The sequence below is a fragment of the Bacillus sp. 22-7 genome (genome assembly GCF_010628845.1).
In the GTDB taxonomy this organism is placed as follows: domain Bacteria; phylum Bacillota; class Bacilli; order Bacillales; family Cytobacillaceae; genus Cytobacillus; species Cytobacillus firmus_B.
Genome location: NZ_NJQY01000034.1, coordinates 57,672 through 115,342, shown reverse-complemented (window position 1 = coordinate 115,342; position 57,671 = coordinate 57,672). Strand labels below are relative to the sequence as shown.

Annotated in this window: 58 protein-coding genes and 3 pseudogenes (1 of these 61 only partly in view); 43 read left to right on the top strand and 18 right to left on the bottom strand. The window is 41.6% G+C overall.

All coding sequences use genetic code 11. The features are described 5' to 3' along the window. On the bottom strand, window positions 1-346 hold the 5' portion of the coding sequence (locus CE058_RS21420; protein WP_163145001.1) for a hypothetical protein. It extends 185 nt beyond the left edge of the window; 346 of the gene's 531 nt are visible here — the first part of the coding sequence; its start codon is at window positions 344-346; its stop codon lies beyond the left edge, outside the window. Window positions 347-677: 331 nt separating this feature from the next. On the opposite strand from CE058_RS21420, the gene CE058_RS21415 reads away from it, so the two are divergent. From CE058_RS21415 to CE058_RS21400, 4 genes are all read left to right on the top strand, one after another. Then, a complete protein-coding gene (locus tag CE058_RS21415; protein ID WP_048009598.1) occupies window positions 678-1,640 on the top strand; it encodes a helix-turn-helix transcriptional regulator in 963 nt (320 codons plus the stop codon). 75 nt (window positions 1,641-1,715) lie between these two features. Then, complete coding sequence (locus CE058_RS21410) at window positions 1,716-2,348, top strand: type 1 glutamine amidotransferase family protein (protein ID WP_163145000.1); 633 nt, start codon at window positions 1,716-1,718, stop codon at window positions 2,346-2,348. Between the two features lie 321 nt (window positions 2,349-2,669). Further along, window positions 2,670-3,068: a VOC family protein gene (locus CE058_RS21405; protein WP_163144999.1), complete on the top strand. Its 399-nt coding sequence runs from the start codon at window positions 2,670-2,672 to the stop codon at window positions 3,066-3,068. Window positions 3,069-3,125: 57 nt separating this feature from the next. Continuing rightward, on the top strand, window positions 3,126-3,554 hold the full coding sequence (locus CE058_RS21400) for an NUDIX hydrolase (protein ID WP_163144998.1): 429 nt from the start codon (window positions 3,126-3,128) through the stop codon (window positions 3,552-3,554). A gap of 104 nt (window positions 3,555-3,658) precedes the next feature. On the opposite strand, the gene mleCBF is transcribed toward CE058_RS21400, so the two are convergent. Beyond that, window positions 3,659-4,498 (bottom strand): CBF family alpha/beta fold macrolide esterase, encoded by an 840-nt coding sequence (gene mleCBF / locus CE058_RS21395; protein ID WP_163144997.1) that lies wholly within the window; start codon window positions 4,496-4,498, stop codon window positions 3,659-3,661. 450 nt (window positions 4,499-4,948) lie between these two features. Between mleCBF and helD the strand changes: the two genes are divergently transcribed. Together helD and CE058_RS21385 are read left to right on the top strand one after the other, a co-directional pair. Continuing rightward, entirely contained in the window at window positions 4,949-7,285 is a 2,337-nt protein-coding gene (gene helD, locus CE058_RS21390) for an RNA polymerase recycling motor HelD (protein WP_163144996.1), read from the top strand. A 60-nt stretch (window positions 7,286-7,345) separates the two neighbouring features. Next, window positions 7,346-8,866, top strand: a complete 1,521-nt coding sequence (locus tag CE058_RS21385; protein ID WP_163144995.1) for a DHA2 family efflux MFS transporter permease subunit — start codon at window positions 7,346-7,348, stop codon at window positions 8,864-8,866. 225 nt (window positions 8,867-9,091) lie between these two features. Here CE058_RS21385 and CE058_RS21380 read toward each other — a convergent pair whose 3' ends face one another. Next, entirely contained in the window at window positions 9,092-10,867 is a 1,776-nt protein-coding gene (locus CE058_RS21380) for a dihydroorotate dehydrogenase (RefSeq protein ID WP_163144994.1), read from the bottom strand. 55 nt (window positions 10,868-10,922) lie between these two features. Here CE058_RS21380 and CE058_RS21375 point away from each other — a divergent pair. After that, window positions 10,923-11,200: pseudogene (locus CE058_RS21375) on the top strand (IS1595-like element ISSpps1 family transposase); the annotation flags it as partial. Window positions 11,201-11,339: 139 nt separating this feature from the next. On the opposite strand, the gene CE058_RS21370 reads toward CE058_RS21375, so the two are convergent. Beyond that, a complete protein-coding gene (locus CE058_RS21370; RefSeq protein WP_163144993.1) occupies window positions 11,340-11,873 on the bottom strand; it encodes a GNAT family N-acetyltransferase in 534 nt (177 codons plus the stop codon). A gap of 361 nt (window positions 11,874-12,234) precedes the next feature. On the opposite strand from CE058_RS21370, the gene CE058_RS21365 reads away from it, so the two are divergent. The 5 genes and pseudogenes from CE058_RS21365 to CE058_RS21345 all read left to right on the top strand — a co-directional run bounded on the left by CE058_RS21365 (window position 12,235) and on the right by CE058_RS21345 (window position 15,185). After that, complete coding sequence (locus tag CE058_RS21365; protein WP_163145010.1) at window positions 12,235-12,660, top strand: MarR family winged helix-turn-helix transcriptional regulator; 426 nt, start codon at window positions 12,235-12,237, stop codon at window positions 12,658-12,660. A gap of 12 nt (window positions 12,661-12,672) precedes the next feature. Continuing rightward, window positions 12,673-13,191 (top strand): spermidine/spermine N(1)-acetyltransferase, encoded by a 519-nt coding sequence (gene paiA / locus CE058_RS21360; protein ID WP_163144992.1) that lies wholly within the window; start codon window positions 12,673-12,675, stop codon window positions 13,189-13,191. A 22-nt stretch (window positions 13,192-13,213) separates the two neighbouring features. Next, window positions 13,214-13,837, top strand: a pseudogene (locus tag CE058_RS21355) (FMN-binding negative transcriptional regulator). A 106-nt stretch (window positions 13,838-13,943) separates the two neighbouring features. After that, window positions 13,944-14,831, top strand: a complete 888-nt coding sequence (locus CE058_RS21350) for an alpha/beta fold hydrolase (RefSeq protein ID WP_163144991.1) — start codon at window positions 13,944-13,946, stop codon at window positions 14,829-14,831. A 66-nt stretch (window positions 14,832-14,897) separates the two neighbouring features. Next, window positions 14,898-15,185, top strand: a complete 288-nt coding sequence (locus CE058_RS21345; protein WP_163144990.1) for a hypothetical protein — start codon at window positions 14,898-14,900, stop codon at window positions 15,183-15,185. Window positions 15,186-15,464: 279 nt separating this feature from the next. Here CE058_RS21345 and CE058_RS21340 read toward each other — a convergent pair whose 3' ends face one another. The 4 genes from CE058_RS21340 to CE058_RS21325 form a co-directional block, all read right to left on the bottom strand. Continuing rightward, window positions 15,465-15,935, bottom strand: coding sequence for a tRNA (cytidine(34)-2'-O)-methyltransferase (locus CE058_RS21340; RefSeq protein WP_163144989.1), 471 nt, complete (start codon window positions 15,933-15,935; stop codon window positions 15,465-15,467). Window positions 15,936-16,016: 81 nt separating this feature from the next. Continuing rightward, window positions 16,017-17,339, bottom strand: a complete 1,323-nt coding sequence (locus tag CE058_RS21335; RefSeq protein ID WP_163144988.1) for a CitMHS family transporter — start codon at window positions 17,337-17,339, stop codon at window positions 16,017-16,019. A gap of 235 nt (window positions 17,340-17,574) precedes the next feature. Further along, window positions 17,575-18,270: a response regulator gene (locus CE058_RS21330; RefSeq protein ID WP_163144987.1), complete on the bottom strand. Its 696-nt coding sequence runs from the start codon at window positions 18,268-18,270 to the stop codon at window positions 17,575-17,577. Further along, a complete protein-coding gene (locus tag CE058_RS21325) occupies window positions 18,263-19,888 on the bottom strand; it encodes an ATP-binding protein (protein ID WP_163144986.1) in 1,626 nt (541 codons plus the stop codon). Before CE058_RS21325 ends, CE058_RS21330 begins: the two co-directional genes overlap by 8 nt. Before the next feature lie 675 nt (window positions 19,889-20,563). Here CE058_RS21325 and CE058_RS21315 point away from each other — a divergent pair. The 5 genes from CE058_RS21315 to CE058_RS21300 all read left to right on the top strand — a co-directional run bounded on the left by CE058_RS21315 (window position 20,564) and on the right by CE058_RS21300 (window position 23,811). Then, window positions 20,564-21,019, top strand: coding sequence for a GNAT family N-acetyltransferase (locus CE058_RS21315; protein WP_353618156.1), 456 nt, complete (start codon window positions 20,564-20,566; stop codon window positions 21,017-21,019). 392 nt (window positions 21,020-21,411) lie between these two features. After that, window positions 21,412-21,633, top strand: coding sequence for a hypothetical protein (locus CE058_RS21310; RefSeq protein ID WP_265583462.1), 222 nt, complete (start codon window positions 21,412-21,414; stop codon window positions 21,631-21,633). 58 nt (window positions 21,634-21,691) lie between these two features. Next, the gene (locus tag CE058_RS21305; protein ID WP_163144984.1) at window positions 21,692-22,117 is read left to right on the top strand and encodes a VOC family protein; all 426 of its coding nucleotides are present in this window, start codon (window positions 21,692-21,694) and stop codon (window positions 22,115-22,117) included. Between the two features lie 165 nt (window positions 22,118-22,282). Beyond that, window positions 22,283-22,429 (top strand): hypothetical protein, encoded by a 147-nt coding sequence (locus CE058_RS24865; protein ID WP_204260563.1) that lies wholly within the window; start codon window positions 22,283-22,285, stop codon window positions 22,427-22,429. Between the two features lie 236 nt (window positions 22,430-22,665). Beyond that, window positions 22,666-23,811, top strand: a complete 1,146-nt coding sequence (locus CE058_RS21300) for an MFS transporter (RefSeq protein WP_163144983.1) — start codon at window positions 22,666-22,668, stop codon at window positions 23,809-23,811. Between the two features lie 65 nt (window positions 23,812-23,876). On the opposite strand, the gene CE058_RS21295 is transcribed toward CE058_RS21300, so the two are convergent. Beyond that, on the bottom strand, window positions 23,877-24,365 hold the full coding sequence (locus tag CE058_RS21295; RefSeq protein WP_048009575.1) for a pyridoxamine 5'-phosphate oxidase family protein: 489 nt from the start codon (window positions 24,363-24,365) through the stop codon (window positions 23,877-23,879). Between the two features lie 377 nt (window positions 24,366-24,742). Between CE058_RS21295 and CE058_RS21290 the strand changes: the two genes are divergently transcribed. The 6 genes from CE058_RS21290 to CE058_RS21265 all read left to right on the top strand — a co-directional run bounded on the left by CE058_RS21290 (window position 24,743) and on the right by CE058_RS21265 (window position 28,576). Continuing rightward, window positions 24,743-24,934 (top strand): hypothetical protein, encoded by a 192-nt coding sequence (locus CE058_RS21290; protein WP_163144982.1) that lies wholly within the window; start codon window positions 24,743-24,745, stop codon window positions 24,932-24,934. Between the two features lie 73 nt (window positions 24,935-25,007). Next, a complete protein-coding gene (locus CE058_RS21285) occupies window positions 25,008-25,661 on the top strand; it encodes an NAD(P)H-binding protein (RefSeq protein ID WP_163144981.1) in 654 nt (217 codons plus the stop codon). A gap of 127 nt (window positions 25,662-25,788) precedes the next feature. Further along, window positions 25,789-26,025 carry a hypothetical protein gene (locus CE058_RS21280; protein ID WP_163144980.1) on the top strand — a complete coding sequence of 79 codons (237 nt, stop codon included), beginning with the start codon at window positions 25,789-25,791 and terminating at the stop codon, window positions 26,023-26,025. 87 nt (window positions 26,026-26,112) lie between these two features. After that, complete coding sequence (locus CE058_RS21275) at window positions 26,113-26,733, top strand: hypothetical protein (RefSeq protein ID WP_163144979.1); 621 nt, start codon at window positions 26,113-26,115, stop codon at window positions 26,731-26,733. Between the two features lie 153 nt (window positions 26,734-26,886). Further along, complete coding sequence (locus CE058_RS21270; RefSeq protein WP_163144978.1) at window positions 26,887-28,101, top strand: TerD family protein; 1,215 nt, start codon at window positions 26,887-26,889, stop codon at window positions 28,099-28,101. A gap of 124 nt (window positions 28,102-28,225) precedes the next feature. Next, a complete protein-coding gene (locus CE058_RS21265) occupies window positions 28,226-28,576 on the top strand; it encodes a YciI family protein (protein WP_048009569.1) in 351 nt (116 codons plus the stop codon). A 94-nt stretch (window positions 28,577-28,670) separates the two neighbouring features. Here the strand turns inward: CE058_RS21265 and CE058_RS21260 are convergent, their stop codons facing one another. Beyond that, window positions 28,671-29,441 carry a GDSL-type esterase/lipase family protein gene (locus CE058_RS21260; protein ID WP_163144977.1) on the bottom strand — a complete coding sequence of 257 codons (771 nt, stop codon included), beginning with the start codon at window positions 29,439-29,441 and terminating at the stop codon, window positions 28,671-28,673. Between the two features lie 107 nt (window positions 29,442-29,548). On the opposite strand from CE058_RS21260, the gene CE058_RS21255 reads away from it, so the two are divergent. The 8 genes and pseudogenes from CE058_RS21255 (at window position 29,549) to CE058_RS21220 (ending at window position 35,687) form a co-directional block, all read left to right on the top strand. Continuing rightward, window positions 29,549-30,475, top strand: coding sequence for an ABC transporter ATP-binding protein (locus CE058_RS21255; RefSeq protein WP_163144976.1), 927 nt, complete (start codon window positions 29,549-29,551; stop codon window positions 30,473-30,475). A gap of 7 nt (window positions 30,476-30,482) precedes the next feature. Beyond that, window positions 30,483-31,466 carry an ABC transporter permease gene (locus tag CE058_RS21250; protein ID WP_048009759.1) on the top strand — a complete coding sequence of 328 codons (984 nt, stop codon included), beginning with the start codon at window positions 30,483-30,485 and terminating at the stop codon, window positions 31,464-31,466. 385 nt (window positions 31,467-31,851) lie between these two features. Then, the gene (locus CE058_RS21245) at window positions 31,852-32,283 is read left to right on the top strand and encodes a cytidine deaminase (protein ID WP_048009566.1); all 432 of its coding nucleotides are present in this window, start codon (window positions 31,852-31,854) and stop codon (window positions 32,281-32,283) included. A gap of 100 nt (window positions 32,284-32,383) precedes the next feature. Beyond that, a pseudogene (locus CE058_RS21240) lies at window positions 32,384-32,830 on the top strand (GNAT family N-acetyltransferase); the annotation flags it as partial. 6 nt (window positions 32,831-32,836) lie between these two features. Next, window positions 32,837-33,556 (top strand): nucleotidyltransferase domain-containing protein, encoded by a 720-nt coding sequence (locus CE058_RS21235; RefSeq protein WP_048009758.1) that lies wholly within the window; start codon window positions 32,837-32,839, stop codon window positions 33,554-33,556. Window positions 33,557-33,686: 130 nt separating this feature from the next. Then, window positions 33,687-34,136: a GNAT family N-acetyltransferase gene (locus CE058_RS21230; RefSeq protein ID WP_053071346.1), complete on the top strand. Its 450-nt coding sequence runs from the start codon at window positions 33,687-33,689 to the stop codon at window positions 34,134-34,136. A gap of 118 nt (window positions 34,137-34,254) precedes the next feature. Further along, the gene (locus tag CE058_RS21225) at window positions 34,255-34,473 is read left to right on the top strand and encodes a hypothetical protein (protein ID WP_163144975.1); all 219 of its coding nucleotides are present in this window, start codon (window positions 34,255-34,257) and stop codon (window positions 34,471-34,473) included. A gap of 17 nt (window positions 34,474-34,490) precedes the next feature. After that, entirely contained in the window at window positions 34,491-35,687 is a 1,197-nt protein-coding gene (locus CE058_RS21220; RefSeq protein WP_163144974.1) for an FAD-dependent monooxygenase, read from the top strand. Between the two features lie 161 nt (window positions 35,688-35,848). On the opposite strand, the gene CE058_RS21215 is transcribed toward CE058_RS21220, so the two are convergent. From CE058_RS21215 to CE058_RS21200, 4 genes are all read right to left on the bottom strand, one after another. Then, complete coding sequence (locus CE058_RS21215; protein WP_286168109.1) at window positions 35,849-36,667, bottom strand: MBL fold metallo-hydrolase; 819 nt, start codon at window positions 36,665-36,667, stop codon at window positions 35,849-35,851. Between the two features lie 22 nt (window positions 36,668-36,689). Next, complete coding sequence (locus tag CE058_RS21210; protein WP_163144973.1) at window positions 36,690-38,258, bottom strand: histidine kinase N-terminal 7TM domain-containing diguanylate cyclase; 1,569 nt, start codon at window positions 38,256-38,258, stop codon at window positions 36,690-36,692. A 171-nt stretch (window positions 38,259-38,429) separates the two neighbouring features. After that, window positions 38,430-39,071 carry a pyridoxamine 5'-phosphate oxidase family protein gene (locus tag CE058_RS21205; RefSeq protein WP_048009562.1) on the bottom strand — a complete coding sequence of 214 codons (642 nt, stop codon included), beginning with the start codon at window positions 39,069-39,071 and terminating at the stop codon, window positions 38,430-38,432. A gap of 28 nt (window positions 39,072-39,099) precedes the next feature. Then, a complete protein-coding gene (locus CE058_RS21200; RefSeq protein ID WP_412059438.1) occupies window positions 39,100-39,294 on the bottom strand; it encodes a hypothetical protein in 195 nt (64 codons plus the stop codon). Between the two features lie 69 nt (window positions 39,295-39,363). On the opposite strand from CE058_RS21200, the gene CE058_RS21195 reads away from it, so the two are divergent. From CE058_RS21195 to CE058_RS21145, 11 genes are all read left to right on the top strand, one after another. Further along, entirely contained in the window at window positions 39,364-39,522 is a 159-nt protein-coding gene (locus tag CE058_RS21195) for a hypothetical protein (RefSeq protein WP_156185145.1), read from the top strand. Window positions 39,523-40,503: 981 nt separating this feature from the next. Further along, a complete protein-coding gene (locus CE058_RS21190) occupies window positions 40,504-44,337 on the top strand; it encodes a S8 family serine peptidase (RefSeq protein WP_163144972.1) in 3,834 nt (1,277 codons plus the stop codon). Between the two features lie 555 nt (window positions 44,338-44,892). Continuing rightward, entirely contained in the window at window positions 44,893-45,912 is a 1,020-nt protein-coding gene (locus CE058_RS21185; protein ID WP_163144971.1) for a DUF3231 family protein, read from the top strand. Between the two features lie 189 nt (window positions 45,913-46,101). Then, window positions 46,102-46,419 (top strand): PadR family transcriptional regulator, encoded by a 318-nt coding sequence (locus CE058_RS21180; RefSeq protein ID WP_163144970.1) that lies wholly within the window; start codon window positions 46,102-46,104, stop codon window positions 46,417-46,419. Continuing rightward, a complete protein-coding gene (locus CE058_RS21175) occupies window positions 46,406-46,975 on the top strand; it encodes a DUF2812 domain-containing protein (protein WP_163144969.1) in 570 nt (189 codons plus the stop codon). Before CE058_RS21180 ends, CE058_RS21175 begins: the two co-directional genes overlap by 14 nt. 107 nt (window positions 46,976-47,082) lie before the next feature. Continuing rightward, window positions 47,083-47,283 (top strand): hypothetical protein, encoded by a 201-nt coding sequence (locus CE058_RS21170; protein ID WP_163144968.1) that lies wholly within the window; start codon window positions 47,083-47,085, stop codon window positions 47,281-47,283. Then, the gene (locus CE058_RS21165; protein ID WP_048009554.1) at window positions 47,280-47,480 is read left to right on the top strand and encodes a hypothetical protein; all 201 of its coding nucleotides are present in this window, start codon (window positions 47,280-47,282) and stop codon (window positions 47,478-47,480) included. The genes CE058_RS21170 and CE058_RS21165 overlap by 4 nt, the downstream gene beginning before the upstream one ends. A 551-nt stretch (window positions 47,481-48,031) precedes the next feature. Beyond that, the gene (locus tag CE058_RS21160) at window positions 48,032-49,123 is read left to right on the top strand and encodes a sensor histidine kinase (protein ID WP_163144967.1); all 1,092 of its coding nucleotides are present in this window, start codon (window positions 48,032-48,034) and stop codon (window positions 49,121-49,123) included. Next, the gene (locus CE058_RS21155; protein ID WP_163144966.1) at window positions 49,124-49,813 is read left to right on the top strand and encodes a response regulator transcription factor; all 690 of its coding nucleotides are present in this window, start codon (window positions 49,124-49,126) and stop codon (window positions 49,811-49,813) included. A 135-nt stretch (window positions 49,814-49,948) separates the two neighbouring features. Further along, on the top strand, window positions 49,949-50,560 hold the full coding sequence (locus CE058_RS21150; RefSeq protein ID WP_241746574.1) for a DUF5957 family protein: 612 nt from the start codon (window positions 49,949-49,951) through the stop codon (window positions 50,558-50,560). After that, the gene (locus CE058_RS21145) at window positions 50,557-51,057 is read left to right on the top strand and encodes a hypothetical protein (RefSeq protein WP_163144965.1); all 501 of its coding nucleotides are present in this window, start codon (window positions 50,557-50,559) and stop codon (window positions 51,055-51,057) included. Before CE058_RS21150 ends, CE058_RS21145 begins: the two co-directional genes overlap by 4 nt. 43 nt (window positions 51,058-51,100) lie before the next feature. Here the strand turns inward: CE058_RS21145 and CE058_RS21140 are convergent, their stop codons facing one another. Continuing rightward, the gene (locus tag CE058_RS21140; protein ID WP_163144964.1) at window positions 51,101-53,068 is read right to left on the bottom strand and encodes a M6 family metalloprotease domain-containing protein; all 1,968 of its coding nucleotides are present in this window, start codon (window positions 53,066-53,068) and stop codon (window positions 51,101-51,103) included. A 202-nt stretch (window positions 53,069-53,270) separates the two neighbouring features. Between CE058_RS21140 and CE058_RS21135 the strand changes: the two genes are divergently transcribed. Next, window positions 53,271-53,711, top strand: coding sequence for a GNAT family N-acetyltransferase (locus CE058_RS21135; RefSeq protein WP_204260562.1), 441 nt, complete (start codon window positions 53,271-53,273; stop codon window positions 53,709-53,711). A 373-nt stretch (window positions 53,712-54,084) separates the two neighbouring features. Here the strand turns inward: CE058_RS21135 and CE058_RS21130 are convergent, their stop codons facing one another. From CE058_RS21130 to CE058_RS21120, 3 genes are read right to left on the bottom strand one after another with little or no spacing between them, the layout of a single operon-like run. Then, window positions 54,085-55,167 carry a Ger(x)C family spore germination protein gene (locus CE058_RS21130; RefSeq protein WP_163144963.1) on the bottom strand — a complete coding sequence of 361 codons (1,083 nt, stop codon included), beginning with the start codon at window positions 55,165-55,167 and terminating at the stop codon, window positions 54,085-54,087. Further along, window positions 55,154-56,233 carry a GerAB/ArcD/ProY family transporter gene (locus tag CE058_RS21125; RefSeq protein ID WP_048009545.1) on the bottom strand — a complete coding sequence of 360 codons (1,080 nt, stop codon included), beginning with the start codon at window positions 56,231-56,233 and terminating at the stop codon, window positions 55,154-55,156. The genes CE058_RS21130 and CE058_RS21125 overlap by 14 nt, the downstream gene beginning before the upstream one ends. Next, entirely contained in the window at window positions 56,223-57,557 is a 1,335-nt protein-coding gene (locus CE058_RS21120; RefSeq protein WP_048009544.1) for a spore germination protein, read from the bottom strand. The genes CE058_RS21125 and CE058_RS21120 overlap by 11 nt, the downstream gene beginning before the upstream one ends. Window positions 57,558-57,671 lie beyond the last annotated feature (114 nt).

Sequence of the window (57,671 nt, the reverse complement as noted above, 5' to 3'; positions counted from 1 at the left end):
CAAAATTTATACCTAGGGTTATTCTATTGTCACTTTGGCTACATCCACTCGGTTCTATAGAAACTGGAGATACTCTAAAACTCTGGTCTCCTTCGGATAAGTCTAAATCGGTAAAGCTTATAAAAAAATTACTGGTATCATTATTACAATTAGGGCAGATGCTGCCGATTACTGTTAAGATTCCTGATTTATTTCCCACTGGGAAAATACTTACTTGAGTTTTTGTTTTGATTTTAAATGAGGCAGAACATGTGCAAGGGACATTTGGATTTATAGGACCAAAAGGTTCACATGGATTACAATGAGGACAGTCAACCTCATTACATGAGCAACTATTATTTCTCAATATTAATCAATCCTTTCTTGTTTTTTAATATTCTATTAAAAAGAACAAATCATTGATTGGACAAACATTACATTTGCAATGAATTGTACGATCAAAATATGTACTAACGGAAAGGTTGGTTATTCAACTTAGGGGTGCTTATTTTCAAGATCAGCTGCCGAATTGGGCAGCTTTTTTTATTCAACAAAAGGGGAAGTTTAGTTAAAAAAGGAGAACCTTTTTATCTGAAAAGAAGTTTTTCTTTTCTGGATAGGTGAAAACTGTGTAGGAGGACCTTATGAAGGAATTGTGTAAGTTGTTAGAAAAAAATTTCATATAGAGGTGGAATTATATGCCTAAAATTGACAATATGTTAGCAATTCTATGGATGCTTCGTTCAGGTGAAAAAATTACTGCAAAACAAATTTCAGAAAAGTTAGAGATGAATATAAGGACTGTGTATCGTTATATTGATACAATTTCAACAAGTGGCGTACCTATAATTTCAGAACCAGGACATAACGGTGGATATACTATATTGAACAACTTTATTGAGGCTCCTCTTTTTTTTGATTTTGAGGAGCAAACTTCACTATTTCACGCTGCTGTTTTTGCAGAAGAAGCCGGATATTATGGAGGTGAAGCACTAAATAGGGCCATTTCAAAACTAAGTAAATACTCAAATCAAGAGCAGGAAACAAAGATAAATCAACATTTAACTAGTCTTGAAGTAATAAGTCGATTAAGTTCACTCTCTATGGAACCTTTTTTGAAGGAGTTGGAGCAGGCCGTTGCTGACGGGTACTCAGTAAAAATTCTTTACCATAAGAGTGGTGAAAAGCAATTAAATTATAGATTGGTCGATCCGTACAGAATTATCTATTGGAATAATAAGTGGTATGTGATTGGATTTTGTCATCTTAGGAATGATATCCGTAGTTTTAGAGTAGATCGAATTGAAAGTCTAATGCTAACCGAAAATAAGTGTAACCGGCCAGAAAATTTTTCAGCACGTGACTTTTTTATAAAAAACCTTCTTCCAACTATAGAAGATAAGGAAGGGATTATTCCTTTGGTTATTAATGGAGATAAAAGTGTATTGGCTGATATTTGCCAACATTGGTTTTTAGGACATTATTTACAAGAACGGACTTCAAATCAAGCAGTTTTTCTTCTTGAAGAAGATATAATACATACATATGTACCTTATTTACTTTTACCGTACAATAAATCTATTAAAGTTATTGAGCCTATAAGTCTTAAGAAAAGACTTATTGAAGTTCTGTCGGAATTAATAAAATTTCATCAAGAATGATAACTTCCCTGACGTTAACTGTCAGGGAAGTTATTTTATAATTGCTATATAAATTGTGATTGGGAGTGTTGTTGGATGCAAACAAAAAAAGTTTTTCTATATGTATTTAATTCAATGTCGGACTGGGAATATGGATATTTAATTGCTGAACTAAACTCAGGAAGATACTTCAAAAAAGATTTAGCACCTTTAAAAGTAATTACAGTAGGAGCTAATAAAGAAATGATTATTACTATGGGAGGATTGAGCATAAAACCAGATATTTCCCTTGATGAATGTACTCTTGAGAGTAAAGATCTTTTAATTTTACCGGGAGGGACTACTTGGAGTGAAGAAATTCACCAACCTATCTTGGAAAGAATTGGCCAAGCTTTAAAGCTTGGCACTATTATTGCTGCAATTTGTGGTGCAACTGAGGCCCTTGCGAATATGGGATACTTAGATACTAGAAAGCATACAAGTAATAATTTAGAATACACTAAAATGGTATGTCCTAACTATAAAGGAGAAGAGTTCTATGAGGTGGGATCTGCGGTATCTGATGCGAATTTAGTTACTGCATCAGGAATAGCTCCTCTGGAATTTGCGATGGAAATACTGAAAAAATTAGATGTATTTGCACCAGATACATTACATTCATGGTATAACCTAAATAAGACTCATAAACCTGAATACTACTTCCAGTTAATGAATTCAATAAATAGCTGAACTAAAAAATCAACTTAGAGTTTTATATTAGTTCAAATAAAAATAATGAAGTAACTGAAAAGCTCACTTTCTCTATTTTGTTTTGCAGAGAAGTTGTGCTTTTTAGTTTGGAATTTTCTTATCGTTGTAAATCCGCATTTTCCTGACGCTCCCCCTTATTGAAAATACGTGCAACATTCCTGAAAGAAGTTTGTGAATAAATGTACTTAAACAATAGGGTGCGTTAGTTAAACAAAGGGGAATTGAAAAAGACGTAGAAATGTTAGGTTAGGTAAGTAGCTACAATTATTTTGGAATGTTTATTCACCAGGAGGTGTGTATTTGTCAAAGGGGTTGCTCCATCATATCGAGCTGTACGTATCAAATTTGGAAAGGTCATCCAAATTTTGGGGGTGGTTTCTCGAGGAGTTAGGATATGTATCTTTTCAAAAGTGGGAATTCGGACAAAGCTGGAGACTAGGTGAAACCTACATTGTCTTTGTGCAGGCAGAGGAACGCTTTCTTGATATTCCATATCATAGATGCCGAGTGGGGCTGAATCATCTGGCATTTTATGCTGAATCACGGCTTCACGTTGATGAAATAACGAATGTATTAGAGGCTAAAGGGGTTAATATCCTTTATAAAAACGAGCATCCTTTTGCGGGAGGAACTGCTCATTACGCAGTCTATTTCGAAGATCCTGATCGAATTAAAGTTGAATTTATTGCTCCTTTATAAAACCTGGTCTGCTTCTATTTATGATAGGCAGTGATATTTATGAGTAGGAGGCGCAAAATGTTTATTGTAAATGTAGAAGGAGCTATAAGGAAAAATGACAAGTGGCTCATTGTTGAAAGAAGTAAAAAAGAGGAACATGCAGGAGGACTGCTTTCCCTTGTTGGAGGAAAGGTGGATTTAGAAGGAAACTCATCAAATATTTTAGAGAGAACTGTAAAGCGTGAAATTTTAGAGGAAGTCGGTGTAAAAGTAAAAGACCGTTTAACGTATGTACACAGTACTTCTTTTGTAACTGATACTAATCATAATGTAGTAGATATTGTTTTTCTATGCGAATATGAATCTGGTGATGCATTACCTTTATGTTCCGATGAGGTCGAAGAGGTGTTATGGCTAACAACTGAAGAGGTCTTACATCACCCGAAAGCGCCGGTTTACTTAAAAGAAAGTATTAAAAATGCTGAAGCATTGATTCCAATCCATTAGTAGCAGGGTTCTTTTAATATCGGATTGTATAGAAAAAAGCAGCCCAATTTCTCATTAATAATTTTGAGAAATTGGGCTTTAAACTTTTCTTAACTATTCTTTTATCAAGAACTGTGCTTTGCAACAGAATCTATAATCTGATCCCAGTCTTCACTATGAATTTCATGTCCAGTTCCAACAAGTGTCAGCAATTCAGAATGAGGGATGGCTTTCTTAAGGGCAAGTCCGTGCTCGTATGGAAGGGCCGGGTCTTCTGTTCCGTGAATAATGAGAACTGGTACGCGGATCTCATTCATTCTATCGTAATAGGCTTCTCCACCCTGCAGCATGGCATGGTTAAATCTGCTCGGCAGCTGATTGGCGCGGTCTGCTTCTCTTGCTGCAAGTTTATACATTCTTTCCTGTTCGAAAGGTTTGGAGCCGGCTAGTGTTTTCCATCCTCCCGCGAGATAAGGAATAGCCGCATCCCGATCCGACCAATCGATGGAAGCGCTCTTCGTGTGGTAATCCAGGATTTTCTGATCCATTGGCGGGAGCTTTTCCATCTCAGTTCCAAATACACTTGATGCAATAAGTGTAAGTGTCAATACACGTGCCGGATATCTTAAGGCAAGAATCTGTCCGGTTAATCCGCCCATGGACATGCCGACGATATGGGCCCGGTCAATGTGATAAGCATCCAGTACGCCTGCTGCATCGTCAGCCAAGTCTGTTATTGTATAATTGGAAGTTCCGGGTTCATAAGTGGTCGATCTGCCCAGATCCCGATGATCGTACCGAATGACAAATCTCCCCTGATCAGCCAGACGGAGACAGAAATCCTCGTCCCACCAGTCCAGTGAAGACATTGCGCCCATGATCAAAAGAATTGCTGGATCCTTAGAGTTTCCAAAGCTCTCTGTACATATATCCACATTATTTATTTTCATTATTTGTTCACTCATATTTTACCTCCGTATAATCGTATATTTCGCAGATCAGATTGTTTCCGGAGCATTTAGGCCTGCCCCAGTTCATTATCTGTGCCGAATCCACTTGATAATCATGAGAGGCCTCCTTAAATTTATTAGCAAGGGACTCATCCCTATATGTATTACCCTAACATATCTCTAAGTACTTTAAATCCAAAATTTTCCGGTGGTTTCTGCTAAAGACTGAATGAGGAGAAGTGGGCAGGATTAAAAAAGAAATAAAAAGAGCCGTATTTACGCTAAAACTGTAAATACGGCTCTTTTTTTCTGATTAATCCATTGAAATAAATGAATACCTGTGGTAAATTTATATAGATGTGCATTATGTAAATAAAGTTAAGTATATTATCCCTATCTTAATTATATAATGCAATCGATTCGTTTGTCAACCTTTTTATAAATTTTTTTAAAGGAGTGTTTGCTATGAATTCAAAACTTCAGCAGGAGCAAAAACGATTGGATGGTGTTATGGAGACGATTACGGAGGAAGTCCGCAGATTGGAAGAAGAAACCTCCAGGCGTAAAAACGAAGTGGTTCATATCCGCAAACACTTTTGGGATGAAGTGAAGGTGAATACGGATACCTTTGATGATTATTTGGAGACCATTATCGGTTTGAGGCAGGAGGCACAGGCTCTGTCTGTCAGCCAGAGTACCCATCGGCATGCTTCCAAGCGCTTGTCTACCTTGCGCCGGATGGAGGAGGTGCCCTATTTCGGCCGGATCGATTTTACGGAAGAAGGATCTTCGGAACAGGAGCCTGTTTATATTGGCATTTCTACGCTAAGGGATCAGAGCGGTGAGAATTTTCTTATTTACGACTGGAGGGCGCCAGTTTCGAGTGTGTACTATGATTACCAGCCGGGACCTGCTAAGTATGAAACACCCGGAGGCGCAATTGAGGGCACGTTGGAGAAAAAGTGGCAATATTTGATCCGCCGCGGTGAACTTCAATCCATGTTCGATACGAGTCTGACCATTGGGGATGAGATACTGCAGCAGGTTCTCGGCAAGGGAACTGATAAGCATATGCACAATATTGTAGCGACCATTCAACAGGATCAAAACCGGATCATCCGCCATGATCAGGGAAGGCTGCTTATTGTTCACGGTGCGGCCGGAAGCGGCAAGACGTCAGCTGCCCTGCAGCGGATTGCTTATCTGCTTTACAAGTACCGGGAAAATCTGAATGCTGATCAAATCATTCTGTTTTCACCTAATAGGATGTTTAACAGCTATGTATCCAACGTTCTGCCGGAGCTGGGGGAAGAGAACATGGAGCAGGTTACCTTCCAGGAATATTTGGATCATCGGCTGGGTAAAGAGTTCGTCGTAGAAAATCCATATGAGCAATTGGAGTATGTTTTAACTGCTGCGAAAACCCCTGAGTACAGATCGAGGGTTGCGGGCATTAAATTCAAAGCATCTGCCCGTTTTTTTGAGGCGATAAATGCCTACTTGAAGTCGCTGGAGTTATCGGGAATGATGTTTAAGGATATAAGTTTCAGAGGAAATTCAATCGTTGCTGCTCGGCAAATGGCAGATCAATTTTACAGCAGCGGCACTTCACTCCATTTTCATAACAGACTTGAGAAGCTGGCAGATTGGCTTATTAAGCAAATTACTGAAGCTGAAAAAGCTGAACGGTCTAAGGAGTGGGTACAGGAGGAAATCGAGCTGCTCAGCAATGAGGAATACCATAAGGCGCATGCCTACCTGGCGAAAAAACGCGGTTTTACAGGGGATTCGATTCATGATTATGAAATCGAGCCTGAAGCGTTAGCCCGCCTGATTGTCCGGAAAAAATTCAAGCCGCTGCGAAAACAAATCCGGGCCATGCGTTTCATTGATTTTAAGGCGATATACAAGCAGCTGTTTGCAGATCCCCTGAAGATCCGAGAGTGGATGGAAGAGGAGATGCCGGCAGAATGGGCTGCTATCTGTCAGTCGACACAGGAAATGCTCGGTGAAGGCAGATTATGTTATGAAGATGCTACTCCATTTTTATATGTAAAAGAGCAGATTCAAGGTTTTCAGACAAATAGTGCGATTAAACATATTGTGGTGGATGAGGCGCAGGATTACTCTCCGTTTCAATTTGAGTTCTTAAAACGTTTGTTCCCTGCTTCCAAGATGACAGTGCTCGGTGATTTTAATCAGGCGATCTTCGCACATGCCAGCGAAACGGCTGATTTTCACACACTCACCAGCCTGTATGGGCCAGATCAGACAGAATTGATTAATTTAGCGAGGAGCTACAGGTCGACTAAACCGATCATCGAATTTACGCGAAGACTGGTTCCTAACGGGAAAGAGATCATCCCGTTTGAACGCGATGGCAAGCTGCCTGAGCTGAAGCAATTATCCGATCAAACCGAACTGCACAGCTTCATTGCCTCCAAGGTTGCTGACTGGAGAAGCCAGGGGATTAACAGTATGGCCATTATCTGTAAGTCTGCAGAAGAAAGTGCACAGGCCTATGAAGCCCTGTCCGGCATCGAGGGAATAAAACTCCTGAAAAGCAACTCGACCGAATATGAAGAAGGAGTCGTTGTCATACCTTCGTATTTATCCAAGGGCATTGAATTTGATGCCGTTATTATTTATGATGCATCGGAAAGTGTATACGGTGATGAAAGCCTGCGAAGAGTGTTTTATACCTCCTGCACGAGAGCGATGCATGATTTGCAGCTCTGCAGTGTGGGTGAACCGAGTCCGTTCTTGCAGGATGTTTTGCGGGAAGGTCTCATTCAGGTTTGATCAGGTCAGGTGTATCCTATAATCAAATCTATATTTAACTTAGAAAGAAGGATTGATCTAATGTCGCAGCAGACTAATACGGATCAAAACAAACCGCCATATGGCATGATCGCCATTTTATTTATCGGGGCTTTTGTCGCGATATTGAATGAAACATTGCTGAACGTTGCTCTCCCATCCATTATGGAAGAATTTGATGTGAATGCAACTGCCGTACAATGGCTGTCTACAGGCTATATGCTTATTAACGGGATTCTAATACCGGCAAGTGCATTCTTCATTCAGCGGTTTTCCGATAAGAAATTATTCATTACAGCCATGTCACTGTTTACTTTAGGAACATTCCTGGCCAGTATTGCGCCTGCATTTGGTGTGTTATTAGGGGCTCGGATGATTCAGGCTTCAGGATCCGCGATTATGATGCCCCTATTAATGAATGTCATGCTTACCGCATTTCCGGTCGAAAAAAGAGGGGCAGCAATGGGGATGTTTGGTCTTGTCATGATTACAGCTCCAGCAATTGGACCGACTCTTTCCGGATGGCTGATTGAACATTACAGCTGGAGAATGTTATTTGACCTTGTTCTGCCAATTGCCCTGCTAACCGTAGTTTTTGCAGTCTTCAAGTTAAAAGATATTACACCGCAGAGAGCGATTAAGCTTGATTTCATCTCGCTGGTTTTATCAAGCATCGGGTTTGGCGGCTTGCTTTATGGCTTTAGTTCAGCAGGGGAAAAAGGTTGGGATAATCCCCTCGTGTACGGCACGATTGTGATTGGGGCACTTGCTTTAATTACTTTTGTACTCCGTCAGCTTCGGATGGATGATCCTATGCTTGAATTTCGCATCTACAAATATCCGATGTTTGCCCTGTCATCAGCCATTTCAATCGTGATAGCAGTCGCCATGTTTTCAGCGATGATTTTGATGCCCATCTATGTACAGACCATCCGCGGAATTTCACCGATGGATTCGGGTCTATTGATGCTTCCGGGAGCGATTGTCATGGGGATCATGTCTCCCATTACAGGGAAACTCTTTGATAAGTATGGGGCAAGAGTTTTAGCGGTGATTGGGCTGACTATTACCGTTGTAACATCTTATTACTTCAGCAGAATTGGCATGAATACGGCCTATTCAACCCTTGTTCTGCTGTATACCTTTCGAATGTTCGGGATGTCAATGGTTATGATGCCTGTCATGACAAATGGATTGAATCAGCTGCCGCCGATCAACAATCCGCACGGAACCGCCATGAATAATACACTGCAGCAGGTATCCGGCGCCATAGGCTCCGCGCTGCTGATTACCGTCATGAATAATCGTACAAAAGAAAAAGCAGAGGAGCTGGCTGCCGACACACTGGCCAATATGAGCGCAAGTGCAGCTCAGCCATCTGCACAGGCCGCAGCTGACATGCAGCAGCAAATCATGAATGAAGCGATGCTGCATGGCATTAATTTCACTTTCTTCCTTTCTGCATTGATTGCGGTCATCGCACTTATACTTGCTTTCTTTATTAAGAGAGTGAAACCTCATCATGAGAATCAAACAGGTGAGGAATTGGCTGTTAAAGAGTAATCAATATACTGAAAACCGGGTGATGTCCAGTTTCTGGAACCGCCCGGTTTTTTTAAAAGATAAGAAAGTATAAAACTTTGAACGTCGATAACTGTCTAGCTCCAGCGCCTACCCCCTCGAGGTCACAAGCCGATCCTCCCAAAAAGGCAAAGGACGCCTTTCCGTGAGGCTCGTCTTGTGCTTGTCGGGGGTGGGCAAGGCGCTTGCGCTTTTCTTTTGCTGCCGCTATTTTTTTAATAAAAAAGGGGCGGTTGCAATAACACCAATCACATACAAAAGCAATGCGAAGTAAGCAGGAAGCAGGTGGATGAAATCCGTATAGTTAATAAAAAAATGAGTTATAATTCCAGCGGCGAATGCCGGAATGGCTCCAATGGTGAAGGTCCACCACACCCACCTTTCCCCCTCGCGGATTCCCCATAAAGCCAGCATCAAGACGAGCAAGCCCACACTTAAAAGAGCACTTCCAAATCCTGCACGGTCATGTGCGATCACAGGAATTAACCGATCGTTAAACTCATTAAGAGCTTCCGGAGTCAGGCAAAGATAAGCAAGGTCAGTTGGTACAAATACATGTGAAGCTCCAATGAAGGAAATGACCATCCCGCCAATAGCTAATGAAAAGCCCAGTATTACAAAGCAAAGCTGGCCGGCTAAACTCAGCTTCCACTGAGCACTGTTGAAAAGGTTTGAACTGACGGGGGATGCATTTGCTGTTCTTGATTTTGAATATCCCAAAATAAACAAGGGCAGTAAAATAACCCAAAACAGCCCATGGAGCCAATCGAAATAACCGTAGCCAATAAACAGGACAATTCCCAGGAAGCCGATGGTTCCTGCTATATTTACTGCCTTTCTTGCCCAATGGAGGCCATTTCTTATTCCATGCCTGGCAAGCTGCATATAGATGATTCCGCCTGAAATCATTGTTCCGGACAGCGTCATTCTGTCATGGGCCATAAAGTATAAAATGGCAGGGTTAAAATAAAGAATATCTTTCCTGAAGATCCCCAGGAATCTCTCATCATATGGAAGGACCACCGAAGTCATGCTGAAAAACAGCGCAATAAACCCTGCAATGGCAATAGCCAAGCCAAACAGCCAATACCATCTCCATCCCTCCGCTTTTACAGGCTCCATCGGAAATGTGCTGGTATAGGCTTCATTAATCCTCTTTGGCAATCCAGGTCCAGTAAAAATGTACTCATCGCCTAACATGATTAAAGAAGCTCCGCTTTCCAGCAGTTTAGTAGCATCTGAAGGCTCTTTTACCCAGCCTGACGTGATGATGGGCAAATCTTCGCTGAATACTTTCCTGAGAGCCGCAAGCCTATGAATGAGTTCTTCCTGTGAATCATAGCCTGTAAGAAGAATGCCGTCCGGGCGATAGTCCAGGCTGAGAGGATCATTTTTTGGAGAAGTAAGGATGATAGGTTTATTTAATTCATATTTAAATTGATTAAATTGGCTCTCTGATTGAAAGGTCTGACTGTCCAAAATAAATCCGTCACTAAAAGGCAGCAATTCTTTACAAATTTGCATGGCTTCCTGATAAGTTCCTTCCACATTAATGAGGAAAGGAATTTTCTTTTTCTTTAGTGAAAGCAGCTGTTTCTTAGCAGCCGTTAACTCCATAGAAGCGTCAGTTAATCTATGTATCTTCTCTTGTTTCGGGTCCATATATAGTTCTTCTGCTGACCCTCGAATGGAAACAGGCCCGATCTCAATAAAACCAAACCCCAAATTCTGAAAAGCCTTCGTCCCCGTTAAGTGAGGGTCAATCCTGCCGCTTAGTCCGACTGGAGTGGAAAAATGAACGCCAAATACATTTTTCGCAAGCTTGCCGGAGGATTCCATATGACCAAGAAACTCGATTACTCCTTCCCCTATACGGGTGGATGAAATCATGCTCATTCCGCGATGGATAAACTCCCGGCTGAAGGAAGGCGGAAGCTTCTGAAGTATGGGCTTGAAAATAGGATAATACGACCAATCCGGCAAATAAACACCTACCATTTTTATCTATTTTAGCATATGCTTTTGGATGGATAGGTTACACATCATCATAAATGGAAGTAAGAAAGAATATGTCAAGAAAGGCATCTATCATCTTAACAATATTAATAATTATCACTCTCGATTAAAGAAATGGATAAGTCGATTTAATGGCGTTTCTACTAAGTATCTACAGATCTATTTAGTGTGGTTTTAGTTCCTTGACATAGGAAAATGGAAAGCGATTTAAGCAAGAAAAAGCAGATGCTTATTTTATCAAGCGTTCTCGGAACTTGGGAAACCGCAGATATATTAAGGCTTAGAAACACTGCCTTCTAAAATTACAGAGTATCTAAAAAGGAAATCACAAATATGCACCGGTGGTTTCAAATTAAAACGAACTTGGAATTGTATCTCCAAGCTCATTTATTTTAATGTCTATTTTTTTCTAAAGTACCCACTACTTTAATAGTTAATATTATTTACTATTTTTAAGAATTGAGTAGACATATGTATCGTGTGCTTTACCATTTTGATACATATAATCCCTCAGAATACCTTCTTTTTGAAACCCTACTTTAGTTAACAAATTATTAGATGCTTCGTTATCTATAAAAACGACAGCCCCTAAGCGAGTAAGACCTAATTCATCAAAGCCATATTGGAGGACTTTCGATACGGCTTCCGAGGTAAATCCCTTTCTCCAATGTTCCGGATGAATTTCATAACCTATTTCCGCCCGTTTATGTTTAGGCGACCAGGCATTAAAGCCAATTGTTCCAATTATTCCTTGAGTTCCTTTTATTTCAATTCCCCACCTTATGCCCCTTTTTTCTGTATAACTTCTTGCAAAAAAATCAACGAATGTTTCCGCTTGTTTTATATCCTCTAATGTCTCTTGTCCATAATAACGTGTTACATTCTCATTAGAAAAACAAGCAAATATGTCTTTTGCATCATCTATTGTTATTTCTCTTAATAGTAATCTTTCTGTTTCTAATATAGGAAACATCTTTTTCTCTCCCTTTTGTTTATCTGTTTTAAATTTCCCTTTGTGCAGTAATTATCCCATTAGACTTTAAACTTCGTTATTATTAGTAGAAATTTTCACAATCCCATACTAATTTTAACATAAATATCCAATCGTATTTTTTTATTGTCTATTTTAAAATCAAATCAACCTTTCCCTTTAACATAGCCTTCTTTTTTATAATTGGACCCATGCACCTCCATTAAAAAGGCTGCAAAATATGTTTTTTTATTGCAAATGCAACAAAAATAAGTTAGATTGAATATATTGCATCATTGTTGTATTTACAACAAAAATTCGTGTTTAGGAGTTGACTACGCTGGAAATTCTCCGTGAAATTGGCATGATTGCGAGGGCCCTGGATTCCATAAGCAATATCGAATTTAAAGAGCTTGACCTTACAAAAGGGCAGTATCTGTACCTTGTGCGAATATGTGAAAATCCAGGCATTATTCAGGAAAAGTTATCTGAGATGATAAAAGTAGATCGGACAACAGCTGCCCGAGCGATTAAAAAGCTTGAAATGAATGGCTTCATAGAAAAGAAAGATGATGAACAGAACAAGAAAATCAGGAAGCTCTTCCCGACAGAGAAAGGGAAAAAAGCTTTTCCTTTCATAAAAAGAGAACATGAATATTCCAATGCGATTGCCTTAGAGGGATTCACCGAAAAAGAAGCAGAAATCATTTTCAATCTGCTCCAAAAAGTTAGGAAAAATGTCGAGAAAGACTGGGAATATGTGAAAAAGGGGAACAAGAGAAATTATTGAAGGAGAGTCATAATGACTATTAATATAAAAAAATGTACGCTTGAAGATTTAAGAAGACTACAGGAAATTAGCTATGAAACCTTTAATGAGACGTTTAAGGATCAAAATTCACCCGATAATATGGAAGCCTATTTGGAAAAGGCATTTAACCTAAAGCAATTAGAAACTGAACTATCCCAGCCTTCATCACAGTTCTATTTTGTTGAATTTGAGGGCGGGACAGCCGGGTATTTAAAGGTCAATACTGATGAGGCTCAGACTGAAGAAATGGGCGACGAAGCACTCGAAATCGAGAGAATTTATATCAGAAGCCCATTTCAGAAACAAGGGCTTGGTAAGTATCTGTTCCATAAAGCCCTTGAAAGTGCGATGGAGCTTAATAAAAAGAAAATTTGGCTGGGTGTATGGGAAAAAAATGAAAAAGCAATTGCCTTTTATAAGAAAATGGGATTTGTCCAAACGGGAGCCCATTCTTTTTATATGGGTGATGAAGAACAAACGGATTTTATCATGGCCAAGACTCTTAACTAATTTTTTCGAAGGGCGGATGGTTATGTATATTCCAAAATACTATAAAGTCACAAATGCGGATGAAATATGGGAGTTTGTTCAAAGTAACTCGTTTGGCACAATCGTCACAGTAAAATAAGGAAGGCCCATTGCCGCTCATTTGCCAATGCAGCTAATAAAAGAAGGAGATACGTGCTATTTAACAGGGCATATGGCTTATGGGAACCCGCAATGGAGAACATTTGCAGACTCTGAAGATGTACTGGTGATGTTCCAGGGGCCACATGCTTATATTTCTTCCTCCTGGTATGAGGATGAAAATGTACCGACTTGGAATTATCAGGCAGTGCATGTATATGGTCAAGCGAGTATTCTGAGTGAAGAGGAATTAAAGGGTGACCTGGCTATGCTGCTTCAAAAATATGAAAAACATCGCAAAAATCCTGTCTTATGGGATAAGCTTTCTCCGGAGCTTTTAGAACAGCAGCTAAAAGGAATTGTTGGATTCAAGATTAAAGTACAGGAAATTCAGGCTGCCGATAAACTAAGCCAAAACCGCAATGAAAAAGACTATCAAAACATCATTCATAAACTCTATGAAGAGAATGATTTTGATTCTAAGCAAATGGCCCGGCTGATGGATCGGAAGGTAAAAAAGGGATTATAGATTCATAGGAAAAAACAGAGGAACTCAAATATCCCTCTGTTTTTTAGTGTCTGGAATATTATGTTAGTATTAATATAGAGAGATAAGTGAGCAGGGAGATGGAAGTGTGGAAAGAAGAGTTGAATTATTTTCCGTAGACGATGTGGCCATCGAGTATTCTGTTTTTGGGAAAGGTGAACCAATTTTTGTATTTCATGGAGGACACTCAAATTGCCGCGAAGAATTTGGCTATAAAGGTTTAGCAGAAAGTGGATATTCTATCATTACACCATCGAGAGCAGGATATGGAAAGACTTCAGAAGCGATAGGAGAAAGTTTAACTGCTGCTTGTGAATATTACTCAAAATTGTTAGACCATCTTCAAATTGAACAGGTACATGTCCTGGCTATATCGGCTGGCGGTCCAACCGGAATCCGATTTGCCTCTTTATTTCCGCAAAGAGTCAAACGCCTTACCTTAGAGAGTGCGGTTTCAAAGGAATGGCTGACACCGAAGGATTTGGAATATAAGGCAGCCCACATTATCTTTCGGCCATCTGTTGAAAAGTTCACATGGAAGATGCTTGGTTTTTTCAGTAATTCCTTTTCAAAGCTAATGTTCAACATGATGTCGTCGCAGTTTAGTTCCCTCTCAAAAGAGGACATTAAACAAAGAATTGGCGACGATGATGTTGCGGAATTCAAAAAGATGAATAACCGTCAGCGTTCGGGCAGTGGTTTCCTTATTGACCTTAAACAAGCCAAGGAATTAACCGGCCAAGATTTAAGATCCATTTCCAGTCCTGTTTTGATCCTTCATAGTAAAAATGACGGTTTTATCTCACTGGAACATCCTTATCACGCTCACAAAAATATTCCGCACTCTGAAATCAGTATAATTGATTCTTGGGGACATTTAATCTGGATAGGTAAATTAGCAAGTGAAAGAGATGAGAAGCTTATTTCTTTTTTGGTGTCACATAAACTTGAGGATCCTTGTTTAAATGAAACGTAACAATCACTAAATCATACATTAGGTATAGGCGGGAAAATAAGATTTACAGGGAGGTGAAACCTCAATATGGAAATCATACTATTTTTGGCCATACTCGGTTTATGCCTATTTGGTTTTAATTGGTTAATGGGATATAGAAAAAATCATATCACCATTGATCTGGATGAGAGGTATGTTGACTTTAAAGAGTATGTTGAAGCAATCCAAAGTGAACTTGTAAATCAAGGAAGAGAGGTCAGTTATATAGGGAATCGGAAATTCATTATTGATGGCCAGACCTATATTTTCATAGAACGCAATGTTTCAATGGGAGGCGTTCCCCTGCAAAGAACCATTCTGAAACCGGAAAAGTGACTGATCTGAAGGTGTTAGAGGGCAATAGCGGGATCCTGGGCTGTCAATGCGGCAGCTTTTTCTTATTGCACTTTTGGGTAGTTTTTTGATTGGTTTTACCATTGATGAGTTTGGTAAGGCAAGAAACATCATAAGGAATTTAATAGGGTCAGGTTTATATTTTTAGCTGTTCTTATTGCCAGGAATAAGAAAGACAGGCAGTCTTTCTAAAACAGATAAATAATTTAATTTCATTTATAAGAGGGCAAAGATAAACCATCTTCCAGCGCAGAAGATGGTTTATCTCATATTCGGGAATCCCTGCTGGCGCAATGCCTCGTATACCAATATCGCAGCTGTGCTCGAAAGGTTGAGTGATCGGACATTGCCATTCATAGGGATTCTTAAGAAGTGATCTTTATTTTCTTCAAGCAAGTCTTTTGGCAAGCCTGTGGTTTCTTTTCCAAACATAAAATAGTGCTCCTTTGAGACATCACTGAAATCAAAGGATGAATGAGCCTGTTCACCAAAGGTTTCAATATAGTAAAACTCGCCCTGGTTTTTAGAGAAAAATTCATCCATGGAATCATAATACGATATGTTCACAGAGTCCCAGAAATCAAAGCCTGCCCGTTTGATCATTTCCGGCTCTGTTGAAAAGCCAAGCGGCCGGATTAAATGCAGAGCTGTATCTGTTCCAGCACAAGTCAGGGCAATATTTCCGGTGTTGGCCGGAATATCCGGCTGATATAGTACGACATGTATGGCCAAGGGTTGTCACCTCTATGTTTATTCTACCCTTCAAATTATAGCATAGGATCAGCTGCGAGGTGAAAAACAGCAGTATTCATATTAAATCGAAATAACGCCAAATGCAATGGCAGCAATAATCATAAATAGTGAAGAGGCAACCGCCCATTTTAATGCAAAGCGCTGATTTTGGCCATAGTCAATGCCGATCATTCCGACTAGCAGGTACCCTGCGGCATAGAGCGGGCTTAGCACGTGAGCAGGCTGGCCGAGCACTGATGCACGGGCAATTTCAGCCATAGGAATATTGTAGCTCGCAGCCGTTTCCCCTATGATCGGGATAATTCCATAATAATAGGGGTCGTTCGCCATGAAATACGTAAATGGCATGCTTGTGATCGCTGTAATTAATGGCAGCTGTGATCCTAGTTGTTCCGGAATGACTTGAACAAGCGCTGTCGCCATTGCATCCACCATTTCAGTTCCGTTCATGATTCCTGTGAAAATACCAGAAGCAAAGACTAAGGCGACAACTGCCAGTACATTTCCAGCATGCGAGGCAACACGTTCTTTTTGCTGTACCAGGTCTGGGTAATTAATCATCGCAGCAATCGCAAAGCCTAGCATAAAGAGTACAGGGAGCGGCAGCAATCCGGCGATTAAGGCAACCAGAAGGGCAATGGTCAGTCCTGCATTTACCCAAATTAGCTTTGGACGCTGCAGCTCCGTAAACGATTCTCTGCTGGCAGCGGCAGCTACCTGTTCCTCTGCAGCCTGCAGCTCCCTGATAGCTGAATCATCCATTTGGCGGATTCCGATTCGTTTCCGTTCCTTAATGCCAAAGTACCAGGCAGCAAGGAAAGCAAAAAGAATTCCGGCTGCCATTACTGGAATAAGCGGAAGGAATACTTCCTCGGTTGTAAGCTGCAATGAGCTGATGACTCTGGCCGTCGGTCCGCCCCAGGGTGTCATGTTCATAACGCCGATGGAGAGAAGGGCGAGCGTTGCCAGCATATATAAATTCATATTCAGCTTTTTATATAGAGGCAGCATGGCTGTAACAGTAATAATGAACGTTGTTGTTCCATCTCCGTCCAGAGCGACCAGCGACGCGAGAGCAACAGTTCCAAGGGCAATCTTTAGCGGGTCCCCCTTAACAATCCGCAAAATCGTATTCACAATTGGTTCAAACAAGCCAGCATCAATCATAATTCCGAAATAGAGGATAGCAAATACAAGCATCACGCCTGTAGGAGCAACCTGCTTAATCCCTTCAAGCATCATATCTCCAATCCCAGTATAGAACCCGCCAATTAAAGCAAATATGATCGGCACAATAATTAATGCCAGTAGGGCAGACATTCGTTTCGTCATAATTAAAGCCATAAAAACAGCAACCATACAATATCCCAGCAATGCGAGCATAAAACCCCTCCTAATTATTTGTAAGCGCTTCCTTTTGACTCACTTTATCAGGGGTGCTCCTCAAAGGCTAGATTAGTTGTTTAAGTTGAATAAAACATAATAATTTCATAATTTTCATATTTTTTATGAAACTAGAGTGAAGACTTACGGGGTTACCGGTGATCCTTAAAGCGGGGATATGGGAGGCAGGAGTTCTGTTTTTAGAAAAAAAGCAAGCCCTTTATAGTTGGGCTTGCTAGAGTTGTTTGTATCGGCGTTCGGGGCGGCCTACACTGCCATAGACTATATCCACTTCCACAAGGTCAATAGAAACCAGGTACTCTAAATAGCGCCTTGCCGTGGAGTGGCTTGCGCCAATTTGCATTCCTACTTCTTCAGCATTCAGGCTTGTGGATGCTGCTTCCATTGCTTGTGTAACTTTTCTCAGTGTATGTTTGTCGATGCCTTTTGGCAAAGCTTCAGCCTCGTGCTTTGTCTCCGCAGCAGGGGGACTTTTTTGAAAGAGCCGCTGTATTTGATCTTGTTTAATATGAGCATTGGCTTGCCAGGTGTGTCTTGTTTGGCTGTATTCTTCAAAAGTTGAAAAAAAGCTTTCAACCATTATAGGCTTAAGCAGATAGCTATATGCTCCCCCGCGCATAGCATCTCTTACGGTTTTAGCATCATTTGAAGCTGTTATCATGATGATATCGATATGGCGATGGTTGTGTTTGATCTGAAACAGCAAATCAATGCCATTGGCGTCCGGCAGGTGAACATCGAGCAAGATCAAGTCAGGTGTAATCACGTTTAGCAATTGAATCGTTTCAGAAGCTGTTTGTGCTTTCCCTATGACAGTGAAATCCTGCCTTTTTTGGATAAGCTGTTCATATACAGACGAAGCGACAGGGTCATCCTCAACGATAAGCACCCCAATTGATGGGTTAGTCATGATTTTCTCTCTCCTCCGCGGTTGTGTGTTCAGGATTGTTTTTTGGAATGGCGATGGTCATACATGTTCCTTCTAACCGGTTTGTACGGTACCATTCCCCGCCAAGCTGGCTTAGCGCATGCTGCATGATTGTCAGGCCCAGGCCATGCTGCGGGTGGTTTTTAGTTGTGGCTCCTTCGGTGAAAAAGTAGGCTTCTTCTTCGGAGGTCATGCCTTTGCCATTGTCTTCAATATCCATAACAAGCTCGTCTCCATAGTCTGTAAAGGACAAGTGGACAGCGGCGTTCTTTCCTTTCCATTCAGAAGATGCTTCAAGAGCATTATCAATCAAATTGCCAATTACAGTAACGACATGTTCACTTTGAATGGTATCAGGGAAGTCCAGCCATTGGCTGTTTTCATCAAAGGTGATCGAGACTTTCATTTCTTTGGCCCGGTTCACTTTCCCAAGAAGAACGGCAACAATTAAAGGATCTTTAATGGTGGACATTAAAAAGGTGACAGTCTGCTGCAGTTCCTGCACCTCCATCTTCATAAATGCCTTAGCCTCTTCGTAACGCTCCAGTAGCAGGAGCCCGTTTAATGTATTCAATTTATTTAAATATTCATGGGTCTGTGCCCGAATATGGTTCGCGTGCTGCCGGATCTCAATAAGTTCATTCGCCAGATCTTCTACTTCAGAGAAGGGGCGGATAGTCAGCACTATACCTGATATTTCCGTTTCTTCAGCTAAGATGGGCGAAATGTCTACAATATATATCGAGTTCTTGATGAGCGCTTGTTCCTGGATTAATCGGTTCGGATTCTGTAATGCCGTTCTGATAAGCGCTTTCAAGTGAGGCTCTGTCAGTGTACCTTCTGCATGATCCCCCAGAATATCACGCGCTTTTTTATTGGCTGATAAAATTTGGAGCGCAGGGCTAATGGCAAGAGTGGCGTCCCCAATCGACTCCAGAATAGCCTGTTTTTCAGAAAAGGCATGGGAAATCTCCTCGGGCTCTAAATTAAATATTAGCCTTTTGACTCGTCTGGCAATATAAAAAGCGCCTGGTATGCCAATCAGAAGGGCAAGTCCGCCGAATGCTGCTACCCGCAGCTGATAAACAAAGATTCTACTTTCTACTTCATTCGTTAAGAAGCCAACGGAAGAAACACCGATAATAGTACCTGCCTCATCATAAATGGGTGTTTTCGCTTTAACTGCTTCTCCTAAGACGCCATTTCCTATGAAAATAACAGAATCTCCAGAGAGCGGAGCTTTGTTGCTTGTTTCTGTCTCTTTCCCTATTTGATCCGGGTAAGGATGAGAATAACGGATGCCATCCTCGTTCGCTATTACAATATAATCTGCACCTGTCCGCTCTCTAAGTTTCTCGGCAATCGGCTGTATAAGCTGTGCCGGATGTTCTGCATCAAACGCATCGATAATGGAATTGTTTTCAGCGACCAATTCGGCAACGGTCAGTGCCTGCTGTCCAGTGGTTCTCTCAATCATTTGATCAATGATGGAGGAAAAAGAAATAATTATTAACAGTATGCAAAGTATTAGTACAGTAAGAACAAGCAGAACCATTTGCCCGAAAAGCCCCGGCCGTTTTAATTTAAAAAGTTTCGACACTTTGGCCACCTCTGGCAATTTTATTTACTACTAGATTAAAGGAGGCAATTCCATTCGGCAAGGTAAAGTTTAATCACAGGATGTGCCATTCAAAATTTGGTGTATTGCCCGCTTGTTCTCTTTTTTCAGAATAGAGTAATTTTTGTAAAAATATGTTAAACTATATGTTAGAAACTAAATGTAAAGGAGGGAAAAATCATACGGGCTAAATATTTTATTATTTTGCTTCTGGCTTTTTTGGCTGAAGTGGGTGTAACGCTTTTCGTTGCTTCCACATTCTCTGTAAGGTTCATTGAGGTCATGTTTTTTACTGGAATGGCTTTTGCTGGTCTTAGCTTTTACTTTTCAAGCAGCGGGGGAGTCATTTCTGATTTCAGTTCTTCACAGGCGAGCGCTCAAACAGGTTTCATACAAAAAAGGGAAGCGTTTGTGTTTAGGAGAGGACCTGTCTTCACATCCTCCATCATTTTTTTCTCCATTGGATTAGTGCTGTTTATTCTGCTTATTTCAGAGGTTATTCCGCCGGCAGGTTAAGGTGTAATGCTAATAATGATTTGCTGTAATCCTATGTCATACTCATTGTTTTTATTGTACAACGGAAAAGGGGTGTTAAATGAAGATTAGGGCAGCTAAATTATCAGATGCAGGCGGAATTGCTAAGGTACACGTTGACAGCTGGAGAACTACATACAAAAATATATCCCAGAAGAATTCTTAGAGAATTTATCATATCAAAGCCGTGAAGAGTTATGGATTCATATTATTCCAAAGGGGATTGTCTTTGTGGCAGAAAATGATGAAGGACAGATTGTTGGTTTTTCATCTGGCGGCAAGGAAAGAAGTGGGGAGTACAAAGAATTCCAGGGAGAACTCACTTCCATCTATATTTTGAAAGAATTTCAAGGGCAAGGAATAGGTAAGGCTCTTGTTCAATCTGTAACTAAGGAATTGGGGAAATCAGGGATGAACACCATGCTCGTTTTTGTTTTAGCGGATAATAATTCCACGCTATTTTATGAGGCCATGGGCGGTAAGGTCATTGATAAGATTGAAGTTGAGATTGCAGGAAAGAAACTTAATGAACTTGTTTACGGCTGGGATACAATTGATACTTTAAGTGGACAGGAATGAACTCATAAGAACAGAGGCAGTCATGCAAAATAGGAGAATCATCCATGCAATATATTAAATTTTGTCTTTGCCAATTCTTTTTATTTTCAGCACTTTTTGTATTAAACATCCGTTTTGATCAGTATATCAGCAGGCCATTTACCAGGGTTGATTTTATAGCCATATGTATCAGTGTGCCTGTCCTTATCATTATTTTTATCGTTATAAGCAAGTTATATAGACAGTTCGACGCTATTAGACTGAGAAATAAAATATTTATCTCCATACCCGTTTTTATCCTGTCAGTCTTCTTTATAGGGTTTCTTGATTCATTGCTCTAAGGTTCATATTAAAATGCTTGCTGCTTAGCAAACAGTACAGGGCAAGCAGTTCCCAAATGGAGTTGAGTGATTTTGAGTAATAAAAACCATTCAATATTGGATAAATGGCGTGCGAAATATGGAGCAATTGTTATCGCATTTAGTTGTTTATTAAGTTTAATCAGCAGCTGGGGTAAGAATTGGATTCTTACAGGTGTTTTGGGCTTAGGTGTTTTGCTTTGTGGAGCAATCGGTTTTTTTGATATAAGGCGTGCCAGGACGGATTTTAAACAGAAATTGCAGGGCGAGAAATGAATGAATCTGGGTGCTCCAATCGCATTTATTGCAAATAATATATGAGGAGATGACGAAAATGAGCGAGAAATTATTACGAGTAGGTACAACCTATATACCAGTAACAAATGTAGAGCTTTCCTCTGAGTGGTATGTAAATAAATTAGGAGCAGAGTTAAGCTACAAAGATGGGGACAAAGCAATTTTAAATTTTGCCAATCAGAGTATTTTTCTTGTGAAATCTAAGGAGGATCAAAGCGCCAATTTCTTTGATATTTACGGCAATGAGCGATTTTCACTTACATTTGAAGTTAATGGATTAAGTGCCTTAGAAGCCATACATAAAGACTTTAAGCAAAGTGGAATTAAAGTTGGAGAGATCGAAGACCGAGGACACTCTGGAAGGAATTTTGTCTTTTATGATTTAGACGGCAATAAATTTGATGTGTGGAGTGAATTAAGTCCAGCCTTCAAAGAGAAATATCTTATTTCCGAGAATATTTAAAAGTGGGGGCGATGCTTTTTTTAGCATCGCCTTTTCAATGCGGGAAAGTCTGGGAGCTGCTTCTATATATTCTGGTTGTGTGTTAAAAAAAACGTGTCGGCTCTGGATATAAGAGGGGCAGTTGGAAAAACCTATTTATTAATGAACAGTACAGGAGGGATTCTAATGAAAGACAAAGATCAGGAAACTAGTGATGGACTGAATCAGATATTTGAAATCATTAATGCCAAAGGGGATGTTGGCGAAATTAATGAGATCCTTAAAAATGGAAGTGCGGATGATGAAACGGAAAACTCGGCTCCTGATTCCTAAGGTAAAAGAAACCAAAATGGGCTGGGACAAGGTGCATGATTGTCTATACTTTTCAGTAAATTCACCCTATAATAAAAGGGAATTTCAGGCGGGCAATGGAAGCGCGTCCCTTCCGCTCTTTTTTTGATTTATGACTTTTTTAGGAGGTATGATTATGCATACAATCATCAGTGTACGCCCTTAATAAGGGGGACGTACACTTCTTTTAGCCGCCGTACTTTTTGGAGGCTGCGATCATGAAACCAATCTATTATTTATATGCGAAAGCATTTTCTGATTTTAGTTCACGCATGCAATTCATCGGTTTGACGAGCGCATTGTTAATAAGTGAACATCCTGAATTGTATTTGATGCTCTTTTATTTAGGCAGACAAATTGGCGGAATTTTGGTCAGTTACCTGGCGGGTGTTGTGGCCGACCGTTATTCAAGGCGCCGAACGATGATACTTTCAGAACTTGCAAGCGGATTCGCTCTGTCCAGTTTGATTTTCATTGAACATCCAGTGTTTATTGTGGGGATTGCTTTTTTTCTTGGCATCACATATACATTTTTTGATGTCAGTTTTCGGTCATCGATCCCATCGATGTTTGGGGAAGAGCACATATCAGAAATTAATACGCTTCTGGTTCGCCTTGGAGCAATAATGAGTATCATTGGCTTTGCCGCTGGAGGCTTAATTTCAGCTTTTTCTTCCTATAAATATTTAATAATGTTTGACAGTGCGATCTATCTTGGGTCCGCTTTGATTTTGTTAAAGGTTCACTGGAAGGAACAAACGAACCCGATGCAGACCGATCAGCCGAAGCTTACTGTCAGTCACGTCTTGCAATCAGGGATTTATCGATTTTTACTGGCGATTGGATTTGTTTACCCGCTTGCAGCTGCTTCTTATCAATATGCTCTTCCGCTTTTGGCTTCTGTCAAGGAACATGGGGACTTATATAATGGTTTGATGTGGTCAACTGTCGCAGCAGGCTCATTTCTATGTTCATTGATTCTAAAGAAACAGTTTGTAAACGAGAAACGCTATATTGTCAGTCTGCTTTTGTTTGCAGTGTTCGTATCGATCGCATTCATGTATGAGCTTGCGCCCGTCACGTTTCTTATCCTATTGCTTGCAGGGGCTGCAGAAGCAATGGTGCAGGTGTGTCACTATACGCTTCTTCAGCGCAGTGACGAACGTGTTCGCGGCCGCTTGTTTGGTCTTAACACGCTTGCAGTAAGAGGCGGATTTTTAGCAGGATTTGGAGGTGCGCCACTGCTTGCAGATGTCATTTCATTACCTCATAGTGTATGGGCCATTCAATCCATACTGGTGATGTGCTGTGTTGTTCATTTGTGGAGAAAATACTACTCTCGCAATAAAGCGGAGTGGTCATAATTCGTCCAAATGACCTCATCTGACCAAACAAAAATGGATTGTCATTCAGACAATCCATTTCTGCTTTATTTATTCATTTCTACTGTTTCGTTAATATCTGTCGATTTAGAGTTTTGCCCTGTCATGCGTTTAAAGAGAAAAGCTGCTTTTTTCGTGAAATTGCCAGTCTCCCAATATTCGGCTGCTTCCGCTTTTACCTTTATAAGGACAACGTTAGGATCATCATAAGATGTCTGCATAATTTCTTCATATGCCTTGCTCCACAATTCTTTTTTCTTTTCTAAATCCTCAACGATTTCCGCTCTTCCGCGGACGGAAACATAGGATTTGCCTGCATAAGCCACATTAACATCTTGATCATGAAGAATTTCCTCATACTTTGCAGTCTCTTTTTTCGTGAAAAACCATAAGTCACCATCAAATTCTACTTCTTGTGTTTTCATTGGACGGGACACAAGTCCTTCCTCCGTAACCGTGGTCAGCATGGCCGTGTCAATGTCTTTGATTAACTCTCGCAGTGTTTCTATTTCTTCTTGATTGATCATATTAGACATTTCCATCACCTCGTAAAAGTTTTATAGAGTTATATTACCCTTTAAACAAGCTTTTATTCAGGTATATCCCAATCAAACTTTTTAAGGGCGGGATGTCTAAGATGCTCATTTCGTTCTGGGGGATAAAAATTGGGAATACATTTATTTTAAACAGGCGTTTTGTTAACCATTCGTGTAAACGAGTTTTAAAAAAAATGTTGAGGCTTTAGGACAAAGACTGATGGAAACAAGCGGCCAAACAGGTTCGAATAGGGGACAGAATGATCTGTGATCAGCCGCTATTTTTATTCTTTTTAACGTATAGGGGCAGGTTAATCGAGCAAGGAAGTCAAATAACTAGTAGTACATACATACTTAAAAGTTTGGAGGAATTACAGGTGGGTTTCGGTTCCTTATTATTTTCTATCCTTCTTTGGGTTATTGGGCTATTTATTCTGTATATCGTCATTTCTGCAGCAGTCAGGGATGGCATTAACAAGTCTGTTGCTGGTCAGTTTCTTGAAAATAAATACGGGATTAAAAAGGATAAGGATTCCTTTCTTGATCGTGACTTAGATAATGACAAATAAGTCTTCTATGCCCTCTTTTTAAAAGAACGTGATATATAATAAAAGAAACTATCCAGAATATAAGGAGAAGAAAATGCACGTATTAATAATAGGAGCAACGGGAGCAACAGGCAAGGACTTGCTGGATTTGCTGCTGGAAGAAGAGTACTTTCATCAGATAGATGTTTTTGTCAGGCGGGATCTTCCTATCCAGCATGAGAAATTAAAGGTTCATGTGATTGACTTTGATCAATTTGAACAATGGAAGGATTCAGTGAAAGGCGATGTCTTGTTTTCTTGTTTGGGAACGACCTTAAAAGCTGCGGGAAGTAAAGAAGCGCAATGGAAAATCGATTACGACTACCAATACCAGTTTGCCAAAATAGCCAGAGAAAACCATGTCAGTCATTATGTTTTGGTATCTTCAGGGGGCTCGTCGCCTAATTCTCCCTTATTTTATCCAAGGTTGAAGGGGCAGCTGGAAGAATCAGTAAAGGATTTAGGGTTTCCTGGCGTGACAATCTTTAAGCCGCCTGTGCTGGTACGAAAAAATAGTGATAGAACCATGGAGGTTGCCGGAATGAAAGCCGTACAGTTTTTTAATCAATTCGGACTGCTTCGTTCTCAGGAACCGCTGCCGACAGAAATATTGGCTCAAGCCATGATCAAATTTGTGAAACCGCCAAGAAGCGGCATTTTTACGCTTGAAGGTGAAGCGATTCGGGAATGTGCCGGGAAGTTTGAGTAAGAACCTGATAACTTTGATCGAAGAGGTCAAGGTTATTTTTTATGCTGCCCGAAAGGGAAATTATGTTAAAATAGAGGTAATATTTAGAAAATAAATATAACTCTACTTTCCGATAAGGCGGGATAAGATGAAGCATGAAACAAAAGAGCAAGTTATAAATTGGCTGCTTACGGTCATGATTCTAACGCTTGTAGGTTCCTTTGTTTTATTTTTTATGGGCTATTATATGGCCGGTTTTCTTGTTGGCGGGATATTTATGACAATTTCCACGTTTTTGGCCCAATGGAGCACAGATAAAAGTGCCGATTATATTTTCAGGGGCGAATATCAAAATAACAGGAATAAGTGGAATAATAAATGGTAGAAAAGCGGTTCCGATCGGAATGGCTTCTTTTGCATGTTATGGGCAGCACAGCTGGTGGAACTTCAGGCTGGGATGGGAGGGGAAGTTATGATAAAAAACTATAAAACATATGCTTTTCTTATTCTATTGATCATTGCCGTTTTGGCTATCATGGATGGCTTAACTAATTCAAATGAGGCTGAGGAACTGCGGACGGAAAAGGATCGGCTAGCTGAAGAAGCAGCGAGTTTCAAAAATGAATATGAAACTGAATCTAAAATGCTGGATGAGGCAAGAAAGGAAAATAAGGATTTAGAAGAAAGTCTTTCGGAATTGGAGAAGAAAATTGAATCTTTGCGGTCAACTTTAGAATATAAGGAATTTGCTGCTGCTGTAAGGGAGGTTGACACCTACAAGGCCGTACAAACCTTTGAGGGGGCGAACAGGTTTATTGCCCAAAAAGACGGGGCGGGATCCTACACAATTGATAGTGAAGGAAACTGTCCTTGCGGATTCTTCTTTGAAAAAGGATTTGAATGGGTGCCAAATGCTGTCCTTGACCTTAAAGCGTTCAGAATTGAAAATGATAAAATTTTCCTTACCTATCATACGGCAGAGGATATTAAACAGGATTATCAATTTGTTATGGTTATGGCGCCAGGACGATTTGACAGAGAGGAAAAGTGGAGAATTGATGAAATCAAGCTGGTGGAAAAGGGAGATCAGTAGGGAAGTGAGAGGCAAAAAGAAAGGGAGTTAAATGATGACAAACCATGTAACGGCAGGGGATCAAGCAAATCCGCTTAATACCTTGTTTAATATGGAAATTATTGGTCGAATGAGCTATCATATCAGTAAACAGGTAATAAAGGAGCAGAAAATATGACAGCCGACATTCAAAAAGGGTCCCGTATTGATATAACAAAAACAAGGCCAGACTTATCGCAGCTTGCTATCCGGATCAGCTGGGAAAGTCCTGATTCTTATGATATAGATGCAGCTGTATTCATGGCTGATCAAAATGGACATTGCCCAGATGATTCCTCCATGATTTTTTATGGGAATAGTGTTTCAACAGATCAATCTGTACAGCATTCTGTGGTGGCCGAGACGGGGAGAAGCTCAGAATTATTTCACATTAATTTGCCTTTAATAACATCTTCTATCGAAAAGCTTGTTTTTACACTGACCATCTATGAAGGTGATAAAAAAAATCAGACTTTCTCAGAAATGAACAATGCTTCTATTTTATTCAGCAATGCAGCAACAGGGGAAGAACTGCTTACATATAAGCTGGGGTCTTTTACAATTGAAAACACTTTAGTATTGGGTGAATTATATAATAGAAATGGAGATTGGAAGTTTTCAGCCAATACCGGCGGTTTTTCCGGCGGACTTGCTGCACTATGCAATCATTTTGGCATTGAAGTGGAAGAAGAGCAGGAGAGCGGCGCTTTTGAGGCGGCACCTGCGCTTGAAATAGAAAGTCCTATTTTACAAGAGACTGCAGTAAAACCCGAACCGCCTATTGTGCCCGAGCCAGCTGCTCAGCAGCAGCCGATTAAGCTTGGAAAAATCACATTGGATAAGCCCGGAGAAGGGGTTTCACTCAGAAAGGCTGCCAAAATTGAAAATGTTAAAGTCAGGCTCAAATGGACAAAGGGTGTAGATTTGGATCTGCACGCTTTTTATAAAACCAAAACAGGGCAGTTTGGACATATTTTCTTTGGCAATAAGGGCGGGTTCCATGCCTCTCCATTTATTAAGCTTGATCGAGACTCCGGTGTCGGGAACACGTCTGGAAACAATGCTGAAAACCTGACAATCAAAACACTGAAGGATTTGGACTCAGTCATCATTGCCACGAATATCTTCCGGTTTCTCGGCTTCATCTCCAAAGGGGAGAACTTTGCCAGATACGATGGCCGCGTCCTCGTCAAAACCGGCAACGGAGATGATATAGAAGTTCCGTTAACTTCAAAAGTAAAAGGCAGATGGTGCATTATCTGTAAAATAGACAATACAGATGCAACAGATCCAAAGGTTCTGAATATCAACCGGGTACAATCCAATAAACCGGATATTAGAGATTTGTGAAGAATAGATTTATAGCAAAGAACTCACATTTTTAGATTTAGCAATGTGCGGATATTGAAGTTGACGGTTCGTTTTAAAAAAGAGGTCAATCAGGGGATTTGCCTCTGAACAGGAGGAAATAGTTATGCTGTTTATGCTGATTGTCAAAGCCTCAAAGAATTCCGAAGCCGGAAAGCTCCCAAGCCCTGAGCTCATGGAAGCCATGACGAAGTACAATGAAGAATTAGTTAAGGCGGGCGTGCGGGTTATGGCTAAAGGACTTCATCCAAGTTCAAACGGAATTCGGATTTCCTATCCGAGACCAGGGGAAAGGCCTGTGGTTACGGAAGGCCCATTTACAGAATCGAAAGAACTGACTGCCGGGTTCATTCTGATTGATGTGAATTCGAGGGAAGAAGCAATCGAGTGGGCCATGCGGATGCCGGACCCGCAAGGACATGGGGAAGGCGAGATTGAGCTGCGGCAAGTGTTTTAGGCGCTGGAGCTTTCCGGGATCTGGTGTACTCTTCTACTATTAATTTAGAAGTAAAGGGTGAATCCGCACAATCTGCTGCAGATTCACCTTTTGGTTATTCAACGATATTTTTTTCAATGACAAGTGACAGGCTTTCAGCCATCTCCTGATAAGTGGCATCATTTGGATGGAAGATGTCACTGGAAAGATCGCGTTTGGCATCTGTGACCAGATTGAAAGTATCTGCTATTTGAACTCTGTATTTCAAGCCTAATGTCCGGGCAGATTCATTCCATTTTTGGATGACGGAATCAAATGAATCCCCATTGGGCGATTGCTTGAAAGGATTATAAAGGCCCATGTAAACGATGACGGCATTCGGATTGGTTTCGCGAATGCTTTTGAATGTCTTCTCCAGATTCGGAATTTCGGTGTTCACGATGCCCAATGCGGTTTCCTCTGAATATTTCTCCAGGATCTCCCCGCTGTTAAAAAGGTTGTTGCCACCAATGGTGATGGAGATTATTTTGGCTTCTTTAAGGGCCCTCCTGACTTCCTTTTGTTCCAGCTGTGTCAGCAAATCCTCAATTCTGGCACCGCGCACCCCAAGGTTTTGAAAGCGATCAACCATCTTCTTTTCTTTCAGTTCATTTCCAGCCAAGGAGACAAAACCTTCTCCTTTTGAGGAACCGACACCCCTTGTTAATGAATCTCCAAGGGCGAAATAGGCATCGCCAGGTGTGGCAGGTTTATCTTCTGTTTTCTCTAAAATTTTTCCTCGGGGCGGGCTGGTAACATCCATATAGGCACTGGCAAGTCCATATCCAAACAGAACTGTCAGGGCAAGGGATAGGGTTAAAAATAACGGCCACATCCATTTTTTCATGTTTTGACCTCTCCTTCTAATTTGATTGTATCAACTTTTTTCTCAAATGGAGTATTCAAAAGAGTTAATGTTCGAAAATTTAGTTAGAATAGAACAGGGGTGAAGCTATGAGTGTAAAACCAACAGTACAATTAGAAAATGTAACGAAAATCATTGGAAAGAAAACGATTATTAATAATATATCATTTGACATTTATCCAGGCGAAGTCTTTGGATTCCTCGGTCCGAATGGCGCCGGGAAAACCACTACGATCAGGATGATTGTCGGGCTCATTAAGCCAACATCAGGAAAGATTCACATCTGCGGATTCGATGTGAGAAAGGAATTCGTTCAGGCGATGCAGCGCCTTGGTTCCATCGTCGAAAATCCGGAGCTGTATAAATATTTAAGCGGCCGCGAAAACCTGCAGATGTTTGCCCGGATGCTGGCAGATGTAGATGAAGAACGGATACAGGAGGTCATTGATCTGGTCGATCTGACTGCGCGAATTGATGATCAGGTGCGGACCTATTCTTTAGGGATGCGGCAGCGGCTTGGAATCGCACAGGCATTGTTGGGCCGGCCGGATGTGCTGATACTGGATGAACCCACGAATGGACTGGACCCGATGGGAATCAAGGATCTTCGCCAATTTATCAGAAATCTGGTCGATGAAACGGGTCTTTCGGTTCTCGTATCCAGCCATATTTTAAGTGAAATCGAGTTGCTGGCAGATCGAGTGGCTATTATGAGCCATGGAGAAATCGTAAAGGTTGGCAGTGTGAGCGATCTGGTTGGTGCACTGTCCTCCGGTGTGGACTGGAGAGTCAGTGATTCTTTCCGTGCGCTTGCTATTTTACAGGAATCCCCGCATGTCCAGGCGGCAGAACTGTACGATGACCATACGATACATACGCTGATGGATGAAAGCAAAACCTCAAACCTGAATGAAGCCTTAATGAAAGCGGGCATTGAGGTATGGACGATCGAAAGGAAAGTGCAGACCTTGGAGGATCTATTTATCAGTTTGACAGGAGGCGATCATATTGTCTAATCCGAATATGATCGGCCTGATCCGCAATGAAGTGATGAAGATCGCTTCCAAAAAACGCCTCGCGGTTGTCGGTGTTATATTAGTTATTCTGGTGTCGATGTTTACATACGCCCAATACCGGGAGATACAGGAGAAAATCGAAAAGCAGGGCACTCTGGACTGGCGGGTGGAGCTTCAGCAGGAAATTGTCGACCGGCAAAATCGGCTGGCATCGAGCGGAATCCAGGACGAATTCAGACAGTTCCTCGAATTTGATCTGAAGCAAAAGCAGTATTATCTGGACAACGATATCAATCCGAACTATCCTGGAGCCCCTACGTTTATCCGCATCTTTTTATCGCAGGGAGTCACACTTGTCCTGCCCCTGTTCATTATCATTATCATGGCGGATATTGTGAGTGGGGAATACAATGATGGCACGATCAAAACTTTACTGTCCCGGCCGGTTAAGCGGTGGAGAATCCTGATGGCCAAATGGCTGACGGTGCTGCTGTATACCTCCATGCTGATGGCGGTTACGGTGATCGTCTGTTATGGGGTTTCAGGGATCGTTCTCGGATATGACGGCTGGACCGCCCCTATTTTAACAGGCTTTCAAGCTTCTGCTTCCGGTGAGTTTTCAACAGAGTACATTCATACCCTGCCGATGTGGGAATATCTGCTGATGTCAGCAGGGCTTGCATGGGTGGTAACAGCGGTCGTTGGAACAATAAGCCTGATGATCTCCGTCCTGGTGAAAAATACAGCGACGGGAATTGGGGCCATGATGGCTGTGTTAATCGCTGGCACCCTGCTGTCTTCCATCGGCTCAAGCTGGACCAGCTCCAAATACCTAGTGAACCTGAACTTTGATCTGATTAACTACCTGGAAGGCCAGGCTCCGCCGATTGAAGGGATGTCTCTGCCATTTTCACTGACCGTGCTTGGAGTTTGGACGGCAGGCTGCCTGGCTGTGGCGTTTTGGAATTTTACTCAGAAGGATATGTATTGAGATCTTGGTGGACAAGTCCGCTATACGGAATGTTTCACTGATTATGTGTTAACACGAGGCGATTATTTAGCCATCGCCTCTTTCTTTTTTTTTACAACCGGGGCAGGTTAGTTATTTTAGAAGATGGGGAGATTTTCATTGAACGATAAACTTTATAATCTAAAAGTAATTTGTTTAGCTGTAATTGCCTTATCCAGTGTAATGATAGCATTGGAACTTGTGAACATGAGACAGATCCTGCATTCTATTGGACATTAAGAGACATTACTAATGGAAGCATTGCTTTAACAATCAGGTACCCATTGGCGGCTTTTCCTTACTTAACGAACGGGGCAGTTATGTTGAAGAACAAGATATAACAAGATCAAGAAGGGGGAGAACTTTTTTGTTAAAAGTAAGACCTTTGGAAGATAAAGACTATGAATTGATAAAAGAAGCAGAAAAAGTGATTGAAAAGAATTATAGGTATGGACGGCATCACATTGGTGCAGCAGTCAGAACAACAATTGGCAATGTATATTCAGCAGTGCACGTTGAAGCGAATGTTGGAAGAATAACCGTATGTGGTGAAGCAATGGCTATTGGCAAGTCTATATCTGAAGGTGAACACGAATTTGAAACGATAGTAGCAGTGGCCCATCCTCACCCGCACGAGGATATAGAGAAATGCTGGGTGGTTGCTCCTTGTGGGATGTGTCGAGAGTTGATTAGTGATTACGGCAAAGAAACTGATGTCATCATTTCTTATAATAGTGAATTGGTAAAGTGTAATGTAATGGAGTTATTACCTGAAAAATATAGAAGCGATATAGAGTAAGTTCAATTGAACAAAGGCGTCTTTGAGAACCGGCTGCAGTATAAATATAGGAAGATTTTCTTGGGAGAATTATATTATGAGAGCTTTTTCGGAGGAAGATATGGAAGAGTTTAAAGTGAAGCAATTAAAAAGTTTGGTTAATATTGATTTAACCCATTTAGTTAAGGAAAGCAAAAATGAGGGTTTTCGGTTTCTTGAAAGATTAGTTAATGATTATAAAAATGGCACTAATAACTTCAATAAGCCTGGGGAATCTTTATATGGTTTATTTAACAAAAAAGGTGTACTGATTGCTATTGGAGGGCTTAATATAGATCCGTTTTCCAATGATGAAAAAGTTGGACGGCTGAGAAGGTTTTATGTTTCTAAGGATTATCGAAGAAATGGTCTTGGAAGACTTTTGTTAACCCAAATCATTAACGATGCTAAACACTTCTTTAAGGTATTAGTACTTCATACAGATACAGAACAAGGAGACAAATTTTATACTTCCTTTGGGTTTTTAAGGGAAAATATTTATCCAAATTCAACACATTATTTAAGTCTATCTTCAATGAGGAAAATAAATAAGTTAACCCCTTTCGAAGCAGCACATCAATTTATTAATGAGCATTTTCCGAATTGTCAAGGAGCTCTCTTAGCAGGTAGTGTTGTTCGAGGTGAAGCAACAGAAACTTCTGACCTTGATATTGTTATTTTCGATAATAACCTTAATTCATCCTACAGAGAGTCCTTAATAGCATATGGGTGGGCAATTGAGGTGTTTGTACATAACTTAACCACTTATAAGGAATTTTTTGAAATGGATTATGAAAGAGCGAGACCTTCAATGCCAAGGATGGTTTCAGAAGGAATTGTCCTAAAAGATGTTGGAATAATTGATTCCATAAAAAAAGAGGCTATGGATATATTAAATCAAGGTCCAGAAGAATGGTCAGTAGAAACTATAAATACAAAGCGATATTTTATTACGGATGCACTGGATGATTTTATAGGTTGTTCTATTAGAGCAGAAGAAATATTTATAGCTAATACACTTGCAGATTTATTAAGCGAATTTATTTTGAGAACAAACCGTCAATGGATTGGTGCATCAAAATGGGTAATTCGTTCATTGAAAAGTTATGATGAAGAGTTCGCAAATCATTTTGTAGAGGCTTTTGATATTTTTTATAAGACTGGTAACAAAAATCAAGTTATACAATTAGTTTATTCTGTCTTGCAACCCTTCGGAGGACAGTTGTTTGATGGGTTTTCTTTGGGGAAAAGCTAATATCTTCTTCAGCTTAACCAGCTAATAGGGTGCTTTATTAAAGATCAGCTGCTGAATCAGGCAGGTTTGTTTCAGAAGGTTTTATTAATGAGAATGAAGAATACAATACATCGTTAGGAGTGATTAGATGTTGAAATATCGCAGAGCAAACCTGAACGATATTGAAAAAATGGTTGAGCTAAGAAAAAAACAATTAGTTGATGAGGGGTTAGAACCAAGTATTGATATTGATAAGGAACTATCAGTTTTCTTTAGAGAAAAGTTAAGTGAGAGCAGGCTTATCCAATGGCTTGTAGAAGATGGAGAAGGAATTATAGCTTGTGGTGCAGTAATTTTTTATGATTTCCCACCTAGCTATACCAATAAAACTGGGAAAAAGGCATATATTGCAAATATGTACACTAACGAAAATTACCGAGGTCAAGGCATTGCAAAAAATCTATTATCAAAATTAGTTGAAGAGGTCAAATTATCTGGTATATCAAGAATCTGGCTTGGTGCATCAGATATGGGAAGACCTGTATATAAAAAGTTTGGGTTTAAGGAAGCTGACGAATATTTAGAGTTAAGTATTATTTAACAGTCCAGAAGGAAAGCAGGCAATGCACAAATAAGCATTGCTTTTTCTTATTCGATAAAAGGGGCAGGTTTGTTTAAGAAGGATATTAAAATCCAATTATTTATGAGGAGGGATGACATTGAAAGAAACTACTGATAGTAATGAGTTTGAGAATACGATAGATGCTGTTAACCATCTTACAGAAGCAGATGCTAAAACATTGCTGAGATTAATATATGGATTTATAAATACTGCTATGACGGGAAATGGCGGAGATGCAGTGAAGTTAAAGGTTGTAGATAAAGTATCGGATATTTATAAACATATTCCAGAATTAAATAAGGTAAGAAATAAATAAAATAGTAGATTAATTTAATGGTTGGATTATATGTACTTGAAAGCGGTGATACGATGAAAGCAATCATCATAGGTGCAGGCATCGGAGGGCTTAGCACTGCCATTGCCCTTCGCAAAATCGGGATGGAAGTGAAGGTTTTTGAAAGTAAGCATGAAGTGCGTTTCGCAGGTGCCGGGCTAGGAATCGGCGCAAATGCTGTCCGTGCATTGCAGCAGCTTGGTGTGGGAGATCAGGTTGTTCAGGAAGGAAAGGCATTGGATGAACTTCGCATCTTAACACCTGCAGGGAAAATACTGCAGCGGACGGACACAGCTTTAATCAGCCGCAAGTATGGACTTGATAATGTTGCGATTGAGCGAGGAAAGCTCCTGGAGCTGCTAATGAGTGCTTTAGGTCAGACTCAAATTGTCCATACTGGAAAGACTTGCAGGCATTTTGAACAAAATGCCTCCGGAGTGAGAGTATGGTTTGAAGACGGTTCAATGGAGGAAGGGGATTTGCTGATCGCCGCGGATGGCATTCACTCTACCATACGTGAAACACTGATGCCGAATGCAAAACCACGGTATTCGGGATACACCTGTTGGAGGGCGGTTGTGCAGGCTGGACCGAACTTGAGGGATTATGATCCAAAAATATTTATAGAAACCTGGGGCCGCGGAGGACGCTTCGGTATCGTACCTTTGCCGGACAACCGGATCTATTGGTTTGCCTGCGTTAATGCTAAAGCAAAGGATTCTCAATTAAGAGCCTTTACTGTATCGAACTTGACCAAGATATTTGAAAGCTACCACGAGCCAATCCCCGGCATACTGGCGCAAACGTCTGATACCCCATTGCTTCACCATGATATATATGATCTCCCTCCAATCAGCCGCTTTGTATTTGGGAACATTATTTTGCTCGGTGACTCGGCTCATGCCATGACACCCAATTTGGGGCAAGGGGCCGGACAGTCTATTGAAGATGCAATCATCCTCGCAGGTCATTTAAAAAGAAGTTCCACAATTGAAAAGGCGTTGGAAAGATATGAACACGAACGAACAGGGCGGACCAGTCAAATTACCAGAATGTCAAACAGGATTGGAAGGGTGGCCCAGCTGAATAACGGTGTTTCTGTAGCTCTTCGAGATGCACTATTCCCGCGTATTCCGGCCTGGGTTCTGGAAAAACAGTTGAAATACCTGTATGAAGTGAGGTTTGAGGGGTTGTAGTAATGATTTTAATAAAGTTTTTACGCAGAAAAGGGAGCGAATGTCTTGTCAGGAAGCTCCCTTTTGATGATGGACTCGAACTGTTCCGGACCTTTCCAGGAAAGTGAAAAGAGGATAGAATCAGAGAATCATATAGAAACCCCTCTTCATGGCGAGTCTGCTTACCGTATGCTGTATTCTTCCAATATTGATGTGACAATATGCCGGGAATCCCATTCGCCGCGTGAAAATTTCACGATCGGGTATTTTTTCGGGAACAGCTTCTGGCAGATCGCGTCAGCGGAATTCCCTTCTTTATACAGTGAGGTTACTTCTTCCTGGATGGACAGCAAATAGTCCAGTTTTCGCTGAAGGGCTGCGCGTCCATTTTCTACAAAGCCTGCGTGGCTGCAGAATACATCTTCAAAGTCATAGGTTAGAACGCGTTCAAGGGAGCGGATAATTTCCGGAATGCTTTCTTCTGCTAAAGTCACCTTGGTCTTCTCACTGACAAATAAATCCCCCGTAAACAGCTGGCCGGTTTCCCGGTTTAAAAAGGCTTTATGATCGAAAGCATGGCCGGGAGTGTCGATGACATCCCATAGTGCTTTTCGGGAGGAAAAGGAATCCGGCATCGCCTGGGCGCGAAACGGCTTCCTATTGCCCCAAAAAAGCTTTCTGTATAAGGGGTAATCAGCCCTCTTTTCACAGGAAGGAATGGAGGTTTTGTTTAAATAGATAGGGAGTCTCTTCGTTTTTTCAACATATGCTGCACAGCCGGAATGGTCTTCATGAAAATGGGTGATCACAATCTGATCCATGTCTGCTTCATCAATGAACGGTTCAAAAAATTTATGGAGAGACTGTGCCCCGGTGTCGATTAAGACCCCGTCCGTTAAATAGCTGTGCACGTTTAAGGAAACACCCTGAAACTTTATTTGGCCATTCAGATAGGAAACGCCGTTTTTCTTTCCAGCTGATGCTTTCTTTTTAACAAACAAAACATTAGCTCCTTTCCCGATATCAGAGGCATGCATGGAGTATTTCGCCGTAGCGCTGTACATTGTTTCTGCCATTCCTTTTTGCATCATAAAGCGCGAGGTCGGCGTGTTTCAAAAGGATTTTGGCTACACCATCCAGATTATCCGCTGAGATTATGGAATGTGACAGGCCGAAGCTTGAGGTGATTGAAATTGTTTTGTCATCCACCACAATTGGGCTCCCGGCAATGTCCAGGCGGATCGCTTCGATCAGCAGGTGTGCTTCTTGTGCAGGCGTGTCAGGCAAATAAATCATGAATTCTTCTCCGCCATATCTGCCGATGATGTCCCTTTTTCGAAGGCTGTTTTTCACGAGGCTTGCAATCTGGACCAGCACGAGATCGCCAGCTTCGTGGCCATATGTATCATTGACATGTTTGAAGTGGTCAATATCAAACATAATAAGTGAAACATCAGCACCTGGAGATATGGTGCTAAGTGAGCTTTCCATTTCACTTAGAAAATAGGCCCGATTATATATCTGGGTTAAGCTGTCAATGCTGGCCAAACGTTTAAGGGTTTTCTGCATATTTACTTTTTCCGTTACATCCGCCAGGGAGATAATTCGTCCAATTGGGTCTTTGTTCAGGGAATAGACAGGTGAAAATTGTACCTGGAAATGAACCTGTGCACCCTCTTTTTCCCACACATAATCCCCATTCCTTCCAGAGCAGATCACTTGTCTAAGCGTGCTGTTTCCATGCAGAACATCATAAATAGGCTTGCCTATAACAGATTCATTCAAAGCTGGCATAACTGGCAGCATCGCCTGGTTATAATCCACGATTGCCCCGTTCTGATTGAGAACGATGACACCCTCCTTCAAGCTTTCAAAAACCGTGTCCCTTGCTATTGGAGCGAGATTGAACATCTGGAATGAGAAGAGCGCTATGCCATGCAGAATAAAGGAAATAATCATGGATACAGGGCCTAAATCAATGCCGTAGGGACTCAGATCGTTCAGATAATAATGATTGGCCACAATCGGAACAAAGAGTCCGGCGGTCATCAACAGGATTTGAACCCGGAATCGCCAGAAGGATTTTCTTAATCGCAGTAGCAGGATGATGATACTGAACATCAGGCACATGAACAGAAAAATGGCGTGCACATAAAACCAGAATCCATATTCCAGATCCAGCACGGGAAATGGCGTATCCTCTCTCAGCCTGACTGTTGAGTAGTAAAAATGATGGAGTTTATTGGTATGATGCATAAAGATGGTCAAAATCGGGATGATGAACAGGGAAAAATACAGGCTCCTGCGCAGCTTGTGTCCGGCATATTCCAGACACATCAATAAAGTGAAAACAGGAATGAATGGCATGAACAAATATTCAATGCCCAGCCAGAATTGAATTTCTGGTAAAGTGGAACTCGACAATTCGAATGCATAGGAAAAGGTAAAGATCGCGGACAGCAGTGTTAAGATCTTATAAGGTCCGGCCCCCGGTGCATTCCTTAGTTTAAAGTGTGCAAAGAGACAAAGCGATAAGCTCAGTGCCCCTGAAAAAGTGAGAATGAGGATGTACATCCATAATTCGTGCCCCATTTGAGTTTCTCCAATGAAAATATTTTTCTCCTATTATATAATTCCTTTTTCTATAAAACTAGCTTTATATTCTTCATTAAGCTGCGGAGTTCATTATGTTACCAGATAGGTCTTTTCTTTGTCGCAGCAGCAATTGGGTGCCATGACAGGTTCTCTTTAATAGAGGCTGCCTTAATACAATCTGTTCTTATAACTTTCCTGAAGATCCTTTTCCACTTGTTCGGCGGTTTGGTTCGGCAGGTTTGTATGGGCTGCCAGCATAGCAGGGGCGGAAGGAAGGGCTTCTTTCGCAGGCCATGACTCCCCGTTCCATAATCCCGATCGGATCAATGCTTTTGCACAATGGATAAAGCATTCCTCTGCTTCTACTAAAATGCCAAATAACGGAGTGCGGCCATTGGCTATACTCATTTCTAAGAGCTCCGGGTCACGGCATATGTAAGCTTTACCATTAATTCTTAGTGTTTCGCCAAGTCCTGGTATAAGAAAAAGAAGACCAATATTGGGGTTTTCGATAAGATTATGAGCGGTATCCATTCTTCGATTGCCCGGCCGCTCCGGAATAAATAGATGCTGCTCATCAAGAACTGTCACAAACCCGGGGGCATCCCCCCTTGGCGAAACATCACATTTCCCGGCTGCATTTGAAGTGGACATCGTTAAAAAAGGCGACTTGGAAATAAAATCAATGCAGTGCTCATCGATGAAAGTGATGACTTTGCCGGCGGCACGTGCACTTGGGTGGCCGATTTCCTTCCGAAAAGACGCAAATTCTTCTTTTGTGGCTATGATATTTTTATATTTTGTATTCATGTCTATCTCCTTTTCATCATGCTTTATGCTATTTTTTGATCTCCGCTGATGTCTTTACAAGCCGGAACACAACGTAATAGATTCCGCAAAGTCCGGCTATCCCCAGCAAGGTAAGGAAAGGCATTTTTTCGGCAAATAAGATTCCAATCACAAATAGAGCAAGGCAAATGAGGATGGCAAACAGGCTTAGAAATATTCTTTTATTCTTACTCAATATTTTCACCGCTTTCTTTTTAAGATGTAAGTTTTCTGTATGTTAAAATGGGCCATATACTTAACTGGAGGTTATTGGATGGACTTTGCTGCGGACGTATTCTGGCTGGTTTTCGTTATTCTTTGTTTGTGTTTAATCCTATTTATTGCTATTAGACAGCATGAGATCAAGAAAGAGCAGGAATATATCATAAAGCTGAATCATGAGATTCTGGATCGTCTTAGGGAACCTAAGTAATATGTTAACATAAATATCCAATTAAAGGGTGTTTTGGTAAAAGGAATCTGCAGAGGTAGGGGATTTTGCAAATAGGCAGAGAGGATTTGCAAATAGAACGCTGATCCTGCAAATAGAAAAGCTTTTTTTGCAAACAGGATATCAAGAGGACTTGCAAATAGAAAGGCTGATTCTGCAAATAGAATCTTAAAACTTGCAAATAGACCACCAGCCCATCTGCTGCTGTCTGCCTTTTTTAGCAGTGCCCTTTAAAATAGTATGGGGAAACCCGGCTTCCTTGGTGGAGCCGGGTTTTTTTTGGGGGATACAGCGAGCGGGTAGGGGATTTTGCAAATAGGAAAGCTTTTTTGGCATTTTGAATATCAATCTGCTAATAGATGGATAGGACCTGCAAATAGAGAGGCTGATTCTGCAAATAGAATCTTATAACTTGCAAATAGACCACCAGCCATCTGCTGCTGTCTGCCTTTTTTAGCAGTGCCCTTTAAAATAGTATGGGGAAACCCGGCTTCCTTGATGGAGCTGGGTTTTCTTTTTGGGGATACAGCGAGCGGGTAGGGGATTTTGCAAATTGGCAGAGAGGATTTGCAAATAGAACGCTTAATTTGCAAATAGGAAAGCTTTTTTGGCAAATTGAATATCAATCTGCTAATAGATGGATAGGACCTGCAAATAGAGAGGCTGATTCTGCAAATAGAATCTTATAACTTGCAAATAGACCAGCCCATCTGCTGCTGTCTGGTTTATGCCTTTTTTAGCAATGTCCTTTATAGGCCAAAGAACCTGTCTCTCTATCCCGGCTAAGTCTCATATTCTGTTAAAATATGAAATTTTTCTACAGCATTTTTCGGGAAAAATAGATCTAATTTCCTGTTCCGTAATCTGTTAATCAGGTCTTTTGATCCTTATATGAAAAATTTGGTTTTGGTACCTTTATAGTGTATTAAAAAAATTCTGAATAATATAACTAGGAGGTAGGGAATGAGGATTAAAAGATCAGCAGTGGCCTTATTAATGTTCATGCTAATCTTCTCCAGTTCGGTATCTGCAGCCGTTGTGCCTGAGAAAACACCGAACAGCAAGGGAGAAGAAAACCGCGAGACCATCCAGGAAATAAAGAAAAGTGAGCTGGACAAGCAGTACAAGAAAACTGATATTGTCAGGGTCATCGTGGAGATGAAGACAGAGCCTTCTGTCCTTTATGCTCAAAAGCAAAAGAAGAAGTATAAAGAACTACCAGACGCAACAAAGCAGAAGCTGAAGAATGAAAAGCTGTCTGAACAGCAGAAGGTAAAGGATCGAGCTAAAAAGAATAAAGTGAAGATGATTGAGCGCGAAAGCTTTACTACAATTGTAAATGGCTTTAGTGCTGAGATGATGTATGGCGACATTGAGCTTGTAGAAGAAATGCCGGAAGTGGCGGAAGTACAAGTAGTGAACGAGTACGAAAAGCCGCAGGAAAAGCCGGATATGCTTTACAGTAAAGAGCTCGTACAGGCTCAGGAAGCTTGGCGTGATTATGGCTTTAAAGGTGAGGGCATGGTAGTCGGTGTCATTGATACCGGTATGGATCCTTCTCACCGTGACATGGTTTTAGCCGATGAATCAGAAAAGGAATTAACGAAGGCGGAAATCTCCAAGTTTAAAAAAGATAATGGCCTTCTTGGAAAATATTATTCTGAAAAAGTACCATATGGATACAACTATATGGATGAAAATGACACAATCCGTGATATCGGCCCGGATGCTTCCATGCATGGAATGCACGTTGCCGGAACTGTCGGAGCGAATGGCGATGAGGAAAACGGCGGCATTAAAGGGGTAGCACCTGAAGCCCAGATCCTTGCGCTTAAAGTATTCGGAAATGATCCGAATATGCCTTCTACATACAGTGATATTTATGTAAAGGCGATTGATGATGCGATTGTACTTGGTGCAGACGTACTGAACATGAGTCTTGGTTCTACTGCTGGGTTCGTCAGCCCTGAGTCAGCTGAACAAAAAGCGATTGCCAGGGCAGTAGAAAACGGCATTTTAATGTCTATCTCTGCGGGGAACTCTGCTCACTTTGGAAATGGTTTTGCAAATCCAAGCAGTGAAAATCCGGATATCGGTGTTTCCGGATCACCTGGTGTATCCTATGATTCTCTGCAGGTAGCATCTATTGAAAATAGTTTCATGGATCTGGATGCAGTCAACTACCAGTTCGGTGAAGAGTCCGGAAAAGCTGCATTCTTGTCAGCAGGAAATGTTCACCCGAATGATGTTGAAACGAAAACATTTGAAGTAGCCTACGGCGGATTGGGCAAGCCTGAAGAGCTGTCCGGTGTTGCTGGAAAATACGCATTAATTCAGCGCGGGGAGTTGGCATTTGTCGATAAAGCGATTAACGCCCAGAAGGCTGGAGCTGTCGGCGTCATTATCTACAATAATGCTGACGGTTATGTCAACATGGCAAGCGATCCGTCCATTACCATACCGCAGCTGTTCATGCTGAAGACAGATGGAGACAAGCTGGAAGCTGCCATTCAGGATGGCCAGACAGTCAATCTTTCTTTTAACGGAGAAAAAACAAAGTCAGCAAACCCTGAAGCAGGCAAAATGAGCGCCTTCACTTCATGGGGATTAACGCCTAACCTGGATTTCAAGCCTGAAATTACAGCTCCAGGCGGACAAATCTACTCGACTCTTGAGAATAACCAGTACGGTATGATGAGCGGTACTTCCATGGCAGCTCCTCACGTTTCCGGTGGTGCGGCACTTGTTCTTGAGAGAGTGGATACAGAATTTGGCGTAACCGGCTTTGACCGTGTCAACGTTGCGAAGAACCTGATGATGAATACAGCGGCTCCAGTCATTGATAAAGGAACCGTCAACAGTGCATTTGGATGGAATATCCCTTATTCTCCACGCCGCCAAGGTTCCGGCATCATGCAGCTTCATTCGGCATTATCATCTCCGGTTATCGTAACGGAGGCTTCAACGAATGAAGGGAAAGTGGCTTTAAAAGAGGTTGGCGATACATTTGAATTCACATTAAAAGCGCAAAACTTCAGTGATGAAGATGTGGCTTACGATGTAGCAGCGAATCTGCAGACTGATTTTGCAGCCTATGGAGAGATGGGCTGGGCAGCAGATGAACTTGAAGCTCAGAAGATTCTGGATGCTTCTGTAAAAGTGGACGGCCAGGATGCAGCAGAGGTAATCGTTCCTGCGAATGGATCTGTAAGCTTTAAAGTAAGTGTGGATGTCAGCAATGCAAAAGTGGTAGAGCCAGATATGACTGGTGATTGGGAGACTCCTGTAGACATTGACGAGGTATTCCCGAACGGATACTTTGTTGAAGGATATGTCACTTTGACAGACTCAACTGACGTGAACCCGCAATTAACGGTTCCTTATGTAGGCTTCAAGGGTGATTGGGATAAAGCTCCAATCCTTGACGGCATGAAGTATGATGACAGTTCATTCTACGGAATGGCAGGAGCAGTTTCTGAGACAGCCGAGGGCTATTCTTACTTAGGATATGATCCGGTAAACGATGCATTCAGCGGTGAAACAATCGCGATTTCTCCGAACGGGGACAAAGTTCAGGATCAATTGATTCCGGTTCTTTCATTCCTGCGAAATGCTAAACAAGCAGAATTCGCGATTACGGATGAGGATGGAAAAACACTACGAAAGCTGCGCACGGAAAACAGCCTTCGCAAGCATTATTACGATGGAGGACTTGGTCCGAATTATACGCTTAACCCGAATTGGGGCTGGGATGGAAAAATCAGCAATCAGCTTGCCGAGGATGGACAGTACTATTTTGAGATTAAGTCGGTCATCGACTATGCAGGGGCAGAATGGCAATCCGTGAAAATCCCTGTAAAAGTGGACACGGCTGCGCCAAGCGTTCAGGCTGACCTTATCGAAGGCAACACAGCATTAAAACTGGAAGCTGCTGATAACCCTGACGGTTCCGGTATTTCGTATATTGATATTTTTGTAGATGAAGAGTCTATTCTGGATGAAGCACTAAGCGGGGATACAGAAGAATTTGTTCTTCCGGAAGAACTGGAAGTGGGCTCAAATGTTAAGGTAGTAGCCTATGACTTTGCCGGCAACTCTTCTGAAGCAACTGTGGAAGTGGGCGAAGTGAGCAATGACAAGACTGTTCCATACGTGTACCTTGAAGAGCCTGAGGCACTTGAAGTGTACAACACAAATGAACTGACTGTCAGCGGCACGATTAAAGAAGAATCTGGCATGAAGGAATTTACTATTGCCGGAACACCTATTGAGACTACGTACAATGACGAAAAAGGACAATATGAATTTGAAACAAAGATGACGTTTGAAGATGGCGTTCATAGCCTGGAAGTGAAAGCAGTGGATACTGCGAATAATGCGATCTCTTTCAAGCGCACGATCATCGTCGATGCCACTGGCCCGACGGTTGAAATTGATGGACTGCCTTCAAGCAAATACATTAAGCATAATAAAAAAGACCCTGTCATCGACATCACAGTGACAGATAACTTTGACCAGCTTCGCTTCTCCCAGGACGGCAGCGAGCTATTCTACCAGGAATTCCAGGAGCCTTATGCAATGAGACCTATTGAAAAAGAGTTTAAGAAAATCAAGCTCTCATTGAAGGAAGGCTTAAACGTCTTCACGTTTGAAGCAGAGGACCTGGCCGGCAACAAAACAACCAAGACAGTCGAACTGTACAAGCTGAAAAAAGGTGAACAGCCACCGCAAAACCATGAAACCCCTGATGGCCCGGCGAAGCCTGGTAAAGGGAATGGAAAGAAAGATAAGGAATAGTGTGGAGAAACCCGGCTTCCTTGGTGGAGCCGGGTTTTCTTTTTGGCGAGACTGCTGGCCGGGGGGGGATTTGCGAATAGATGGAGCGGATCTGCAAATAGAGAGGGTGGGATTGCAAATAGAGAGGCGGGATTTGCAAATAGAACGCGTAAATTGCAAATAGGAAAGCTTTTTTTGCAAATTGGATAACAATCTGCAAATAGAGAGATTGGACCTGCAAATAGAGAGGGTGAAATTGCAAATAGAATGGCTGAATTTGCAAATAGGAAAGCTTTTTTTGTAAATTGAATATCAATCTGCAAATAGATGGAGTGGACCTGCAAATAGAGAGGCGGAATTTGCAAATAGATAAGCTTTTTCTGCAAATTGAATATCAGTCTGATTAATCTGCAAATAGAATCAAAAAAATTGTAAATAGACCATCCCATATGCTGCAGACTGGTCGGTTTTATTGCTGAGATGGATTCCTGCAGAAACTTTAAACATGGTGATATGTATATTTAAAGTATACGAATTTAAAGGAAGGAGATAGTAAGTAAAAAAGAAGGGATTGTCATGAAAAAAATTAAACCCATTAAATTAAGTTCTCATAATCCGGATAGCTCAGAAAAATTAACATCAGCCGAAATGGGCAAGCTTTGGGCTACATATATGGGAAACAGTATGGCATCATGTTTTTTAAAGTATTTTCTGCAGCATGTTGAAGATAAGGACATTAAAAGCTTATTGGAAAATGCCTTGCAGCTATCAGAAGAATTTATGGAGACCATTAAAGGTATTTTCAAGAAAGAGGGGTTTCCCATTCCTAATGGTTTTACAGAAGAGGATGTAAATTTAGGTGCTCCCAGACTGTTTATGGATGAATTTTATGTCCACTATTTAAAGTATACGGCAAAAGCAGGATTGAGTATTTATAGCATTGCCCTCCCTCTAATGTACAGAAAAGACGTAAAAGAATTTTTTAGGTATTCCATGGATTCCGCCATGGATTTAATGGAGCAGATTAAAGAGATATTAATACATAAAGGGCTAATCATTAAACCTCCGTTGATTCCAGTTCCTGAAAAAGTGGAAATTGTGCATAAGGATTTTTTGAACGGCTACCTGGGAGATAAACGCCCATTGCATGCAATGGAAATCACTCATTTTTACGATAATATTGAAAATAATGTAACAAGTAAAGCACTTATCATGGCATTTGCCCAAGTGGCAAAGGATGAAAAGATACGCAAATTGTTTGAGCGGGGAAAGGAAATTACCACAACGAATATTGAAAGTTATAAGCAAAAACTGCATGAAGAAGATTTGCCTTCTCCACCTTATCTCGATGACTTAATAACCAATTCCGCTTTCTCGCCTTTTTCTGATAAAATCATGCTCTTCCATAAGATGGATATGTTTTCAATAAAACTTAGAGCCTTTGGAAATTCAGTGGCAGTCAATGGCCGGCGCGATGTAGGGATGGTTTATTTGAAGGCAACAATGAAGAATTCACATTTTGTCCAGAGTGCTGCGAAAATCATGCTTGAGAGAGGCTGGTTTGAACAGCCTCCAACGGCTGCTGATAGAGATTGATGGTATTTTTTCCTTTATTCTTCTTTCACTAGCGGTTAAAAGTCGCTTTTCCTTGCCTAAGGAAAGCGGCTTTTTTAGTTTGATTTGTTATCAAGCTTTTTACTTAAAATTACGTTGACTATTCAGTTGAACTGTATTATCTTATTATTAAGTTGAACTATATAGCTGAACTGAATAGAGGATGAGAATATGAAACATAAATTATTACCGTTGTCTGAAACCATGCATTATATTTTATTAGCTCTGCGCGAGCCGCTCCATGGCTATGCCGTCATGCAGAAGATAGAAGAGATAAGTAACGGCTCTGTTATTTTAGCGGCTGGTACATTATACGGTGCGATTGAAAACTTGAATAAGCATGGCTGGATCGAACCTGTTGGAGAGTCAGGCCGGAGAAAAGTTTATAGGATTACTGCGGAAGGAAGCGAAATTTTGAAAATAGAACAAAACAGGCTGCTGCATATTTTATCCCTGTACGAAGGAAGTGAATCGAATGAAGAAATTTAAGATGTTTTTTGATATTGAAAAAGAGGAGCTCTGGCTGAACGAGCAATTGCAAAAAGGCTATCGCTGTACAAATATTAGCGGATTGGGCATATACACTTTCGAAAAAACAGACAACAAATATGTGATGCGGCTCGATTATCAAGATTATTTTTCAAAGAAAAAGTTTGAAGGTTACAAAGGGTTATATGAAGATTTCGGCTGGGTTTATATAAATGGGCCGTGGCTTGGCGGAATTCGATATTGGCAAAAAGAGGAAGATGGCCAAAGTCAAATCTTCTCGGATCGCCAATCAGAGAGTTATTATTATAGAAGGCTGATGGGGTATTCATCTGGTTTGGGGATACTGTTATTGTCTTTTTCGTATATGATTTACAAGGATTCAGGCCTATATTTAGCCGAAGGTCTTTGGAGTATGGAAGGTGCATTATTTTGGAAAGCCTTTATATTTGAGACTCCATTTGTCCTTTTGAGGCTGCTTCCAGTCTTTATGGCTGTGTTCTTCTGCATCAGTTTCTATAAAGCTTATCGTAAGTATACAATGTTAAATGAGAAATAGTTTACTGTCCCAGGGGGATGGTGGACAATAAACCTGTCCCTTTTTATGACCGAAAATGAAACTTTCCCTTCTGGATATTCTTAAACTATTAAAAGGGGGAACTGATTTTGGAAGAAAATACCAGTAGGTTTGATTTTTACTCGGCCATAATTATTTCAGTGATAGCGATAGTTTTAATGATCAGGAACATGTTAGCGGACATAGATTTCTTTTCCGTGACCAATGCTTTGGCTGTTTTTGCTCTAGTAGTATCCCTCAGGCAGTTATATACCCTAACCATGTCATCCCGAAAAGGGGAACCATCATGAATTTGTTCACATTTGCTCTGGCCGGATTGAATGCCGGCGATATTTTATTTCAGCTTTTGGCTTTTGCCTTTTTATTGACCATTCCTGGGATCCTTGTCATCTTCTTTTTTATTTTCAAGAGAAGAAACGACAGGTTAAAGCGAATGGAAGAAAAGCTGGATCAAATCCTTTTTAAAATGGAAAGCAAAAATAAATAGGGTTGGTGTATGGCGGGGAGCTGGTGTGCAGAATGAATCTGTGCACTTTTTTTATTAAACCAAAGGAGCTTGTGGAGGTTCGGACACAAAAAGCGAAAATCCGAATCGTGGAGTCAGAACCTGGGGCAAGTTCGGACACAAAAGACAGGAGAGGACGAGATAGAGTCAGAACCTGGTCTAACTTCGGACACAAAAAACAGGAAAGCGAGAGTCAGAGTCAGAACCTGGTCTAACTTCGGACACAAAAGACAGGAAAGCGAGAGTCAGAGTCAGAACCTGCTCTAACTTAGGACTCAAAGTGCAGGAAATCGAGAGATAGAGTCAGAATCCAGTCCAACTTCGGACACAAAAGGCAGGAAGCCTGCATTTAGAGTCAGAACCCATTGTTAATCTGAAAAAATCCCGTAAACCGCCCCTCTGCAAAAAAACCAGCTGTTAAGAAATTTGTAATAACTATATAATGTTTTGTTTAGAATCTTTGTTTATACTTCTTTCAAGACTATCAAGCTGGGTTCAACCCGGCTATTATGATACAAAACCGGGGTGACTGGATGTCCATAAAAAAACGATTGATTTTATCGAATATAGGGATGGTGCTGCTTCCTGTTGCTTTATTTTTGCTGCTGGAAATGGTCATTGGGTATGTATTGTTCTATCCTGTGAAAGGTTCAGTGGATCAGGAGGATCTTGAATTTTTCCGGTCGATTCGGATTTATCTGCTGGTCGGGGTGCTGGTTTTGACCAATGGAATCCTGACTTTCCTTGTTTCGAAAAGCATCATTGCTCCGCTTCTCCGGCTGAAGCAGTCGGCAAATGATATCAGCAGAGGAAATCTGGATACAGAAATAGTGGTTTCCGGGAAAAAGGATGAGCTGAACGAACTGGCCATGGCGTTTGAAAGCATGAGAAGCCGATTGAAGGAAGCCGCAGCGTTGCAAAAGCAGTATGAAGAAAATCAGAAGGAATTGATTGCAAGCATTTCCCATGATTTAAAAACTCCTTTAACGAGCATAAAGGGCTATATCCGCGGCCTGGCAGATGGTGTGGCGAATACGCCGGAAAAGATGGAACGATATTTGGGCACAATTGAAAAAAAAGCGGATGATATGGAAGCTTTGATTTCGGAGCTTTTATTGTATTCCAAGCTTGATTTGCCGAATGTTCCTTATGATTTGAGGGAGCTGGATTTAGCGTCCTACTTTGATGATTATCTCGAGGAGCTTCGGTTTAATCTGGCGGGACAGCCTGTCAGTCTCCGTCTTGAGTGCGAGCCGAATCAATCGTATCGGGTACAGGCTGACAGGGAGAAATTGAATCGCGTAGTTGGCAATATTGTGCAGAACAGCTTGAAATACATGAAGGAAGAAAAGAAAGAATTAGTCGTCAGGCTGTCATCAAAAGCGGAGGACGTCGCGGTTGAAATTCAGGACAATGGTGCTGGCGTTTCACACGACGAGCTTCCTCATTTATTTGACCGCTTTTACCGTACGGATGTCTCCCGGAATTCTGCCACAGGCGGCAGCGGGCTGGGTCTGGCCATTGTGAAAAAGATTATTGAAGGCCACGGGGGGACCATTTGGGCAAATGGGAGAGCCGGACAGGGGCTTAGTATCTTTTTCACGTTAAAAAAGGGGGGAAGATGATTGGAAAGAATCTTGATCATTGAAGATGAGCCCAGCATTGCTGAGCTCGAACGGGATTACCTGGAACTGAACCATTATGTGGCAGATATTGCAGCAACGGGTCAGGAAGGGCTGGAACGCTTAAAAATCAACGCCTATCGGCTGGTGCTGCTGGACTTGATGCTTCCGGATATGGACGGTTATGAAGTCTGCAGGAAAATCAGGGAGGTTTCAGAGATACCCATTATTATGGTGACGGCAAAAAATGAGGACATTGATATGATCAGGGGATTGGGCCGGGGAGCAGATGATTATATTGCCAAGCCTTTTAATCCCAATCAATTGATCGCCAGGGTGAAGGCGCATATAGCCCGGTATGACAGGCTGACTTCCAGCGGTCCCGGCAAGGACGAAGACATCAGGATTGGGGATTTGCTGATTCAGCCGGGTACACGGAAAGTATTTGAGGGCAATCAAGAAAAAATCCTTACGGCCAAAGAGTTCGACCTGCTGCTGTTCATGGCTTCCTCCCCGAACCAGGTCTTCAGCAAAGAGCATCTGCTCGAGCAGGTTTGGGGATTTGATTTCTATGGGGATGTCACAACCGTGACAGTTCATATCAGAAGGCTGAGGGAGAAAATTGAAAAAGACCCATCCGAACCGGATTATATCGAAACGGTTTGGGGCGTGGGCTATCGGTTTAAACGGTAAGAGCGTATAGATTTTTCTATGCGTTCTTTTTTTATTTCTGGATTTAATATTTCTGTAAGAATTTAATAAGAGTGCCGTTAGAACCTCTGCTTAGAATGGGTTTTGTAAATGAAACAGCAGAGGAGATGAAAGAAAATGCCAAAAAGAACATTGGCTGAAAATAGTTATATAGGATTGGGCTTGGTATATCTGGGCTGCCTGCTGATTCAGTTTTTGCTGGCGGGGATGTCGATCTTTGGTGATCCGTCCAAGTGGGCCGCCCATAAAATGTTTGTGCATTTGTTTGGCTATGCCATTCCGGTGCTGATGATGCTGAGTGCGCTGGCAGGAGGATTTGTTAAAAGGATTTATAAGGAAATGATAGCCGTTTTTCTGCTGCTGTTTGCCATGTATTTCACTGCCAATATGGGCTGGAAAATCAGCTGGATTGGAGCGTTCCACCCGGTTGCGGGAGTACTGTTTCTTGGGGCAGGCGCGGCTGCGGTCCGAAAGGTATGGAAGCCGAAGGAGCCTGTTCGCTCCAAAGAAAAAAACAGAGGGCTGCTGGTTTGGGTATTGGCTGGCGCAGCCGGCGGATTAACAGCAGGTGTTATTTTATCTAATCTGATTGGAATCATTAGTTTCTATTTATTCGATCAGCCAGTGGGGATAAAATTTCTGCCGTTTTATCTGGCTGCCTTATTCGCGGTGATGGTACCTGCCTGGCAGTATAAGAAGAAACAAAAGAAGAAGGAGGAAAAGCAATGACGCAAAAACTGACATATTTCTTTATGGTTTCATATTTATGGATCACCTTTATTATGCTGGGGGCTTTTATACTGGAGGTATTCATGGTGTATCCGAATATTTTTCATAACGTGCCGGAATCGTTTGAGGTTTCGATGGACTTTATGGAGGCTGCGAGTCCTCATACGTTTTTCCCGCCGCTTGGGTTAGCGAGCTGGATCACTGGGGCTGGGGCGCTGATTCTGGTGTGGAAAATAAAATCTGCCCGAAGCTGGGTTCTGGGAAGTATCCTTGTTATGATTCTCCTGGGGCTCGTCTCCATGATATTTGAATGGCCGCGGAATGAAATAATGTTTATTGATGGGCAGAGTGTTCATTCAGTGGAATTTCTAAAACAGACAGCAAGAGAGTTTCTGATGATCAATTGGATCAGAGTATCGTGCAATACGATTGGCGCTGTCATGGTGTTTGTGGGATTTTTAAAGTTTTATAAGAACCAATTGCATGAAAGAGAGTAGGCAAATGGAAAGGGACAGGCGGGCCTGTCCCTTTTTTAATCGATTATTTCCCCGCACCAGGGCCAACACGGCGTGTAACTGTATCCGTTTTGGCAGGATCGGTTTCTGAGGTGCTTGTAAATGTAAGGTTTGTCGGTACAGGCTTGGTTTTTGGAATTTTCACGTAAACTGGAACTTCCACTGTTTCCCCGGCTTGCACCTCAATCACATTATGCTCCAGCATGATTTCCCAGCCGGCTTCGTTCTTAGCATTGAGGCGGATAAGATCCGCAGCATTGCCCGTATTGGTTACCTTGAAGGAATAGGATGCCACCTTGCCTGGAGCGGCAAATTGGACTCTGCTGTTTTCAGCTGAGATGCCTCTTGTGGCCGGGCCTGACTCATCCATATGGCGGACGGCGACACGATAGGAGAGGGCTCCTTCGTTATCAAGCTTTTTATTTAAAATATAAAAGTGAAGACGGTTATGCTCGTCCTTATATTCGCTGACAACCCCATCTGCTGTGCCTGCCTTGAAGAGAGAATCGGAAAGTTGTCTGTAATCCCCTTTTGAATACATAGCTTCTGTTCCGTCAGGGCGTTTAAAGTCAACCTTGTTAATGTCTTCTGCATGAGAGTCGATGACCCAGATATTTGGTGCTGCTTCCGTATTTTTGGTTTTAGCAAGAAGAACGCCGGAATCTGGGGTGAAGGAGTCGAATCCTACACGATCCACTACTTCCACCGTATAGTTGTTATACCATTTTTCCCCGCGCTGCATGTCCGCACGCCAGTCGTCCTCAAGTGAATTTTTTGGCGTCAGATCTTCCATGCTGATGTTGATGCCGTGAAGGGCATTACGGCCAAACTCTTCACCGGCCGGTACCGCACGTGCCAGGATATCAGTAAAGACAGGTCCGGATTCAGCCAATTCCTCCCGGCTGATGTTCAAGTACTGGTCTTCCGATAAGAAGCCTTGCTTGATTTTGTTTCGGAGCATGTGATGCGCCGGCGCTGATCCGCCCAGGGTAGGAAGGACCATCCATCTTGTATGCGGCCCTGCAGGACCATTGAAGCTTCCGCGGCTCATTAATTCCCATGGTCCGGAATAAGAGCGGGAAACAGGCTTTCCATATGGATTATTGTAGTTATCCCCCAAATTCATAATATGGCCAAATTCATGAGCGAAGGTTCCCATTCCATCGTTTTCACCCTGGATGGAAACACCCCGGCTTGCACTGGACCAGATGCTTTTTGCAGCAAGCCATGAAGTCCAAGGGACATAGCGGGTATTGGCGGAATTCGGGAATCCTTCAAAAGGCGGGCCAAATTCCTTCGCCACATCTTCTGCTGTTTGGAACATCATTTCTCCAAACTCCTGCCAGACACCTGATTCATCATATCCGGCATGCAGGATGAAGGTGAAATCGTAATTTTTGCCTGAAGCTGCGATATCAGCTTGTGCCTTTTCTATTGCTTCAGATCTTAAATTTTTTGCCTGATACTCTTCAGGCATGTTGGATTGCTGCCCAAATTCGTTCAGTCCGTACTGGAATTCATTGTGGTCCATCCGATAGGTTCCGAATGAATCCAGTTCAACAGCCCATTTGCCATACGAATTTTCTCTCCAATATTCATTGATGGTCCGATGATTATTCAGCGGCTGCGGCTTGTTCAGGAAATCCACCCAGAACTGGCCGATTTCATCGCGCGGGATATTGCCGGTGCCAATAGGGTTGCCTGCGACTTCAGATCCTTCCGGCTGGCTTAAAATAAACTCCCGGTCAGGAAAATCGACAATGACAAGAGCTCCCCGTAATACTCTTTCAGGCTCAATATCAGCCGTACGCCAGTCAATTCCCGGCACCGGCCGGTAATCTTCCCAGGTCATATCCTCAGGAAGCTCCCAGGACTGCCCATCTGCGGGTTCCGGGAAATCTTCAAGACCCGGCTTTTCTGCATAAGCCGCAGAAGAAATGGTCATTAAAAGCAATGTAACAAAGAAGATAAAAGATTTTTTCAATTGCCTCAATTTATTTCGCCTCCCTTAATTCTAGTATTCTGGTAAATTATACAATTTTGTTTCGGTATTAAAAATATAAAATATTTAAAATATTCAAAATGATAGAGAAGACCTAAGACTGGATTCCTGTAATAACGAAAAGCAGAGGGAAGCGGTAGTCTAAAACTGCTATATTTAAAGAGAAGGGAAGCTTTCTAAGCAGGAGGGACATATGAAATTAACTATCTTTTATTCAATGCCAGGGGATGACATCTTAAAAGGAATCATGCAACTTCATAGGAACATATTCGGCGACTCTGAAGACTTAGTCAGTAAGATGAAAAGCAAATCTCATTTGCTGGTGCAGACAGCTATGGCTGAAGAAAGAGTGATTGGGTATAAAATGGGATATCCCCTTGATGATGATACCTTTTATAGCTGGTTAGGCGGAGTAGACCCTGAATACAGGGAGAACGGGATTGCTTCCATGCTAATGGAAAAGCAGCATGAATATTTAACAGAAATGGGATTTAAGATGGTGCGGACGAAGACGATGAACAAATGGAGAGGCATGCTGATTTTGAATATTAAGCATGGATTTGATGTTATTGAAACTTACACGGATGAAAAAGGACTGCATAAGATCGTGCTGGAGAAACGATTGCAAACTTAAGGCTGCCGAAAAAGGGAATGAGCGGCACTAATCGGGAGAAATAGTGCCTCTTAGAGTGAAAAAGGGGGAGCGAACGGCATAATCGGCTGGAATAGTACCTCTTAGATTAGAAAACATTAAGCGAACGGCACTAATCGGGCGGAATAGTACCTCTTAGGTTGGAAAAAGGACAGCAAACGGTATTAATCAGGCAGAATAGTACCCTTTGGTTTGGAAAACCGACGGCGAGCGGCATTAATTACGTAAAATAGAGCTCATCAGATTGGAAGACCTACGACGAGCAACGCAACAGCAACCGATTAGTTCCCCTCATTTTAGCAAAATTATTATGCTATTCTCGCCTGACCTGAAAAGGGACAGCTTCACTGTCCCATCAAGTTGTTCTTAAGTAACCTTCATTTTGGATGTCTATCTGGAATTGTATATCAGATTTCAAGTTTGGATAGTAAATGGACCGCCAGTTTTTCAGCTCTTTTCGGTCGATTTTAGTGCGATACAATTGGCCTAAGCCCAAAATATCTGCTTCGCTTTCCTGGAGTTTGGCTAACATGCTGCTGAATCGGCTTGACAGGAGATGGCTCAATTCTTTCTTGATCATGGCACTGGATGTTTTGCCTCTTGTTTCAAGTACAACAACCTTTAGGTTTATTCGGCTCTTCAAAACTGGCTGTTTATCAGTCAAGTCAGTATGGTGGTCCATGGAGTTGCCGATAATCATGACACTTGCATGATTCAGGACTTCAATTTGTCCATGGGTGCTTTCATTATTAAAAGCGTTAAATAGCAGGGTTTCGTCATTGCTGATCTGCTCCACCATCTTTCCGTTTTTAATAACGGCAGAGCCTGCTTGTTCGTAAGTTGTCGTTTCTCCCGTCACAATCAGGGGGATAGCTACATCTCGTGTATAGGAATGGATGCTGCGGTAGACTTCCCATATCCTTGTAAGGGCAATCTCCGGATTCCAGCCTGCATTTTTTTCGAAATAATCGAACATGTTGGTTCCTTTAAGATTCTTTGATTCTGAGAGTATCGAAAAAAATTCATCCATGTTCTGGTCACAAATCGTGACTAGTGCTTTTGGTGATACCTCCCGTGATCTCATGAAACCGGCGATGATGTCTTTCATGCCTTTCTCCGCTGTTTTCCGCTCAATCATAATGACTTTTACATGAAGCAGATCTACGCTGGTTTCCATGTTTCGGCTGATGACATCAACCGCGTGGGAAATGGTCTTCCCCGTACCGGATACAACCTTTACTTCCATAGACCCTTCCACAGGCTCAGGGATTTTTAGGAAAACCTTGTATTGATCGTCTTCAACAGTAGAAATGCCAAGGACAACAGGAAGTGTCCGATGATTGATATCCCTAATATCCCAGCAGCCGGTTAATGTCATCATTGCCAGAAGGAGACAGACAGTAATAGGGGCTTTAGGTTTTAAATTAAATGGTTTCATTTTTACCCTTCCTCTTCATGCGGCGTCCAAAGAAAAAGATTGAAAATGGAATGGCTATCAAAATGTAGAACCTCAGGAACGTATTCCACCAAAATAATTTCTCGACATCTTTCCAGTCCGGGATTAAAAAACATGAAAAATAGACTGCGGCAGATAGGGCGAGCAATAATTTTACCGGTTTAACGGAAGGAAGGTAATGACTTAAGATTCTGATTGTTTTCCAGGATACAAGGGCTAGGTAAAGCATGATAAAAGAGATGAGGCTCAACAGAAAAAACATCGTGACCCTGTCGAACATCAGCCAATTAATATTAATGGCATCCACGGCCACTACATAGGGCAGGAAGGTTGTAGCTGAGGTGGCCTGCCCAAAAGTCAGGACCGGAATATAGACTGAAAAAAGGAAAAAGGGAATAAGAAAGGCGGCAGCCCATAATACATATTTTCTGTCATAGGAGAAATAAGGCTGGACAAAACCGAGAAACAGAAAGCCTCCGGAAAAAGCAAAAAAGCTTTCCAAGTATGTTCTCTTTATGATGAAACCGAGATCTGCATCTAAAGGAACTAAGTACCTCCAATCCACGTTTTGAAAAGAAGTGAAGAAAATAAAGATGATGATGGGAAGAAATAAAAGGGATAGGAGGAGTCCTGTGCGAAAAATAGTTTCGACTCCTTTGGCTGCTATATAGGTCGAAATAGATATCAATAAGAGCATGATGGCCCATAAAGGAGTGTTTGATAAAAAGACAATAGTAATGATTTCGGCATAGGCCCGGAGCGTAATTAATAAAATCATACTGAAATATAAGAAAACCGGGGCGATAAAAAGGATCGCTGTGCCTTTTCCGATCCCCGCATAGATGCGAATGATGTCTTTTTTCGGAAAATAGCTTAGTCCCTTCATATAAATAGAGATGAAAATGAAATGAATGATCACGCCGACCAGAACAGGAAGCCAGTGGCCCTGTTCTGTACTTGAAATCACATTGCCCGGATACATAAAGAAAATCAGGCCCAAATGGCTGATGATGTACATCAGCATGACATGCAAACTTTTATCCGCCATTGCTTTCATTCCCTTTTACATTTAAGTAGAGATAGGACTTTCCATAGGTATTGAGGCTTGCCAGGTAAGCGCCAATGAAAACCAAGCCGGCAACCAGCCCTAAGATGCCAAATATTGCCGCGAGAAGCACAATGGCGTATTTGAACAGCCGAATGGAGACAGCATTCTGAAATCCGACGATGGTTGAATTGGCAATGGTTGTGGCGGCAAGAATGATGATCAGCAGATTGCTGACTAATTTTGCTTCCACGGCAGCCTGTCCCAGGATAATTCCTCCGACCATTGTAATGGTGGGGCCAATGGATTTCGGCAGCCTTACACTTGCTTCCAGGATTAATTCAAGGATGACTAGCATGAGAATAATTTCTACCAAAGCCGGATATGGAACCCCCTCACGGCTTTGGGCAACTGATAAAGCAAGCTGAATCTGCAATACTTCAGGGTTGACTGAGACCAAAGCCACATAAAGCCCAGGACTGATCAGCGTCACCAGAATGCCGATGATTCTGATAATCCTAATGGCAAACATAATAGGAAGAGGAAAATTCCGGTCATTTTCAATAGCAAACATATCCCAGAACAGACTTGGGAGAATGAGAGCAAAAGGCAATCGATCTACGAACAGAACGACTTTTCCTTTTTTCAGATTCTGAACCGCATGATGGGGCAGCTCAGTCGTATTAAACTTTGAAATCGCATTCCAAGACGGAAACCCCAGCATTTTGGCAAGCCCCTGCAGATCACATGCTTCCATTTGGATATTTTTTTCAATATGATCACGAATGCTGTTAACCAGATTCACATCCGCTTGGCCGTTTAAATACAGCAATGATAATTTGTTTTTGCGGCTGCAGCCGGCTAAAAAAGAGTCGATTCTGATTTCGTCTGAATTCATCAGTTTTCGGACGATGCCGATATTAGTATCGATTCCTTCTGTAAAGGAATCCAATGCCCCTTGAATAACATTTTCATTTGTGGGTGAATCAATCGAACGATCGAGCATAGCGGATACAGGCTCCATAATGATAAAACGGTCGGTGTTTTCAAAATGGATTACCAGCTTGCCTTCATAAATGGATGAAATGGCTTTTTGGACATCCCCTTCAAATACTTCCCCAATGGCCCGCCATAAATCCTCAGCAGGCTGATTCTGCAAAAGGATACTCTCCGCATGTTTGTGAAGCACCGTTCTCGTTTTAATAAAATCGATGAGTGTATTAAATCCCAGCAGCATCACGGCAGCATCGGCAAGATAGTCCCTTTGAAGATGAAAATCTCCGTTGTTCCCAAGCTCTGCTTTTATTTCATTAATAAATCGATCCATTGCGGGTTACCCTTTCGTAAAGACATAAATATTATTAACTTTCGCTTGCTGGAAAATTTTATTCCTAAAAAATTGTTTTAGCCCTCGGCTAAAAAAGAGAGGGGTGGACATCTT

What these genes read in the sequence shown, in the direction of transcription:
- CE058_RS21415 (WP_048009598.1), top strand. Translation starts at nt 678, where the DNA reads ATGCCTAAAATTGACAATATGTTAGCAATTCTATGGATGCTTCGTTCA.
- CE058_RS21410 (WP_163145000.1), top strand. Translation starts at nt 1,716, where the DNA reads ATGCAAACAAAAAAAGTTTTTCTATATGTATTTAATTCAATGTCGGAC.
- CE058_RS21400 (WP_163144998.1), top strand. Translation starts at nt 3,126, where the DNA reads ATGTTTATTGTAAATGTAGAAGGAGCTATAAGGAAAAATGACAAGTGG.
- mleCBF (WP_163144997.1), bottom strand. Translation starts at nt 4,498, where the DNA reads ATGAGTGAACAAATAATGAAAATAAATAATGTGGATATATGTACAGAG.
- helD (WP_163144996.1), top strand. Translation starts at nt 4,949, where the DNA reads ATGAATTCAAAACTTCAGCAGGAGCAAAAACGATTGGATGGTGTTATG.
- CE058_RS21385 (WP_163144995.1), top strand. Translation starts at nt 7,346, where the DNA reads ATGTCGCAGCAGACTAATACGGATCAAAACAAACCGCCATATGGCATG.
- CE058_RS21370 (WP_163144993.1), bottom strand. Translation starts at nt 11,873, where the DNA reads ATGTTTCCTATATTAGAAACAGAAAGATTACTATTAAGAGAAATAACA.
- CE058_RS21365 (WP_163145010.1), top strand. Translation starts at nt 12,235, where the DNA reads ATGATTGCGAGGGCCCTGGATTCCATAAGCAATATCGAATTTAAAGAG.
- paiA (WP_163144992.1), top strand. Translation starts at nt 12,673, where the DNA reads ATGACTATTAATATAAAAAAATGTACGCTTGAAGATTTAAGAAGACTA.
- CE058_RS21345 (WP_163144990.1), top strand. Translation starts at nt 14,898, where the DNA reads ATGGAAATCATACTATTTTTGGCCATACTCGGTTTATGCCTATTTGGT.
- CE058_RS21335 (WP_163144988.1), bottom strand. Translation starts at nt 17,339, where the DNA reads ATGCTCGCATTGCTGGGATATTGTATGGTTGCTGTTTTTATGGCTTTA.
- CE058_RS21330 (WP_163144987.1), bottom strand. Translation starts at nt 18,270, where the DNA reads ATGACTAACCCATCAATTGGGGTGCTTATCGTTGAGGATGACCCTGTC.
- CE058_RS21305 (WP_163144984.1), top strand. Translation starts at nt 21,692, where the DNA reads ATGAGCGAGAAATTATTACGAGTAGGTACAACCTATATACCAGTAACA.
- CE058_RS24865 (WP_204260563.1), top strand. Translation starts at nt 22,283, where the DNA reads ATGAAAGACAAAGATCAGGAAACTAGTGATGGACTGAATCAGATATTT.
- CE058_RS21300 (WP_163144983.1), top strand. Translation starts at nt 22,666, where the DNA reads ATGAAACCAATCTATTATTTATATGCGAAAGCATTTTCTGATTTTAGT.
- CE058_RS21295 (WP_048009575.1), bottom strand. Translation starts at nt 24,365, where the DNA reads ATGTCTAATATGATCAATCAAGAAGAAATAGAAACACTGCGAGAGTTA.
- CE058_RS21285 (WP_163144981.1), top strand. Translation starts at nt 25,008, where the DNA reads ATGCACGTATTAATAATAGGAGCAACGGGAGCAACAGGCAAGGACTTG.
- CE058_RS21280 (WP_163144980.1), top strand. Translation starts at nt 25,789, where the DNA reads ATGAAGCATGAAACAAAAGAGCAAGTTATAAATTGGCTGCTTACGGTC.
- CE058_RS21275 (WP_163144979.1), top strand. Translation starts at nt 26,113, where the DNA reads ATGATAAAAAACTATAAAACATATGCTTTTCTTATTCTATTGATCATT.
- CE058_RS21270 (WP_163144978.1), top strand. Translation starts at nt 26,887, where the DNA reads ATGACAGCCGACATTCAAAAAGGGTCCCGTATTGATATAACAAAAACA.
- CE058_RS21265 (WP_048009569.1), top strand. Translation starts at nt 28,226, where the DNA reads ATGCTGTTTATGCTGATTGTCAAAGCCTCAAAGAATTCCGAAGCCGGA.
- CE058_RS21260 (WP_163144977.1), bottom strand. Translation starts at nt 29,441, where the DNA reads ATGAAAAAATGGATGTGGCCGTTATTTTTAACCCTATCCCTTGCCCTG.
- CE058_RS21255 (WP_163144976.1), top strand. Translation starts at nt 29,549, where the DNA reads ATGAGTGTAAAACCAACAGTACAATTAGAAAATGTAACGAAAATCATT.
- CE058_RS21250 (WP_048009759.1), top strand. Translation starts at nt 30,483, where the DNA reads ATGATCGGCCTGATCCGCAATGAAGTGATGAAGATCGCTTCCAAAAAA.
- CE058_RS21235 (WP_048009758.1), top strand. Translation starts at nt 32,837, where the DNA reads ATGAGGAAAATAAATAAGTTAACCCCTTTCGAAGCAGCACATCAATTT.
- CE058_RS21220 (WP_163144974.1), top strand. Translation starts at nt 34,491, where the DNA reads ATGGTTGGATTATATGTACTTGAAAGCGGTGATACGATGAAAGCAATC.
- CE058_RS21210 (WP_163144973.1), bottom strand. Translation starts at nt 38,258, where the DNA reads ATGGGGCACGAATTATGGATGTACATCCTCATTCTCACTTTTTCAGGG.
- CE058_RS21205 (WP_048009562.1), bottom strand. Translation starts at nt 39,071, where the DNA reads ATGAATACAAAATATAAAAATATCATAGCCACAAAAGAAGAATTTGCG.
- CE058_RS21195 (WP_156185145.1), top strand. Translation starts at nt 39,364, where the DNA reads ATGGACTTTGCTGCGGACGTATTCTGGCTGGTTTTCGTTATTCTTTGT.
- CE058_RS21190 (WP_163144972.1), top strand. Translation starts at nt 40,504, where the DNA reads ATGAGGATTAAAAGATCAGCAGTGGCCTTATTAATGTTCATGCTAATC.
- CE058_RS21185 (WP_163144971.1), top strand. Translation starts at nt 44,893, where the DNA reads ATGAAAAAAATTAAACCCATTAAATTAAGTTCTCATAATCCGGATAGC.
- CE058_RS21180 (WP_163144970.1), top strand. Translation starts at nt 46,102, where the DNA reads ATGAAACATAAATTATTACCGTTGTCTGAAACCATGCATTATATTTTA.
- CE058_RS21175 (WP_163144969.1), top strand. Translation starts at nt 46,406, where the DNA reads ATGAAGAAATTTAAGATGTTTTTTGATATTGAAAAAGAGGAGCTCTGG.
- CE058_RS21165 (WP_048009554.1), top strand. Translation starts at nt 47,280, where the DNA reads ATGAATTTGTTCACATTTGCTCTGGCCGGATTGAATGCCGGCGATATT.
- CE058_RS21160 (WP_163144967.1), top strand. Translation starts at nt 48,032, where the DNA reads ATGTCCATAAAAAAACGATTGATTTTATCGAATATAGGGATGGTGCTG.
- CE058_RS21150 (WP_241746574.1), top strand. Translation starts at nt 49,949, where the DNA reads ATGCCAAAAAGAACATTGGCTGAAAATAGTTATATAGGATTGGGCTTG.
- CE058_RS21145 (WP_163144965.1), top strand. Translation starts at nt 50,557, where the DNA reads ATGACGCAAAAACTGACATATTTCTTTATGGTTTCATATTTATGGATC.
- CE058_RS21135 (WP_204260562.1), top strand. Translation starts at nt 53,271, where the DNA reads ATGAAATTAACTATCTTTTATTCAATGCCAGGGGATGACATCTTAAAA.
- CE058_RS21130 (WP_163144963.1), bottom strand. Translation starts at nt 55,167, where the DNA reads ATGAAACCATTTAATTTAAAACCTAAAGCCCCTATTACTGTCTGTCTC.
- CE058_RS21125 (WP_048009545.1), bottom strand. Translation starts at nt 56,233, where the DNA reads ATGGCGGATAAAAGTTTGCATGTCATGCTGATGTACATCATCAGCCAT.
- CE058_RS21120 (WP_048009544.1), bottom strand. Translation starts at nt 57,557, where the DNA reads ATGGATCGATTTATTAATGAAATAAAAGCAGAGCTTGGGAACAACGGA.